Origin of the sequence: Vreelandella salicampi (assembly GCF_013415105.1) — a bacterium.
Classification (GTDB): domain Bacteria; phylum Pseudomonadota; class Gammaproteobacteria; order Pseudomonadales; family Halomonadaceae; genus Vreelandella; species Vreelandella salicampi.
In genome coordinates this window covers 1-57671 of the sequence record NZ_JACCDF010000018.1, presented here as the reverse complement: position 1 = coordinate 57671, position 57671 = coordinate 1, and the positions used below count along the sequence as shown (strand labels likewise).

Here is a 57671-nt window from a genome sequence, read left to right as displayed (position 1 = left end):
ATGCGCGGCATGCTCAGCGAGTTGGACCCGCACTCCACTTACCTCGATGAAGAAGAGTTCAAAAGCCTGCGCGAATCGACCCAAGGCGAGTTTGGCGGCATCGGTATCGAAGTGGGCATGGAAAACGGCCAACTAACGGTGATCACGCCAATCGATGATACCCCAGCCTCGGAAGCGGGGTTGATGTCGCGGGATATCATCATCGGCATCGACGGCACACCAACCGAAAGCCTATCGCTGCAAGAAGCCGTCAACTTGATGCGCGGCGAACCCGGCACACAGCTTACGATTTCCATCCTGCGCAGCGGCGAAGATAGCCCGCGAGAATTCACCCTCACCCGCGAAGTGATCCGCACCGAAAGCGTTAAACATGAGCTTCTTGAGCCCGGTTACGGTTATTTGCGCATCAGCCAGTTTCAGGCGCGCACCGCCGCGCAGGCCCATGAGGCACTCCAAAATATGGCCGATGAAACAGAAGAACTGAAAGGGCTCGTGCTCGATTTGCGCAATAACCCCGGCGGCGTGCTCCAAAGCGCCGTGGATGTGGCTGATCTGTTCTTGGACGAAGGGCTCGTGGTCTACACCGAAGGACGCCTTTCCGACGCACAAATGGAGTTCTCCGCCACACCTGATACGCCTGCTGCCGATATTCCGTTGGTCGTGCTTATCAACGGTGGCAGCGCCTCCGCAGCTGAAATTGTTGCCGGGGCCATTCAAGATCAGCGCCGCGGGGTGATCATGGGTACCGACAGCTTCGGCAAAGGCTCGGTGCAGCAGATCATGCCGCTAGGCAACGGTGAGGGATTGAAGCTCACCACGGCGCTCTATTACACGCCCAACGGGCGCTCCATTCAGGCCCAAGGCATCGAGCCCGATGTGGAAGTGGTGCGCGGCCGACTTGAAGTCGCCGATAGCCGGCGCCAACTGCGCGAAGCCGACTTGGAAGGCCATCTCCGCTCCCAAGGAGAAGCTCGCGAGCGTCAAGAAGTCTCCGAGCGCCTGCGTGATGACTACCAACTCGGTGAAGCGCTGAACCTGCTAAAAGCCCTTAACGTGGTAGATCGCCGCCGCGATTAGCGGCAGCTCTCCGGCAGGCGGCCGCGTTCACCGGTGGCCTGCCGCATTAATACCCGCTTGATCGGCACCAGCCGGTTCACACTGCTCATGCCAACGTTGCGCGCCAGCGTCAAGGCAGGGTTTTTGGCGCCAAACAGCAGTTTGAATCCCTTCATTAACCCCAGCATGGCGGCGTTATCACCCCGCCGGCGACTCTCGTAACGCGCCAGAATGCGCTCATCCCCCCAAGGTGCACCGCGCCGCCAGGCCTGAATCACTTCTTCCGCCAACACGGCGGCATCCATCAAGCCGAGATTGACGCCTTGGCCCGCAAGCGGGTGAATGCTATGCGCGGCATCGCCCACGAGCGCCAAGTGTGGCTGAACATACTCGCGGGCATGGCGCTGCACCAGCGGGAAGCGGTAGGCGCTATCGCGCACGTCAACCCGACCTAAGCGGTACTCAAACGCACTGCCTAATGTATCACCGAGCGCATCCGCGCTAAGCTCGCACAGCGCCTTGGCCTGCTCAGGCGTCGTCGACCAGACGATAGAGCAGTAGTGGTCATCACCCTCGACGGTCAGCGGCAAAAATGCCAGCGGCTCACCCGCGAGAAAGACTTGCCGCGCCGTGCCCATGTGAGATTTTTCACAACGCACCGTGGTTACCACCGCGTGCTGACCCATATCGTCTTCACTCACCGCTATCTCAGCCAACTCCCGCAGCGTCGAGCGCGCGCCATCAGCGGCCACCACCAGCGGCGCGTGAAGCTCGCGGCCGTTATCCAACTCAAGCCAGCGCCCGGTGGCGGTGGTTTGCAGCGCCTCAACGCGAGTACCGTCAATGCGTGTGATCTTCGGGTGATCCGTGAGCTGTGCGTTAAGGGCCGCGAGGGTTACGTCGTTTTCGACGATATGTCCCAATACCGGTACGCCGGCTTCATCGGCGGAAAAGCGAATCTCACCACTGCCTTCGCCGTCCCACACGTGCATATAGTGATACGGCGTTACCCGCGCGGTCGCCATTGCAGGCCAAGCGTTTAGCTGTGTGAGCAAACGCTGCGATACCGGCGTCAGCGCGCTAACCCGCGGGGCGGGTTGCGTCAGATCGAGTGTCTCCGGCAGTAGCGGGGTGTCCTGTGCTTCGACCAGTGCCACGTGCATGCCGGCATTGGCGAGCAGCGCGCAAAGGCCGGTGCCGACCATGCCCGCGCCAACGATGACGACGTCGAATGCTGCGTCTTTGCTGTCGTTTTTTGGGCTCACGTCGTATTGGCTCCCTGTGCTCATCAGCGTTCAATTCCCATGGCGCGGCGCGCGAGGCTCCGCCGTAGCGGCCCAGCTAAATTAAGGCCGATCAACCCCGCCGCGCGAGCGTGACCTAACAGCGGCAGGTCGATACCAAAGAGCCTTACCAGCCCGTCGCTGAAGCGGATCACATTGGCGCGATCACGCTCGCGGCAACGCTCGAAATCCTCCAGCATGGCCATCGCTCCTGGCGTCTGCCCGGCAGCGAGGCTTGCACCCAACGTATCCACCAGGTCCATCACGCCGCGCAGCGCCAGGTTAAACCCCTGCCCCGCCACCGGGTGAAGCGCGTGGGCTGCGTTGCCCAATACCGCCAGGCCAGGTCGCACCGGCTCTTTCGCCGTGGTGAGCGTAAGCGGGTAAGCGTGGCGACTGCCAACATGGGTAAATCGCCCGGCGCGATCACCAAAAGCCGCCTGAAGGGCGTGGAGAAAATCCCCCTCCGAGAGCGCCATGCGTGCTTTTTCAGCCCCGGCCGGGTGTGTCCATACCAACTCCATCGCGTTACCCGGTAGCGGCAGAAGCGCAATCGGCCCTTCGCGAGTAAAGCGCTCATACGCCACACCTTGGTGGGGCTGGCTCACCGCCACATTGGCAATCAGCGCGGTTTGCTCGTAAGGCGCATGGTCGCTTTCGATACCCAGCTGCTCTTTCAACCCTGAACGACCGCCATCTGCCAGTACCGTCAGCGCGCCGGTGAGCTCACTGCCGTCAGAGAGCGAAAGCCGGTGCCCTTCGGCAACGGGCGAAATCGTCTCAACGCGCGCAGGACAGTGCCATTCAAGCGGCAACCCGGCGAGATGATGGTGTAGCACGCGGCCCATCCAGGCATTAGGGATGACGTGCCCTAGCGCCTCAATCCCCACATCGGCAGCGCTTAGGCGCGTCGCCCCGAACCGCCCACGCTCGCTGATATGAATGCGCTTAATCGGGGCTGCCTCTTGGCGCATGGCCTCCCACACGCCTAAGCGGCGAAAATGTTGCGCAGAGCCCTCGGCAATGGCGCTAGCGCGAGCATCAAAGCTTGGCTGCCACGTCGGCGGCGCATCAGCAGACGGTAGCGCTGCGGCTTCAATAACCGCCACGCGCAGCGAATTCCGTTCGATTAACGGCGCCAGGGCGCAGCCTAAACTCGCCCCGACCAACCCACCGCCAACAATAACAATATCATGTGTAACTGCTTCTTCAGGCGTCGCCATTGCGGACTCCATCAGCGATCAAATCATAAAAATCAAATATTTATATCGTAATGTAAATTACATAAAACACCGAAGTGCTTTCGTATATTGGTTATTTCTTGGCCATTAAGGCTTCAATATCCGCTATTTGTTTAGGTACGTCCGATGTAAGCACCTCATGGCCGCTTTCCGTCACCACGACATCGTCCTCAATGCGTATGCCTATCCCGCGATACTCAATGGGAATGTCGGCGGCGTCGGGAATATAGAGGCCTGGCTCGACGGTCAACACCATTCCTGGTGCAAGCGCGCGAGGAGTATCCGAATCGAGGCGGTAAGTGCCGACATCGTGGACATCAAGCCCTAACCAATGTGATGTCGAGTGTAGGTAGAAGCGGCGATAACTCTCGTCTTCTATGCGCGCATCCACGTCACCTTCTAACAAGCCAAGCTCAATCAGCCCTTGGGTCAGGTCACGCACCACGCCCTGATGAATGTCTTTCAGCGTAGTACCGGGCTTGACGGCCGCGACTGCGCGCTCCTGCGCTGCCAGCACGACACGGTAAACGGCGCGCTGGGCCGCGCTGAACGTGCCAGATACCGGGAACGTGCGGGTAATATCGCCCGCATAGAGGTGAAATTCAGCACCAGCGTCAATTAAGACCAACTCGCCCGACTGTAGCGGCGCGCTGTTCTCAATGTAGTGCAACACGCACGCATTCGCACCGCCGCCAACAATTGTGCTGTACGCTGGGCCGCTACCGCCTTGCCACACGAACTCATGTTCCAGCTCTGCTTGCAGCTGATACTCATAAACCCCGGGAGCGGCGGTCTGCATGGCACGGCAATGCGCGCGGGCGGAAATTGCCGCCGCATGGCGTAACAGGCGGATTTCTTCAGCGCTTTTGATTAAACGCATGTCATGAATCATCGGGCTTATATCCTGCCAACCCCGCACCGGCGCTTGGCCACGGCGTTGGCCCGCTTTCGCCTGCACGAAGGCATCTTCAGCCAAGGCGATGGCCTCAGGGTTTTCCAGCGGCAGGTAGAGCTGTTCGCAGCCACGGAGTAACTCGACTAAGCGCTCATCGCGCTCGGCGTTCTCAAACGCGTGATCCAGGCCATGCTCGTTCACTACGCCTGCAGCACCGAGGCGTCGCCCTGTCCATGCCTCCAACGTTGCGTCACGGTCCTGGCAGAACACGACGCTTTCTCCGATACCTTTTCCGATACCTTCTCCGCTACTTTTGCCACTGCCGCCTTCGCCCGGCAACAGCACCAGTAGCGCATCGGGCTCGGTCATGCCGGTGAGGTAGTAGAAGTCGCTGTTCTGGCGAAACGGAAATTCACTGTCGTTGGAGCGCGTAAGTAATGACGCGCTAGGCAGGATGACGGCAGCCGATGCCGGCAGCTGGCGCATCAGAGCCTCGCGGCGCACGCGGTAGGTTTCCGGCGAGATAGCCGCGGGGCGTGGTATGACATCAGGCAGCATGCAAACTCCTTTTAATTGAATAAAGCCGTTTTTTTGACTCGCAAGGCAATGGTGCGCTCAATGGACAGGCGTATCGGTCTGTTCTACCTGAGGCTGACCGGGATGCTGCTCGGTATACAACATCATGGCCGCCATACGCGCGTGCTCGGTAAGGGCAAACAGATCGTTTTCGTTTTCCGGGCTGTCGTCGATGTCGGTTTCGATCTGCGAAAGCGCCGGCAAGTCATCCAGCGCCTCAAGCAGGGTTTGCGACCAGCGTTGGCGCAACGCGTCATCCACCGCTTCATCGAGCACTTCGACAAAGCCTTGCGTCCACTCTTTAAGCCCCTGAGCCTGCTCGGCGAGAGAAAAAAGTTCATCAGGTAGCAGTGGCGTGTAGTTCATTTCGCTGGCACTCAGCGCGTCAAGGGTTTGCTTGCGCCAGCCGAGCAACCGCTCAGCGCTGGCCTGATCCTTGGGTTGGTCGACGCCGAGGCTCAAACACACCTCATCAAGCCACGCCTCGGCGGTGACATTCTTAAGCGCTAACAGCGCGCATAATCGCCCGTCTAAAAACGCCGGCGACTGCATGCTGCCGTGAAGGAGGAAAACATCTGCGATGTCAGAAAAATCTTGGCGCTCGTCGATTAGGGACATACGAATAACTCACTTTTTGTGGGAGGCTCATACGCCGATGACGTACGGTATTAATTCGTTAGAAACGTTTTGTTCGCTAGAAAACCATAGCGTTCGCTCCTGCGCGTTGACCCCGCGCAAGTAGCTCTCTTATAGTGAACGCCGATCATCCTTCCTATGCAGTGATGTTAACGCATCGGTCAATCAAATGACCCGTGCCGGAGCCTTTGATGAGTAACGCTAAGCGGCCAACCAAAGAACTTACCCTACTCGGTCGCAGCTATGTGATTGCCTGCGACCCAGGCGAAGAGACCAAACTGGAGCGAGCCGCGCGTTACTTAGACCGCGCCATGCACGGTATTCACTCGCAGAGTAGCGTTTTAGGTAGCGAGCGCATCGCCATTATGGCGGCACTCAATATCACCCATGAGCTACTGGAAACGCTGGATGAACGCCGCGACTACGAGGCCGATATCACTCGCTTGAGCGAGCGGCTAGAAAACGCGCTAGAAAAAAGTCGTCCGCCGTCGTAGTCGTAAATCGCACGCGTCCTTTGGTATCGGCAACCGCTCTGTTAGGATGAAGAGGTTCCCTGGGGTGTGCGCCAGTCGTTTACGTCCCTCGAGCCTATGCGCAATACCTAGGGGGCCAAATGCTAGCCAAACCCGTGTGCATGTCCGTGCGACGGAAAGCCTGACGGTTTGGCTGCGGCCACCCACCTGAACCTTTGGGTTCAGGGCCAGAACGACAGCGGCACTCTGGGGAACTCACTGCCGAGAAACACTCGCTATGCCCGTCAACGATGCTATCGCCAACGCTCGCGCAACCACGGCACCGCTTGAAAAAGCCGCACTGCGCCGCGAGCTAAAACGCCGACGCCGCACCCTATCGCCTCAAGCGCAACGCCTTGCCGCCGAGAAATTGAGCGAGCGCCTCAAAACACTGCCTGAAATCCAGCGCGCCCAGCGCGTAAGCCTCTACCTGCCCGTTCACGGTGAAATCGACCCAACGCCGATGATAAAGTGGTTCCGCGCGCGCCGCGTAGACGTGTATCTGCCGGTATTGCGCCCTCTAGCCAAAAATTCACTTTGGTTTGTCGCTTACCGCCCTAACACGCCCATGGTGAAAAACCGCTTCAATATTTGGGAGCCCGCGCCACGCTTTAGCGCCGAGCGATGCAATCGCCTGCCCGCATGGGCGCTCGATACGCTCATCGCCCCGCTGGTGGGGTTCGATGCCCATGCCAACCGCATGGGCATGGGCGGCGGCTTTTACGACCGCACGCTCGCGTTTGTGCGCCACCGCCGCCCGGCACCGCAGTTAATTGGCGTTGCTCATGCCTGCCAAGAGGTAAAAGCGCTTCCGACCGAACCGTGGGACATTCCTCTCAGCGCCATCGTCACCGATACGAAGATCGTGCGACCTTAATTTCCGCAGAAAACATACACAAACGGCCGCGTTGCATTTAGCGACGCGGCCGTTTGTGTATATGCTAGCGGGTATAGTGATCCGTCATTATCGGTATAAGGCTTAAGCGATAACGATTAGCTCCCGGCGAGCGCCTGCGCGTACCCCGTTACTAATACCCCCAGCGCAAACACCAACATCAGTGCCATGATCATATCCGGCTTTTTCCGACGCATGTTGCTTCTCCATGATTTACCACAGTTGCCAAACACATAGTTACTAAACACATAGTTTTCAGCATCTTCCTAGGCTTTCATCACCCCACTTGCTGATAAATTTGCCCCGCGCGGAATGACGTTTTTCCTTTATTTTGCTGATAACTATTTTAATTAAGACTATAGGGCCAATAGGCTATGTCTCGCAATGGCTAAAGGCGTTATCGAACAGCGTTTGTTTAAGCGTTTGTCCTGGATCAAATCGCTTATCAGATCAACGGCTGCAGGTAAGTAATCGCTCACCTCAGCCGTATTCAATGACATTACGCCAAAAACAGCCGATAAGCTGGATTATCGCTCTCCTTCCAGTAGCGGTAGCCGATAGCATTAAGATGTTTTTCCACGTTCACACGATCACCATTTGGCACTTGCATGCCCACCAACACACGTCCATAGGCTGCGCCATGATTACGGTAGTGGAAAAGCGAGATATTCCAATCATGCGGCAGCTGCGTGAGAAAGTTCATCAGCGCCCCAGGGCGCTCGGGGAATTCAAAGCGGTAGAGTTCTTCGGCAAACTGCTCGCTAGGCCGCCCGCCGCCTAAGTGGCGGATATGTACTTTGGCAAGCTCATTGTCGGTCAAATCTTCTACTTGGTAGCCCGCCTCGGTGAGTTTATCGATCACGGCTTGGCGGTCTTCTCCGCCAGGCTTTACCTGCACAGCAACAAAAATATGCGCCTCGGACGCATCGGCATAGCGGTAGCTGAATTCAGTGACCATACGCTTGCCCAGCGTGCGGCAGAACCTTTTAAAACTGCCCGGCTTCTCTGTAATAGTGACCGCCAAAATGGCCTCTCGCTGCTCGCCTAGCGAGGTACGCTCGGCAATATGCTGCAAACGATCAAAGTTGGTGTTAGCGCCTGAATTAATACACATCAGCGTCTGGCCTTCCGCACCGGTTTGCTGGATGTACTTTTTCAGCCCTGCCAGCGAAAGTGCCCCGGACGTTTCAGACACCGCGCGGGTATCCTCGAAGATATCCTTCACTGCGGCGCACATTTCATCGGCGCTGACGGTAATCACGCCGTCAATCAGGTGCTGCATGATGGAGAACGGCACTTTGCCAATTTGCGCCACCGCAACCCCTTCGGCAAACACGCCAACTTGATCGAGCACGACACGCTCGCCAGCGTCGATCGCCGCTTTCAGGCAGGCGCTGTCCTCGGATTCTACCCCGATGACTTTGATATCCGGGCGCAGGTATTTCACGTAGGCCGCCACGCCGGCAATTAGCCCGCCGCCGCCCACGGGGACGAAGATGGCATCAATAGGCCCGGCGTGCTGGCGCAGCATTTCCACCGCGATGGTGCCTTGCCCGGCTACCACGTCGATATCGTCAAACGGCGGAACATAGGTATAGCCATGTTCTTTGATCAGCTCCTGGGCATGCTCGGCCGCAGCGGCAAAGGCGTCACCTTTCAGTATCACCTTGGCCCCACGGGCGCGCACCGCTTGCACCTTGATCTCCGGGGTAATCCGCGGCATCACGATGGTGGCTTTAACGCCCATCTGCTTAGCCGCCATTGCCAACCCCTGGGCATGATTACCGGCGGAGGCCGCGATCACGCCTTTGGCTTTTTGCTCTTCGGTAAGCTGCGCCATCTTGTTGTAAGCGCCACGAATCTTGAAAGAGAAGACCGGCTGCAGATCTTCACGCTTAATTAAAATCGTGTTGTTGAAGCGGCGTGATAGCAAAGGGGCGGGGGAAATCGGGGTTTCACAAGCGGCTTCATAAACGCGGGCTTGGAGGATTTTCTTCACGGTTGCTTCGAGCATGCTGGTATCCCACAGGAGTAATGGCCATCACGGCGCAAGTCAGACAAAGCCTCTATTGGTAGCAGATAGCGCCTAGTGGCGTCTAGCACTTCAACATCGGCAGCGCGCTTTTCCCCCGCTATACTGTGGCCTCTATCGTCACTTACCCTTCCTTTGACCCAAAAAGGCGCCCCATGACCCAAGACGAACTGAAAGCCGCCGTTGCTGACGCCGCCATCAAAGAGATCGAACCGTGGCTTGAGAAAGACACCGTGCTCGGCATTGGCACCGGTTCCACGGCCAATTTATTTATCGACCGCCTAGGCAAATTCGCCGGCCGTTTCAAGGGCGCGGTGGCAAGCTCGGATGCCAGCGCCAAGCGCTTAAAAGATGTGGGTATCGATGTACTAGAGCTCAACAGTAGCGGCACATTACCTTTTTATGTCGACGGCGCAGACGAAGTGAACGCCCACTTACAAATGATCAAAGGCGGAGGGGCGGCGCTCACAAGGGAAAAAATCGTCGCCGCTTGCGCTGAGCGGTTCATCTGCATCGCCGATGGCTCCAAGTACGTCGCTCAGCTGGGGCACTTCCCGTTGCCGATTGAGGTCATCCCCATGGCACGCTCTTACGTCGCTCGCGAGCTAGTGAAGCTCGGCGCCGAACCGATTTACCGCGAGGGCGTGGTGACCGATAACGGCAACCAGATCATCGATTGCTATGACTTTATGATCAACGACCCGAAGGCGATGGAAGCCACCCTTAACAGCATTGTCGGCGTGGTTACCAACGGCTTGTTCGCCGCCCGCGGTGCCGATGTGCTGCTTTTAGGCAGAGAGGACGGCGTCGAGCGCACCGCGCTGCGTTGAACCACTCAGCGCTCACCCTGGACTTGTCGAAGGATGGGCGGAGAAGATCTCACAGAAAACGTGCCAATCCCTTCATCGTGCGCGCCAGCGCGCCGCGCTCCTCTGCCACTACCCGCTGCCCCTGCGCGCCTTTTTGCGCCGTGGCAGCGGGGTCGCTAAAGGCGTCAACCAACGCCTCTCCCAACGCCTCGGCATTGGCGACCGACGAGAGCGCGCCAGCTTCGATAAGCGGCGCGGCAACATCGTCAAAATTTTCAAGCGACGGCCCGCACAGCGTAAAACGCCCAAGACTAGCCGACTCCACCACGTTGTGGCCGCCAAGCGGCACCAAACTACCCCCAACAAAGGCCACATCGCCTGCCGCGTAGAGCATACCAAGCTCACCCAGCGTATCGCCCAGGTAAACCGCTGTGTCTTTCATCACCGGCTGCTTTAGGCTTCGGCGCGCCACGGCAAAACCTGCTTGCTCACAGGTGTGAGCGACGTCGTCAAAGCGCTGCGGGTGGCGCGGCACCAAAATCAATAGCGCCTCGGGAAACGTTTTGCGCAGCGCGCGATGCGCGGCGAGCACATGGGATTCTTCACCGTCGCGGGTCGAGCCCGCGACCCAGATAGGGCGCTTACCCGCCGGCCGGAAAACAGCTTTGCGTAAGCGCTCACTCTCCTCCCACACCTTATCGGGTGCGGTTATCTCAAATTTCAGCGAGCCCACTACCTGGGTTCGTGAGGCTGGTACACCTAGGGTCTGAAAGCGCTCGGCATCACCGTCCGACTTGGCGGCAAGCCACGTGACATTCTCCAGGGCCTGTGCCATCAAACGCGGAGAACGCCGGTAGCGCGCAAAGGCCCGCGCTGATAAACGACCGTTCACTACCGCCACGGGGATGCGCTCAGCCGCGCAAACGTGAAGCAAATTGGGCCAGAGCTCGGTTTCAAACATAATCGCAAGGGCGGGCTGCCAGTGGCGCACAAAGCGCTTGGCACTACCGGGAAAATCCAGCGGTAGGAAGCGGTGACGTAAATTCGGCGAAAGGTGAGTAAGCGCTTGCACTTGCTGCGCCCCAGTAGCGGTCATGGTAGTGACGAGCAGGCAGTGCTGGGGATAGGCACTTAAAAGCGCTTCAATCAACGGCTTTGCCGCACGCACCTCACCTACCGAGGCGCAATGTAGCCAGATCGACGGCCCCTCGGGGCGTGGCTCACGCTCCAATCCCAGACGCTGCAAGCGCGAGTAAGTGGGTACTTGCTCACGCCAAATGCGCCAGCCAATCAGCGGCGAAAGCACATAGAGTGCGGCAGAATATAAATAACGTGGCCAGGCGGGCATTAGCGCTCGCGGTCCAGAATGGTATCGATCATCGCCGTGGTGGAAACGCCATCTTCAAAGCCCAGCACTTTCACCTCGCCGCCATGGGCCTTCACGGCCGCACCGCCGGCAATATCGTCAGGATGGTAATCGCCGCCTTTGACGAGCACATCCGGCAACACTGCTTCAATCAGCGCTTGCGGCGTATCATCGCTAAACGGCACCACCCAATCCACTGCGCCAAGCCCTGCCAGCACCTGCATCCGCCGGTTGAGCGGATTGATCGGCCGTTGCGGGCCTTTCAAGCGCGCGATCGAGGCGTCGTCGTTAACCGCCACAATCAGCCGATCACCAAGCCGTCTAGCCTGTTCCAGATAGGCCACGTGGCCGGCGTGGAGAATATCGAAGCAGCCGTTGGTCATCACCACCCGCTCGCCCCGGGCTTGTGCCGCGCGCACCGCTTCTATCAGTGGGTTGGGCTCGATAACGCCATATTCGGCAAGCGTATCGCCGTGCAGTGCGGTGTAAAGCTCGGCAATCGAAAGCGTCGCGGTGCCCGGCTTGGCCACCACCAGCCCGGCGCCGAGGTTCGCTAGCATCATCGCCTCGGGCAACGCATGCCCAGCGGCCAGCGCCAAGCCCATCATTCCGATCACCGTATCGCCTGCGCCGGTAACGTCGAAGACCTCCTGCGCGCGGGTGGGCAGGTGCAGCGGCGCATGCCCTTCACGAATCAGCGTCATGCCCTTTTCGCTGCGGGTGATCAACAACGCTTCCAGGTCAAGCTCAGCGCGCAGCGCTTCGCCACGCTCGGCGAGCTGCTCGTCGTTTTCACAGTGGCCGACAATCGCCTCGAATTCGCCCAGGTTGGGCGTAATCAGGCTGGCGCCGCGGTATTTGCGAAAATCCTGACCTTTGGGATCGATCAGCACGCGCTTGCCCGCTACCTTGGCGAGTTCAATTAGTCGCTCAACCTGATTCAGAGTGCCCTTGCCGTAATCAGATAGCACCATTACGTCGCAGTCGGGTAGCGCTTTTTCCACGCTATCCAGCAGCGGTTGTGTATCGACGTTATCAAGGCGCTGCTCAAAATCGAGCCGCAGTAGCTGCTGGTTGCGACTCATCACTCGCAGCTTGGTAATCGTTGGCACATCAGCGCTACACTGAAAGTAAGTGCTTACACCGGAACCGGCTAAGCTCTCATTTAGTAAACCGGCATTTTCATCCTGACCGACCACACCCGCCAATGCTGCGTGAGCGCCTAACGCCGCAATATTGAGGGCCACGTTGGCCGCACCGCCGGGGCGATCATCGGCGTCTTCCACGCGCACGACCGGCACCGGCGCCTCCGGTGAAATACGCGAAGTGCCGCCGTGCCAATAACGATCAAGCATGACATCCCCCACGACCAGTACGCGAGCATGCTCCAAAGCGGTTAAATCAACTTTCATCTAGCGTTCCTTGTCCGGCGTTCGTGGAATTGGCTGTGTGGGCGAGTAATGCATCAAGCTTGGCTATCACCGTTTCGGTTTTGATCAAATTCATGGCGTCTGGGTGACGCACGCGCTGCCCCCATGGCAGGTCGTCGACGCTTTTATGTAGGTAGGTGCGCACTGCATCCGGGTAGGCGTTAACGGCAAAATCGCGCCATAGATAAGGCGCCGCCCGCTGCGGATTGGAGGTGGCGTAAAGGCCTAGCGTCGGCGTGCCCAGCGCATTGGCCATATGAGCCGGACCGGTATCGGGAGCGATAGCCACCCGCGCGTGGTCGATCAGGGCCAGCAATCCTTTAAGCGATGTGCCACCGATGGCGTTGATCACACTCCCTGGCTGACACAGCGCTTCGATGCGCTCGCCCATCTCTTTTTCGGCAGTGGTGCCACCACCTGTCAACACGCTTTTTAGCCCATGCTGCACCCAGGCATGCTCGATCACGCTGGCGTAGCCTTCGGCCGACCAGTTGCGAAAATTGCGCAGCCGCGGGTTGCTGCAAGGATTAATCACCATATACGGCGCATCACTGCCAATCAGGCCCGCCTCGTCATAAGCGCTTTCCGGTACCGGGAGCTCCCACGCGAGACTGTCATCTTCCACGCCGAGCCGCCGTGCAAAATCCATAAACGACTCCACCACATGCGCCTGCGCGCGCGGCGCAATATGATGCTGGGTAAACAAATGTTGCTTATCTTTGGCGCGCGCTTTGTCAAAGCCAATGCGGGCATCTGCCTTCAGCCCGAGCGACAGTATGCTGGCGCGAATCGCCTGCTGCATATGCAATAACACATCAAAGCGCGTATCGGAGAGCTCACGCCAGAGGGCACGCATGCCTTTTATCCCGGTGGTTTTATCGTAGACAACAAACTCGACCCCGGAGAGCCCGGTCAGTAAACTGTGCTCCCCCTTACCGATGATCCAGGTGATTCGCGCTTGGGGCCACTGGCGCTGCAAAGCACGCACGGTAGGGACGAGGTTGCAGACGTCGCCTAACGCCGACAAACGCAAAATGGCAATATGGTTAGGTTGAGCAGGCAGAGAGGGCTTCATGCGCTTAGCGACACTCCGGCAAAGAAAGAGTCTGATATTACAGGATGCAGACAGTTTATGTGACGCGCCGGGATCACACCAAATTAAGCCGGCTCACTTCACCCCCGAATATTGGCGCGAGCGCGCGCTGATCACTGGCGAAGCACCGGGGCGCGGCAACAGTTTTTTTCTACAGCCAACCCCTGGCGCGAGCACGCAGTGGGTGTTGCGCCCCTATCGCCGTGGCGGCCTTATTGCTAAGTTGAGTAAATCCCGCTACGTGTGGACCGGGCTCGAACGTTCCCGCGCCTTTCACGAAATGCGCTTAACAGCTGCCCTTTTTGATCAGGGGTTACCCGTTCCTCGCCCCATCGCCGCTTGTGTAACCCGCCACGGGTTAACCTACGAAGCCGCATTAATTACTCAGCGCATCCCCGGTACCCATGCGCTGGCCGATTGGCTAGACGATGAACAAATACCGGCGGAAACATTAAGTGCCGTGCTCACAAGCGTCGGACGCATGATTTTCCGCTTTCACGACCACGGGCTAGATCACGTTGACCTAAATGCGCGTAATATTTTGATTGATCAACACGGCACACCGTGGCTAATCGACCTCGACCGCTGCCGCCTGCGAGGCCCAGGTAAGTGGCAGAAAGCGAATTTGCAGCGGTTGGAGAGATCACTAGAAAAATTTACTGCGAAACTCCATAGCGCAGAATTAATGGACAGCACTCTACAAGGCTATCGCTACTAAATATTTAACGCGGGTAATCTAAAAACTAGCTTTTAGCTCACGATGGAAATTATTGCAGTAATACGTAGCAAACAACTGAGAATTTGAGAATATGCAAAAAAAGATTTCCTTTTACTTTTGGGAAACACACTACTTAGGAAAAACGCCCCTACCATTAATAATAACAGGCGTATTAACCATGTTGCTTTATGTTTTCTCAAAGCCACATTTTGATATTTTCAGTGACTTAAACAAATTATTTTTATCTATCATCGGTCTGGTCAGCATAAAGCTTTACGCCAACCAAGTATGGAAACATCATGTTTTCCACATGCTCTGGTGGGCCTTATTACTAGCTATTATTCATTGGTTTTTTTTAACATTTTCGCTTCCAGACCTGGCAGGTGACTATCCTAAACTAGATCATATTGGCCGGTTATTTTTATTTATTATTTTTGCATGGTGGCTTGCGGGCAATACACGCAACACCTTCTTATTTTGGAGTGTCGCTAGCGCCACCGTCATCTTGTCACCCTGGATCGCGGGTGATGGTCTCGCTGATTTTCAGCGTGGTTTTCTCGGCGAACGCATTGGGTTTGGTATTCGTAACGTTCAGCATTCAGCGATGTTTTTCGGCACAGTACTGCTCGGATTGCTTATTTTTCTTCCACGACTATTAAGAGCCCCTCTACAACACTATGGCAAACTAGCCTTATGGGTACTGGCTTTTCTTGTCATCATAGCCGGCGTTATCATTTCGCAGACTCGCGCCACTTGGTTAGGTGTATTAGCAGGCTTATTAACGGCACTTCTCTTAATCTTTATTGAGCATAGGAACAGCTTTTCAAAAAAACATCTACTCTTGTTTTTTATTTTATCAGCATGTCTGGCGATTCTTATTTTTACCAATGGCCCTTTACTCTTTGAAAGAGCCACTGCAGAGCTGGATACCATTCAGGCATTGCTAAGAGGCGATTGGAGTTCTGTCCCACTATCAACTAGCGAAGTACGCTCTAGTGTAGGAGAGCGACTGTATAGTTGGCGCGCCGCGATCGATATGATTGCCCAGCGCCCCTTGCTGGGCTGGGGTGAACAAGGCGTCGAATATTTATTTGATAACATCAAATATAATCAAGCACACTATCAAGCTTTAAACTTTGGCCATCTACATAACCTCTATCTTGAAATTACACTAGAGTATGGATTACTGGGCCTAGCCGCTTACTTCTATCTATTAATATGGTTTGTAATAAATGCTTGGTTTGCTTGGAAACGAGGCGATATGCCGGGTGATGTGCTGCTATTTTTCTATGCTTTCTTATGCTTTTGGAGTGTGATTAATCTTTTTGAATCATATTTGATATTTTGGACAGGTGTGTTTCTGTTTAATGTTGTCATGGCGGGTAGCCTTACCCATATATGGAAGCCCACATTGCGCACTAACAGCTCAACGCCCTTTGTTATGTCGGAAAAGGATCATAAATGATTAATATTGTTCTGTGCTCCGATGAGGCTTATGTAGATAAAGCAGCTGCCGTGATAGCGTCCACCGTTTGTCACAGCGAGACACCTGAAGCGCTGCATTTCCATATATTAGGCTACAAACTATCTGCAAATACTCATCAAAAGCTGAACAACTGGTTTACTACACTGCCTGCTGAGCTAACGATCATTGAAGCTGAGAACAGTCGCTGGCCTGAGTTAACATTGGGCCGTTTTGGGCCCGCCGCCTTGCTGCGCCTAGGCATGCACAATTGGCTGCCACCGAGCTGCCAGAAAGTTATTTATTTAGACTGTGACCTTGTAGTGCTAGACGATATCGCCAACCTGTTGTCATTCGACATACAGGGCGCTCCCATCGCCAGTGTGGCTAATCTACAAGGAACCGAGCAGAGTCGAATGGGCCTTGGTTATCAACACTATTTTAATTCCGGCGTCCTTTTGGTGGATCTAGAAGGGTGGAAAGCTCGTAATGTGCTAGACCAAGTAGAGCAGATATTAAAACAGCACGATTACACCTTAAGCTATCCTGATCAGGACGCATTAAATCTCATTTTCCAAGACTGGTATCGACTACCCATGCGCTGGAATATGCAGCCATACGCTTACCCAGCCGTAGAAAAAAAAGTAGCTCACTATGCTGATTGGCAGAAGGAACTTGAACACGCTATTCGTGAACCGGCGATCATACACTTTATCGGTGCGCGGAAACCCTGGCACGCCGACAGTCGCCACCCACTTGCCTATTTGTATCGACACTACCATTCATTAACGCCCTGGGGAGAGTCTGCAGGCGCTCCCCCCCCCTCTCTACAACAGCGTTTGAAGCATGCACTATCGTGGTTTAAGAACCGTCGCCGTCGCCAGCGGTTGCAGTGCCACCCTGTGATGCAACTTCCGCCACACCAAAAGGATTCGCCCGCATGAAGGTATTGATTGTCGTGCGTACGTTAAAAATAGGTGGCATGGAACGGGTTGCGGTAAACCTTGCCGACGCCTTTGCGGAACACGGGCATGAGAGCCATTTGATGTACTTTAAGCCGCGCCCCCCTCAGTTAGAACCAAGCAATGAGCGAGTCAAAGTTCACCATTTCGCACTTTCTCGTGCCATGTGGACATCGGGCGTGGGTGGCATTATTGAGGTGGCAGCACGCCTACTCAATAGCGTGTTGAGGAAAAGCTATTTTGTATTATCAGGCTGGTGGGGTGGAAAACTTTTTCGTCGCGAAGTACGTCGCCTTGAGCGCCAATATGGCGCTTTTGATCGGGTTATTTTCCGCGGCATTGGTACCTTTGAAACGGTATGGTCCTTCCAAGACCCCCGCGCCTGTTATGTTCTGGAAAATATCGTCAAAGCTACCTCAGGTCATGCCCCTTGGCTAGAGCGACTAAAAGCACGCTGTCTGTTTCATAACAAACACTTAGTAACCGTATCCAACGGCGTCGAAAAGCAAATCGCCACTGCCATGCAGACGCTACAAGTCAAGCCATCCTCGCTGAGAACCATCACCAATCCATGCCCTTTAGAGTCTATCCGAAAGGCCATGTGCGAAGACTTTCCGGAGCGACCCGGTTCTCCATATTTACTCAATGTAGCCCGCTTGGTACCGCAGAAAAACCATCACCTTCTACTGCGGGCGTACGCCAAGATGCGCACAACGCTTCCGCTGGTGATTGTCGGCGAGGGGCCACTGCGCAAAGAGCTGGAAGCGCTAGCCGTTGAGCTGGGTATTGCGGCACGGGTTACGTTTACCGGTCGCCAACTAAACCCTTATCCTTGGATGCATCATGCACGCCTATTCATCTTGAGCTCTGCCCACGAAGGTCTTGGCATCGTATTACTCGAAGCGCTGGCCTGCCAAACGCCGATTGTCTCGGTCGATTGCCCAGGCGGGGTACGTGATATTATGACCGGTGAGCTGGAAGCTTACCTGTGTGAAATGACGCCGGAGGCGTTAGCAGCCCGTGTCGATGCCATTCTTGATGCTGACGGCTATGCTATTGATGAACGTTGGCTGGAACGCTTTTCTCCAGCGCACATTACTACTGCCTTTTTGCAAGAGATGCCTGTTTCATGATATCGGCTAATATTATTACCTTTAACGAAGAAGCCAATATTGCGGACTGTATTGCTTCCGCTCGCCAAGTATGTGATGACATCGTTGTGGTGGATTCAGGCAGCCAAGACCGCACCACCGCTATCGCGCGTGAGTTAGGTGCCAAGGTGGTTCAACAAGCCTATTTAGGTGACGGCGTTCAAAAAAATATCGCGCTAGCGCATGTAAAGTATGACTGGGTGCTCAGCTTAGACGCTGATGAACGCCTAACGCCGGAGATGGTCGAAGCGATTAGACAACTCAACCTTGCTGCAACCGAACATGACGCATTTGCCTTTCGTCGTCGCAATATGATTGGCTCACGCTGGATTAAAGTTTGTGGGTGGTATCCCGATTACTGTATTCGACTCTACAACCGGCACCATGCTCGCTTTGCTGATGTAAAACAGCACGCCAGCATAGGAGCTGCCAACCCTAAGCGACTTAACGCAGATATAGTGCATTACTCTTTTACTAACTTAGGTCAGTTATTTGCCAAGCCAGGGCGCAACTTCAGTGGTCGTGCGGCCAAGATCATGTTTCAAAAGGGGAAGCGAGCCAACGCTTTTTCACCGTTTGCACATGGCCTGAATGCCTTTGTACGCAAATATATATTCCAGCGAGGCTTCATGGGCGGGGTCGATGGCATGACCGTTGCGATCAGCGCAGGGCTCAATAGCTACTTAAAGTATGCCAAGCTGCTCGAATATCAACGCGACCCAAAAGTGCTTGAAGCGGAAGACTTTAATAAGGTTTGGTGATTGATGCATATTACGCATGTCAATTTGGCGCGTGGTTTTCGCGGCGGCGAGCGCCAAACTGAGTTATTAATTAAAACGTTAGCAGAGCAGGCATCAAACGATATTTCACAAACGCTGGTTTGCCGTCGAGACTCCCCCATGCGCCAACACCTGCAAGGTGTAGCGCGACTCAATTTTCAGGCAGCCAATCACCAGTTAGCGGGACATTTTCATCTCGGCGGGACATCGCTCGGCAAGACGCAGCTGGTACATGCCCACGATGCAAAAGGTGTTCATTGGGCCTACTTACACTACCGTTTAAAAGGTACGCCCTATTTAATTACTCGCCGTGTCGATTCGCCCGTCAAACGTAAGTGGTTTAACCAGCAGTGTTACTCTCATGCATCCGCCAGAGTGGCCCTTTCCCACGTCATAAAGCGTCTTCTGGAAGACAATCAGTGTGGCGACGTTGCCTTGATACCCAGTGCCTATGCGCGCTTAACGACCTCGCCTGAGGCGACCAATAATTTTCGCAATGATTTTGCCAATAAATTTTTGGTCGGCCATGCAGGCGCCGTAGTAGACCGTCATAAAGGTCAGCGAGTGCTATTGCAGGCTGCGCAGAAGCTTGAGCATCAAGCGCCCGATATACAGTTTATTTTTTTAGGCGATGGCAAAGATGCAGAAACGCTAAAAGCAGAATCCTCATCGCTTAGCAATGTTTCCTGGCTGGGATTTAAAAGCAATATTGCCGACTACCTAGCTGGCCTGGATGTGTTTGCCTTTCCTTCACGCAATGAAGGCTTGGGCTCCGTGCTGCTGGATGTCATGCAGCTAGGCGTTCCTGTCATTGCGACCAAGGTTGGCGGCATACCCGATATCGTCAAGCACGAACAGACGGGGTTACTGATATCGTCCGGCGACGCCGATGCGCTGGCTAACGACATTATTCGATTAAGGCAGGACGCCGCTCTTCGGCAACGATTGGCCCAAGGAGCCACTGAACGTTTAGATCATTATAGCCCTCAGTCAATGACTGCAGCGTACTGGCACCTCTATCAAACAATAGTGAGTTAATGATTATGCTTGCGGTTTCTGCAAAAGCGCATAAAAACCTTCATAAGCTAGGCTTTTATGCGCAACATACCGTTCACCGCCTAATTCCCAGTACGTTTCTGCAACGGCAAAGATTAAATTTACTTCGCTCATTAAAGCACCTTTCAAACGAGGAGCAGCAGCAGCTACTTTTCCGAGTTAATTACTGTAATCAACTGGAGAACAACGTTGAACTGCCTGAAGAGGCTATAAGTTTATCTAGTTTCAAGCGCGAGAAAAGCGGCACCTATTACTTGGATTTACTCAGCGTGTTGCGCTATTTTCCGCCTGAACTACGCTTCTGCCATCGCTTTGGTGATGTAACCACCGTGCCAAACGCGCCTACCTTAGTGAAAAGCCGGCCCATTAATGACCACAATCAAAACTCAGTTTTACTTAAGTTAAACCGTGTTCGTCATTACTACACGGTGAAAGATCCTCACCGCTATGATGACAAGCTTGACCTTGTGGTATGGCGTGGTTCTTGTCATCAAGAACATCGGCGTCAATTCATTCGAGACTTTTATGATCACCCGCTATGTAATGTGGGCGATATTCACAAAAATGCGCTAGGTCAGCCCTGGCATAGCCAATTTATGTCGGTACTTGAGCAACTGAGATATAAATTCGTACTCAGTATCGAAGGCAAAGATGTTGCAACGAATCTCAAATGGATAATGGCCTCTAATTCACTCTGTTTTATGCGACAACCGCGCTTTGAAACATGGTTTATGGAAGGCTCTTTGCTACCTGACTATCACTATGTGCAGCTCAAAGATGATTACTCAGACCTTGAGGAGAAAGTCACCTATTACCGGGAAAACCCCGCTGCGGCAAAAGAAATTATCGGCAATGCTAACCGTTACTTCGCTCAGTTTATGAATGCTGATCAAGAACGCTTGATGGGTCTTTTGGTTATGCAGAAATATTTCGAGCACACCCATCAACTTTCCTCTTAGCTAAATGCCAAGAGGGAAAAAACAATCCTTTCCATTTAAATCAGAAACTGTACGACTCGCGCGCTAAGCACACCCTGTAATTCAAGTAAGTAAAAAGATGCTGTGCTTGCTGGACTCTTGTCATCTGAAATTTGCAGTCCATGATAAGCTCTCTGACAATTCAGCGATAGCGCAGCAGAGCGAGACACTATGAACATCAGCGTTTTTGGTACGGGGTACGTCGGGTTGGTCGCAGGGGCGTGCTTGGCGGATGTAGGCCATCAAGTGACCTGCATGGATATCAACGCCGAGCGTATCGCGCGCTTGGAAGCCGGCGAAGTCCCCATTTATGAACCGGGTTTGACGGAACTCGTCACTCAGAACGTGGCTGCCGGGCGTTTGCACTTTACGACCGATACCGCGAAAGCCGTGAAAGAAAGCGAGCTTATATTCATTGCCGTCGGCACGCCGCCGGATGAAGATGGCAGTGCGGATCTTCGCCATGTGCTTGCCGTCGCGCACAGCATCGGCGAGCACATGGATGATTACAAGCTGGTGATCGATAAATCCACCGTACCGGTAGGTACGGCTGAGAAAGTACAGGCCGCTATCGCCGGCGCGCTTAGCGTGCGCGATGTATCGCTGGATTTTGATGTCTGCTCCAACCCCGAGTTCATGAAAGAAGGCGCGGCAATTGAGGACTTTACTCGCGGCGCGCGGATTGTAGTCGGTACCGATAGCGAGCACGTTGAAACGCGGATGCGCGCCTGTTATGCGCCGTATAACCGCAACCACGATAAGTTAATGTTTATGAGCGTGCGCGCGGCTGAGCTGACTAAGTACGCCGCTAACGCCATGCTTGCCACTAAGATCAGCTTTATGAACGAGATGGCGAACTTAGCCGAGCGTCTGGATGTGGATGTGGAAGAAGTGCGCCGTGGCATCGGTAGCGACCCGCGTATTGGTTACCACTTCATTTACCCTGGCTGTGGTTACGGCGGCTCTTGCTTCCCCAAAGACGTACAAGCGCTTGAACGTACCGCGCGGGAGCACGGCTATCATCCCGCGCTTTTGAGCGCCGTCGAGCAGGTGAACCATCAACAAAAGCAGACGCTATTTGCCAAGCTACAGAGCGCGCTGGGCGATGTTAGCGGCAAAACGATTGCCGTTTGGGGTCTGGCGTTTAAACCTAACACCGATGACATGCGCGAAGCACCTAGCCGCGAACTCATGGAGGCCCTGTGGGCTACCGGTGCTAAGGTGCAAGCCTACGACCCGGAAGCGATGGCGGAGTGTCGGCGACTTTATGGTGATCGTCACGATCTCATCCTCACCTTTGACCGTATCCAAGCCATTAAAGGTGCCGATGCACTCGTGATCTGCACCGAGTGGAAAGCGTTTCGAAGCGTCGATTTTGCTTGGCTTGCGGGTGAGCTGAGTGAAAAGCTGGTGATCGATGGCCGTAATCTCTATGACGTAGAGGATATGACCGCTGCAGGCTTGCGCTATGTGGGCGTTGGGCGTAACAATTTACGGTCTACCCTACCGGCTTAACGCCACCCAACTCATCAGGAGAGCCATGCCCCGTCTAACGTTGCCCCAGCCATCTGCGTGGATACCGATTACCGCCATTGGCTTAAGTCTTGGCTATACCATTGCTGCGTTGACGTCTTTACCCTGGTGGACGCTATTTCTTTTTGCAAGCGCATGGGTATGGCTAGGCGCGCGTTTTCGCTTAGGGCAGCCACGTTTTCGTCGTTACCGCAAAGTATGGCCGTGGTCGCTGCTGCCGCTGTGCCTCTGGGGGCTTTACGTTTACCTTGCGGATAGCTTCGGCAAACTCGATCTCGGCGCGGTGTTTTTTCACCTGCAAGCGGGAATGTCCGATCATGGTGGCTCAGGGCGTATGGTTGCGGCGGCATTATATACGCTCTGCATGCTGGGTGTACTGATTGCATTTACTTGGTTAACCCGCAACGACTGGCGCTGGCGGCGAGTCGAGCCGCTTCTTGCCGTCATACTGATCGTGTCGAACCCACTCATTTTAGGTCTGGGCCAGCGCAGTGCGGTAGTAGTAACAGACGATGGCGGCTGGCTAGAGCGACGCTATGTACCCCCGCGTGTTCAAGCACAAGACGATCCGCCTAACTTGGTGCTGCTCTATCTTGAAAGCATTGAGCGTACTTACGGCGCCCCGGCTTTTGGCGACGCCTACGCCGACCTTAAAGCGCTCGGCGAGCGCGGCGTGGTATTTGAGGGGATTCGCCAAATTGCTAACACTGGCTGGACAATGGCTGGCATGATTGCAAGCCAGTGCGGCACACCGCTAATGCCGGCAGGGCTTCTACACGACCGTCAATTTGAGCCGCTCTCCGCCGTGGTGCCAGGCGTTAACTGCTTAGGCGACGTGCTCTCTGAGCAGGGATACCGCCTGAGTTATTTCGGGGGCGCCAGCGCCGAGTTCGCAGGGAAAGGGCTATTTTACAATGGTCATGGTTTTCAACATGTGTATGGCCTAAAAGAGCTGCAGCCACAGCTCGACGACAAAACGTACGTCAACGATTGGGGACTTTATGACGATACGCTTTATGAATTCACTCTAAACGAGATTGAGCGCTTAGAAGCAGAAAGCGACTCGCCGTGGGGCGTGGTGAATTTAAGCATTACCGGCCACGCACCTAATGGCTATCCTGCGCGGCGCTGCCTTGAACGCCAAGGCGAATGGGATGGCGAAGATATCCTGTATTCAGTCAAATGTTCGGCCTGGCTGGCACGCAATTTCGTCGAGCGCTTAGATGCAAAAGGGCTGTTAGACAATACCGTGGTGGCCATCGTCAGCGATCATTTGACCATGCGTGTTCCGGTGTGGGATACGTTGGAAACCTTACAGCGGGAAAACACCTTTATTTTACTTGGCGACAGCCTTGAGCCGCAGCGTATTTCCCGCAATGCCTCGACACTGGATATCTTCTCTACGCTGTTAGACGCTCTCGGCTATCCGGCTAAAAATCACCAAGCCGGGCTTGGTGTCTCACTGCTGAATGACACAACCTCGACGCTACTGGAACGCCATGGAGAGGAGGCGATTAACCGCCGCTTACATGAGGAAAGTGCCTTGCAACAGCGGCTTTGGGATGGGCTTTCGCCTCACCAGGACAAAACGCCTCCCCGCCCCAAGCCAGCCGAACAAGTGCTAGAAAATCCCAACGACAGCGCTGATGAAATAAATCTAGGGCTTTAAGCGTTCGCTAGCATCCGCTGACACGGCTTTATAAAGCGTTTCAGCGTGCATCTGATTAAGGCAGTTGGTGTGCCCTAACGGGCAATCACGCTGGAAGCATGGTGAACACTCAAGGCCAAGATAATGGATGCGTGCTTTATTTGTCAGCGGCGGCGTGTAATCTGGCGAGGAGGAGCCATAGATCGCTTGTACTCGTGTGCCCACCGCAGACGCGACGTGCATAAGCCCGGAGTCGTTGGTCACCACTTGGCGGCAATCAGCAAGCAAATCGACCACATCGGCCAATGCCGTTTTTCCACATAGGTTATGCGCTTGCGGAAGCCCTTGGACGATCTCCTGCCCCGCAATATGGTCCTTGGGTCCGCCCAAAATACGCACTTCCAGACCATCGTCCACCAGCCGCTTAGCCAGCGTGTGAAAGTACGCTAAAGGCCACTGCTTAGCGGGGCCATACTCCGCCCCTGGCATCATGCCAATCGCAGGACGCGATGATAGCGCATGCTGAATACGTAAATTGACGAGGTTATCGTAGTCGATCTCAAGACGTGGTTGAGGAATCGTAAACCGTCCGCTTGCGACTTCCTCTTCGGGTAGCCCAAGCGCGACGAAACGCTTCACCGTTTGATCTAGCACCTGCTTATCGAGCTTACGCCGCTCTTTTAGCAAGCCATAGCGCTGCTCGCCCAGAAAGCCAACACGCTCCGGTATACGAGCAAGAAACGGCACCAACGCCGCCTTCCACGAGCGTGGCAGCACAATTGCGCGGTCAAAGCGGCCTTTTAGCCGGTTGGCAAGTTCACGCCGGGTCTTCAGCCCAAACTCACCATGGCCGACTGATAACGGCAGCACCTCGTCCACTTGGGGCATACGCGCGAGAATTGGCTGCGACCAAGCGGGCGCGATCACGCCCAACGTTGCGCCAGGGTAGCGCTGTTTTAGGGTGATAAATAGGCTCTGGGCCATCACCATATCCCCCACCCATGAGGGGCCGATCACCAATAGACGTTTTGCCGGCTCATTCATTAAGCCACTCCAAGTACGCCTTCACCCCCTGGGCGACGGTTTTGAATTCTATATCGCAGCCGGTCTCGCGCAGCTTGGCAATATCCGCCCGCGTATAGCTCTGATAGCGCCCTTTTAGCTCTTCGGGGAAGTCGATGTAGTGAATTTCACCTTGGCCGTAGTAGTCGATGACGGCCTCACCAATGGCTTTAAACGGCTCCGCACGACCAGTGCCTAGGTTAAAAATACCCGATTGCTCTGGATGATCAAGAAACCATAGATTCACATCCACCACGTCGCCCACGTAAACAAAATCGCGGCTCTGCATACCCGCCTCGTAGCCGTCGTAGGCCCCAAACAGCTTTAGTGTCTCGCCGTTACGCACTTGCAGGTGGTTATGGTAGGCAACGCTTGCCATCTTACCTTTGTGCTGCTCTCGCGGGCCGTAGATATTGAAGTAACGAAAGCCAACGACCTGAGTGGTTAGCTCCTCCCAACGGGCACGCACGTGCTGATCAAACAGCAATTTCGAGTAGCCGTAGACGTTAAGCGGTTTCTCGAACTCTGGTGCTTCTTTAAACACGCTACTGCCACCGTAGGTGGCGGCTGACGAAGCATAGAGAAACGGGATGCCGTACTGCTCGCAAAAATTGAGTAACACCTTGGAGAACTCGTAGTTATTTTCGAGCATAAAGTGGCCGTCCCACTCGGTCGTATCCGAGCAGGCGCCCTCGTGAAAAATCGCCTCGATATGAGGGAGGTCGACGGATTCACCCCGCAAGGCACCTTTCACTCGCTGAATAAATTCCTTTTTATCCAGGTAATCGGCCAACGTACAGTCGGCTATATTAACGAACTTGGTGCCGTCACGCAGGTCATCGACCACCATGACATCGGTGCGCCCGCGCGCATTCAGTGCTTTTACAATATTGGCACCGATGAAACCGGCACCGCCTGTCACGACGATCATCACTGTCTCCTTAACAACTAGCCTGTACTGACTTGCGGCCTATGTGGGCCTGCGTCTATAACCTATCTGCTTGGGATTGTATACTTGACGCTTTCTGAATTCATGGCCAATGGTGCTTTTCCCGATGAGTGTTTCCAGAAGCGTTTCAAGTCATAGCTCGACACCAGACGTGTCGACCTTTCAAGGTTTAATCCTTGCGCTGCAGCAGTACTGGGCTGAGCAAGGCTGCGTTGTACTCCAGCCACTGGATATGGAAGTGGGCGCCGGTACCTTTCATCCATCGACGTTCCTGCGCGCCATTGGCCCCGAGACGTGGAATGCGGCTTACGTTCAGCCGTCACGGCGCCCCACCGATGGCCGCTACGGCGAAAACCCCAACCGCTTACAGCACTACTATCAGTTTCAGGTAGTAATGAAACCCTCCCCCAGCAACTTGCAGGATCTTTACCTCGGCTCGCTTAAGCGCTTAGGGCTGGACCCGCTGATTCACGATGTGCGCTTTGTCGAAGATAACTGGGAATCGCCTACGCTGGGCGCTTGGGGCCTGGGTTGGGAAGTATGGCTCAACGGCATGGAGGTGACCCAGTTTACCTACTTCCAGCAAGCGGGTGGCATCGAGTGCTACCCGGTTACTGGCGAGCTCACTTACGGCATCGAGCGTATCGCCATGTACTTGCAGGATGTAGACAGCGTCTACGACCTGGTGTGGACCATCGCCCCCGACGGCAGCAAAGTCACCTACGGTGACGTTTACCTGCAAAATGAGCGCGAACAATCCGCCTATAACTTTGAACACGCCGATGTCGAGCAGCTGTTCAAATCGTTTGATCATCAGGAAAAAGAGTGCAGCAAACTGCTAGACGTGAACCTGCCGCTGCCGGCTTACGAGCAAGTGCTTAAAGCGTCTCACACGTTTAATTTACTCGATGCCCGCCACGCTATCTCGGTGACCGAGCGGCAACGCTTTATTCTACGCGTACGCACCATGGCGCGCGACGTGGCGCAAGCCTACTTCGAATCGCGCAAAGCCGCAGGCTTCCCTATGGCGCCAGACGCACTGCGGCGTGAACTGTTAAACGAACCCTCCGATGCTCAGGGAGACACATGATGGCCGTTGATACGCTTTTACTCGAACTTGGCGCCGAAGAGCTTCCCCCCACCGCACTGGATGCGCTCTCAGACGCGTTTGCCAGCGGTATCCAGCGCGGTCTACAAGACGCTGAAATTCCTTTCGAAAGCGTTGAAGCATTCGCTACGCCGCGGCGGCTTGCCGTTCGCGTTGCTGGCCTTGCCGACAAACAGCCCGACCGCGAAGTTGAAAAGCGCGGCCCGGCATTGGCCGCCGCCTTCAAAGATGGCCAGCCGACCAAAGCGGCGGAAGGCTTTGCCCGTTCCTGCGGCGTCAGTGTCGATGAGCTCATTCACCTAGAGACCGACAAAGGCACTTGGCTCGGTTACCGCGAACAGCAGACCGGTGAGACCGTCCAGGCGCTGCTGCCGGATATTCTGCGCAAAGCCATTGGCGCGCTGCCGGTCCCCAAAAACATGCGCTGGGGCGCATCACGGGTCGAGTTTTCTCGCCCGGTCCATTGGTTAGTCGCGCTTTACGGCAGTGATGTGATCGCCGCAGAAGCCCTCGGCCTGGAAACCAGCCGCACCACTTATGGCCACCGCTTTCATGCACCCGGTGCCATTCAACTCGCTCATGCGGATGATTACCTAAGCGCGTTAGAAAATGCCTACGTACTGGCCGAACGTGCTCAGCGCCGTGAGCGGATTCGCGAGCAGGTACTCGCCGAAGCAGAAGTCCAAGACGCTACCGCCGTTATTGATGAAGACCTGCTCGTTGAAGTCAGCGGATTGGTGGAGTGGCCGGTTGCACTTACCGGCAGCTTTGATGAGCGCTTTCTGGAGGTACCGGCAGAGTGTTTGATCTCGTCGATGAAGGCCAACCAGAAGTACTTCCATCTGCTGGATGAAAACGGCAACCTCATGCCGCTTTTTATCACCATCGCCAATATTGAAAGCCTCGACCCGGATCAAGTCATTCACGGCAACGAGAAAGTGATTCGCCCTCGCTTGGCCGATGCCGCATTCTTCTACGACACCGACCGCAAGCAGACGCTGGCTAGCCGTCTACCCGCGCTTGAGAGCGTGGTCTTTCAGCAACAGCTTGGCACACTGGCAGATAAAGCCCGCCGCAGCGAAGCCATCGCAGGCTATATAGCCGAGCAAATTGGCGGTGATGAGGCATACGCTAAACGAGCAACTCAGTTAGCCAAATGTGACCTCGTCACCGAAATGGTGCTCGAATTCCCCGAGCTTCAGGGGGTTATGGGCCGCTATTATGCTGAGCAAGACGGCGAGCCCACCGAGGTCGCCAAAGCGATTGAGGAGCAGTACCTACCTCGCTTCGCCACCGATGCGATTCCGCATACGGCTACCGGTAAGGCACTGGCTCTTACGGACCGTCTTGACACCTTGGTGGGTATTTTCGGCATTGGCCAGCGCCCTACCGGCGCAAAAGATCCCTTTGCTTTGCGCCGCGCTTCCATCGGCGTGCTGAATATCTTGATCAAGGGCGAGCTCAATCTCGACTTGCGCGAGCTTTTGTCCCGCGCAGCAGAGCAACATCAAGGGCTCCCCAAAGCAGAAGGCTTGGTCGACGACGTGCTGACCTACATGCTGGATCGTTTCCGTGCGTGGGGGCAGGAAGAAGGCATTACCGCCGAGATGTATCTCGCGGTGCGTGCCCGCCCAGTGACCAAGCCGCTCGACTTTGCCCGCCGCCTGCGCGCGGTTAAAACCTTCGCCCAACGCGAAGAGGCCACTGCGCTGGCCGCCGCTAACAAGCGAGTTTCCAATATTTTGGCTAAGCAATCGCACGACGGTAGCACTCAGGTCGACGGTGAGCTGTTAAGCGAAGAAGCCGAAAAAGCTTTATTCCACGCGCTCTCTACCAGCCGCGATAGCGTTGCACCGTTATTTGCCGAGGGCCATTATATGGAGGCGCTTGACGCCCTCGCTACGCTGCGCGAGCCGGTGGATAATTTCTTCGATCAGGTAATGGTGATGGCAGATGATGAAGCCGTCCGTCGCAATCGCCTTGCTCTGCTCGCCAACTTGCAGTCGCTGTTCTTAGACGTCGCGGATATTTCGGAGTTGCCACAGTAAGCTAGCGCTTCTAAAAAGCCACATACTCAGCCCGGCATAAGCCGGGCTTTTTTAATTGGTTTATCCTGAGTTTGTCGAAGGGTGTTTCACGTGAAACATATATAATTGACTGACGTTACTTGATTGTCCGAGAATCTCTATGCCCCTACTTCCCGAACGTTTGATCATTCTCGACCGCGACGGTGTCATCAACCAAGATTCTGATGCCTATATCAAATCACTCGCAGAATGGATTCCCTACCCTAACGCTATTGATGCCATTGCTCGGTTAACGCAAGCGGGCTATACCCTTGCCGTGGCAACCAATCAATCAGGCATTGCGCGCGGCTATTACGATGAAGAGACGCTTGAAACGATGCATAAACGCTTACACGAGCTTGTCTGCAGCGCAGGCGGGGAGATCGCTCATATCGCTTACTGCCTCCATGGTCCCGATGATAACTGTAATTGCCGCAAGCCACTGCCAGGTTTGCTTGAGAACATCCAAACAAAGCTCGGACTCAAAACCCTAGAAGGGAGTTGGATGGTGGGCGATAGCTTACGCGATTTACAGGCGGGTGAAGCGGTAGGCTGTCACTCCGTATTGGTCAGAACAGGAAAAGGTGAAAAAACCGAAGCAAAGGGAATCGGTTTGGAAAAAGCGCAGGTATTCGATGATCTGGGCGCTTTTGCGGATTGGCTAATCTATGAAAATCTTATTCCTTAAAATAAACGGGTACACAGCTGAAGCCATGTACCCGTTGTTTCAACCGCAAGTGTTTCACGTGAAACACTAAGCTAATGTTTAAATATCAAGATTCGCGACAAGCGCATTAGATTCGATGAAGTCGCGGCGCGGCTCTACCTCATCGCCCATTAAGGTGTTGAACATCATATCAGCGGCAACGGCATCTTCGATGTTGACGCGCAGCATACGCCGCGTCTCCGGATCCATGGTGGTGTCCCATAGCTGATCCGGGTTCATCTCGCCCAACCCCTTGTAGCGCTGCACAGAAAGGCCTCGCTGGCCTTCTTGCATCAACCACTGTAGTACATCGGCAAACGTCGATACTGACTTCTGACGTTCGCCACGGGCTATGTGGGCACCCTCTTCCAACAAACCGTTAAGGGTCTCACCTAATGCCACCATCGCGGGGTAATCCAAGCTCTCGAAGAAATCCAGCCCCCACGCATATTCTGTGGTCACCCCGTGCGCAATGAGTGAAACGGCAGGAAGCAGCAAACCCCGCTCGTGGTCTTCTTTGAGGTGGAAGTGGTAGCGCGGACCACCTTCATAAGCGACCTGGTCATCCATGGCTTTTTGCAGCTCATCGATCCAATTTTGCATGGTCACACGGTCTTTCAGGCTAGCTTCACCGTCTAGCCGCGACGCGTGCACTACCTGCTTAAGCACTTCGATGGGATAAACCCGCGATAAACGGTCGATACGCTTCATAACGTTGCGGTATTGATTCACCAACGCCTCCAGCTGCGAACCGGAAATACCCGGCGCATCGGCATTCACGTAGAGACGCGCTCCATCAAGCGCCGTGGTGGTTAAGTAATCCACCATCGCCTGCTCATCTTTGAGATAGAGCTCCTGCTTGCCGCGTTTGATCTTATAAAGCGGCGGCTGGGCAATAAACACGTGACCGCGTTCAATTAACTCCGGCATCTGACGGAAGAAGAATGTCAGCAGCAAGGTGCGGATGTGCGAGCCATCAACGTCCGCATCGGTCATGATGATGATCGAATGATAGCGCAACTTATCCGGGTTGAACTCTTCACGGCCGATACCGCAGCCTAGCGCGGTGATTAACGTGCCCACCTCCGCAGAAGAGAGCATTTTGTCAAAGCGGGCTTTCTCTACGTTCAGGATTTTACCCTTGAGCGGCAAAATTGCCTGGGTGCGCCGGTCGCGCCCCTGCTTCGCACTGCCACCGGCCGAATCACCCTCCACCAAATAAAGCTCAGAGAGACTTGGGTCTTTCTCTTGGCAGTCGGCAAGCTTGCCGGGCAGCCCTGCGATATCCAGTGCGCCTTTGCGTCGCGTCATATCCCGCGCTTTACGCGCCGCTTCACGTGCACGCGCCGCATCCAGCATTTTATTGACGATCGCCTTGGCCTCATTGGGCTTCTCGATCAAGTAGTCTGAGAAAAGCCGCCCCATCTCTTGCTCAACAGCGGTTTTGACTTCACTGGATACAAGCTTGTCTTTGGTCTGCGAAGAGAACTTCGGGTCCGGCACTTTGACGGAGATAATCGCCGTCAAACCTTCCCGCGCATCATCGCCGGCGGTACTTACCTTGGCTTTTTTCAGCAGCCCTTCCGCTTCGATATAGTTATTAAGCGTACGGGTCAGCGAAGCGCGAAAGCCCGCCAAATGAGCACCGCCATCACGTTGAGGAATGTTATTGGTATAGCAGAAAATGTTTTCGGTGAAGGCATCGCTCCACTGCATCGCCACCTCTACTTCTACCCCATCCTCACGAACGGCATTGAAGTGGAACACCGGATTCAATACGGTTTTGTTTTTATTGAGGTGGTTAACAAAAGCCTTAAGGCCACCTTCGTAGTGAAAGAGTTCCTCTCTGCCGCTGCGTTCATCCATCAGGCGAATCGCAACGCCCGAGTTCAGAAATGACAGTTCCCGCAGGCGTTTAGCCAAAATATCGTAGTGGAACTCAATATTGGCAAAGGTTTCGGTCGAGGGTCGAAAGTGCACCTTTGTACCGCTTTTATCGGTTTGCCCCACTACCGAAAGCGGTGCTTGAGGTACGCCATGGCGGTACACCTGCTCAAACACATCACCTTGACGCCAAATTGTCAGGCGCAGTTCTTCTGAAAGCGCGTTAACTACGGAAACACCCACCCCGTGCAACCCGCCGGAGACTTTATACGAGTTGTCATCAAACTTACCGCCTGCGTGTAGCACGGTCATAATCACTTCGGCTGCAGAGACACCTTCGCCTTCGTGCAGCTCGGTAGGGACACCACGGCCGTTATCGCTCACCGTGATGGTTTCATCTGGGTGGATAACCACGCGAATTTCACTGCAATGGCCGGCCAGCGCTTCATCGATGGAGTTATCCACCAGCTCGAACACCATGTGGTGCAGCCCGGTGCCGTCGTCGGTGTCACCGATATACATGCCGGGACGCTTACGCACTGCGTCCAGCCCTTTGAGCACCTTAATGCTTGATGAATCGTAAGCTTGCTCGCTCATTGACTAATCACTCCATCGTGAAGTCTATTTGTCCGTATCGCCTGTTTATCTGGCACCGTTGTCAGCCCTGAGTCACGGTGTGCTATTGCTCACCAGTCGGCTGAGCGCTGACAGGCTTTCTCCTGCCAATGTGTCTTCCTGTTCAATATGTTTCACGTGAAACATTTGCACCGCGGTGCCAGAAAGCCATCGGTTATTTAAGGCGGTCGGTTCGACGCTGGTAATAAAGGCTTGGCACTGCATCGATTCAAGAAGTTCGCAAAACCGCTGGCGATGCTTTTCATCAAGCTCAGCGGGCAAATCATCAATTAAATACACGCAGTGCCGATTGACGCTGCTTTCCAAAAATCGCCCTTGAGCAAGCTTCAAAGCACTCACAACAAGTTTCTGCTGACCTCTGGAAAGCACCTCAATCGCCGGTTGTTTGTGGATCTTGATCCGCAAGTCCGCACGCTGCGGACCTTGCTGAGTAAACCCCATTTGCTGATCGGTCGGGCGGCTTGATGCCAATACATCGGCCAGAGCGCGTTTTTTATCCCATCCGCGTGCATAATGAAGCGTTAGCCCTTTCATCGGCAGCAGTGCCGAAAGCGTTTCCTCGAAGACGGGTAAAAATGCGCTAAACCACTCGCGCCGTTGTTGATCCATCAGCTCACCGCTACTGGCCAGCTCATGCTCCCAAACGTCCAGCTCATAAGGGGCTATTCTACCACGCCTAAGAAGGGCATTCCGATGTTTCAACGCTCGACGTGCCCGTTTCCACAACGTTAGAAAGTCGTGTTTCACGTGAAACACACCCCAATCGAGAAATTCACGCCGACCCGCAGGCGAGCCTTCGAGCAATCGAAACGCATCGGGGTTAATCAGCTGAAGCGGCAGTGCCTCCGCAAGCTCGGCCAGGCGCGTATTTTTATTACCTTTTAAGCGCAGCTCCAATTCACGCTGGTCACGGAAACGGCGCACACCAAGTGTCGTCGATGGTTCTCCGGCTAAACGCCCAAACAGTGTCATCTGCGTCATATTTTGCTGAATCACGTGCTTGATCTGACGCGTTCTAAATGAACGGCCCATCCCCAAAATATGAATGCCTTCAAGCAGGCTCGTTTTGCCGCTACCGTTGAGACCGCTAATGACATTAATATGCGTGCAAGGCGTCATCGTAACGGGAGCAAGGTTTCGCAGCCCCTGAAAATTTAACTGCTCTATGCTCATTGCCGCTGCCAATAAATACACAAAGGCGGTGCCCCTTCAGACACAAGAGACACCGCCATGACAATTTTCGAATTCAGCATCACGCTAATGAGTTGAGTGTTTATAACCGCATGGGCATCACAACGTACAACGCATCACCCCCGCCCGGTTCTTCCATTAGCGCACTACTGTTGGGATCAGCAAGCGTCATTTGCATGCGTTCTTCATCAAGCACCGTCAGCACATCAACGAGGTAGCCCACGTTAAAACCAATCTCCATCGAGGGGCCGTTATATTCAACGGCAATGTTTTCCTCGGCTTCTTCCTGCTCAGGATTATTGGCCATCACTTTTAAGTTGCCAGGCTCTAAATAAAGCCGTACACCGCGGTATTTTTCGTTAGACAGAATCGCCGTGCGCGACAACACTTGGCGTAATGCGGCACGTTCTGCCAATAACACCTTATCGCCGTTACGCGGTACAACACGTTCGTAATCCGGAAATTTTCCGTCGATTAGCTTGGACGTAAAGGTAAAATCGCCGGTATGCGCGCGGATATGCGTAGAACCCAGCGTTAAGCTCACTGGCTCGTCGCTATCGTCTAGGAGGCGTGCAAGTTCAAGGATCCCTTTGCGCGGCACTATCAGCTTGTGTGGCTGCTCAACGGTCACATCCACCGGGCGCGAACACATCGAAAGACGGTGACCATCGGTGGCCACAGCGCGTAATAAATTGCTTTGGATTTCCAGCAGCATGCCGTTGAGGTAGTAGCGCACATCCTGCTGCGCCATAGCGAAAGACGTCGACTCAATCAGATGCTTAAGCGTCCCCCGCGGAACGCTTAGCTCTTGGCTACCTTCGTTATCCTCGATATTAGGAAATTCCGCTACTGGCAACGTCGAAAGCGTAAAACGTGAGCGACCACTGCGCAGCACCGCACGCCCATCTTCGACCGCAAGCTGAATCTCGGCCTGCTCCGGCAGCGATTTACAAATGTCCATCAGCTTACGTGCCGGTACGGTCGCTGACCCTTCCTGCTCAACGTGGCTAGCCACCGTACGCCCCACTAGCTCAACTTCTAAATCCGTACCGGTAAGGGCAACCTGGTCGCTTTCGATTTCGATCAGCACGTTAGAGAGCACGGGAAGCGTTTGCCGGCGCTCGACCACGCCGGCCACCAGCGTTAGCGGACGCAGCAGTGCCTCACGGGAAATGGAAAAGTTCATCGGCGCTCCAAAATAGTCGGTGACACGTTTATAGATAACAGTTTAAGTCGGTGATTAGCTGGTCAGTAAACGCAACAGATTCTTGTAATCTTCACGAATATCCGCACTCTCTTCTTGCAAGGCTTTTACCTTACGGCAAGCGTGCAATACTGTCGTGTGATCCCGCCCCCCGAAAGCATCGCCAATTTCCGGCAGGCTGTGGTTAGTGAGCTCTTTGGCCAACGCCATCGCCACTTGCCGAGGGCGGGCAACCGAACGCGAACGCCGTTTGGAGAGCAAATCTGCAATTTTGATTTTGTAATACTCAGCCACGGTACGCTGAATATTGTCCACGCCGACCTGTTTGTCTTGTAACGCGAGCAAATCTTTTAGCGACTCGCGGATAAAATCCTGAGTGATTGGTTTGCCCATGAAGTGGGAGTCAGCAATCACTTTCTTTAACGCACCTTCTAACTCGCGCACGTTGGAACGAATCTTTTGGGCAATGAAGAAGGCCGCATCATGAGGCAAATCCACTTTGGTCTGTTCGGCCTTTTTCATCAAAATGGCCACGCGCGTCTCAAGCTCCGGTGGTTCAATGGCAACGGTTAACCCCCAACCAAAGCGAGACTTCAAGCGCTCTTCGACGCCACTAATCTCTTTAGGGTAGCGGTCAGAGGTCAGAATCATCTGCTGCCCGCCTTCTAACAGCGCGTTGAAGGTGTGGAAAAATTCCTCTTGAGAGCGCTCTTTGCCGGCGAAAAACTGAATATCATCAATCAGTAACGCATCCACGCTACGATAAAAGCGTTTAAAGTCGTTAATCGCATTCAATTGGAGGGCTTTCACCATATCGGCAACGAAGCGCTCTGAGTGCAAATATACCACCTGCGCATTCTCACGCCGGGTCGCCAGCGCATTGCCTACCGCGTGCATTAAGTGAGTTTTACCTAGCCCCACTCCACCGTATAAGAAAAGTGGGTTGTATGCCCCACCGGGGTTTTCTGACACTTGGCGCGAAGCAGCTCTCGCCAGTTGGTTTGATTTACCTTCCACAAAGGTGTCGAAAGTAAAATTAGGGTTCAAGCCGCTATTGTGTTTCAGCCCCCCTTCCACCTGAACCTGACGCTCCTTAGGCCGCTTTGACGCCTGTTCTTCGCGCAGCTGATCAATCTCGCGCTCATCGGCGATATCGCCACGGGGGGGCGTACTCACTGCCGGTGCCGCCGGTTTTGCCGGCGATGCGGAAACCGGGTTGCCAAGCTCACGCGGCTGGGGCGGTGCCGCGGCAACGCGGCGGCTTCCTACCGTCAAGCTCACTTTTGGCGGCTTGGTCGGTGCAAGCTCCCGAATCAGCTCGCTGATACGCTTGGCGTACTTGTCGCTCACCCAGTCGCGCACAAAGCGATTAGGCGCTAACAAGCGCAGCTCGTTGGACTCCCCCTCCTCTGCTTGAAGGGGACGTATCCAGGTATTGAACTGCTGTGAATTCAGTTCGTCCTGCAGATAGTCCAGACACTGTTGCCATAGCGCGAGAGACACTCAACTCACCTTCGGTTGAAAACGGCCGGATATTGTAGCGCCCCAAAAGCCAGTTATCCACACAGCGTACGGCTAAATATTTTCTGTGGATAACCCTCTTACCAAGTTACGAACAGCCCGAGGATAAGCATGGCACGCTTGTTAGCATGGGCGATTTATCCTCGCTTTTGCACCGTTTCCCCACAGCGAACCCCCTGCTAAATAACCGCTTATCCACACATTTTTAAAATGTTTATCTACCTGTTAATAAACGATTTAAAACACTTATCCACAAATTGTATCCCCACTATTAATAACAACATCATTTAAGTAATACTATTATTGTTAATGTTGTGTCACCTTGAGCAGAATGGAGCATAGCGGCAGGTACGGCCATCACGGTAGCTCGACAAAAAAATTGCACCTATCGCGGTAAGGCTCTACAATTTCCGGTCTTGAATTGGATCTCCCTATGCCAGTGCCTTGCTGGTTTGGGCCTCTTAAAATCGACATTCCGTCAAAAAACCACGTGGGAATAACGAGTTATGAAACGCACTTTTCAACCCAGCGTTCTAAAGCGCAAGCGCGCGCATGGCTTCCGTGCTCGTATGGCAACCAAAAACGGCCGTGCTGTAATCTCACGCCGTCGTGCCAAAGGCCGCAAGCGTCTGAGCGCCTGATTTCGGATTGCGTGTGCTCAGTCAAGGCTATCCTCGGTGCTTACGACTACTCAGCCCCGGGGATTTCCGTCACGTTTTCGAACACGCTGATCTAAAAGTTCATGGTAAAGGTATGATGGCGCTAGCTCGCTGGAATACCCTCGGGCATCCCCGGCTTGGGCTTGTGGTTAGCAAAAAAAATGTGAAGCTTGCCGTGCAACGCAACCGTTTCAAACGGCTCGTACGGGAATCTATTCGCTTACGCCAACACCAGCTACCTGCGGTTGATATCGTGGTTCTGGCACGACGAGGCGTTCATGATCTCGACAACGAAACGTTACATCGCCAGCTACACGGCATGTGGAAACGTCTGCAGCGCGAAGCGCAACGTGACGCTTGACGACTACGTTTTACCGCTCGACCTCGGCCTGCCGCTTGGCAGGCTTTTGTGTGTCATATGTCGAGTAAAATCACACTGCGCCATTAGCATGTTCACCACCCAGCGGGCAGAACCCTCATGGACGTAAAACGACTTATCCTACTGATTCCATTGGCTATTTTGGCCTATCTCCTAGTTGTTCAATGGAGTCAGGACTATAGTCAGCCGGTTGCTACGCCGTCTTCTTCCACCGAAATCGTACAGCGTAACGGCTCGACCCCAGAAGAAACGCAAGATGATGGTGGCCTTAGCGTGCCCTCAAGTGGCACTCAGCAGGGCGATATCGACGACAGCATGCCGGCTGAAGAAAGCGAAACAGACAGCCGCGACTTTATTGCCGTCACTACCGACGTACTCGATGTGCGTATCGATCCTCACGGTGGCGATATCCTCTATGCCGCGTTGCCGCAGCATAAATTAAGCCTCAATGCTGAGCGCAATTACGTATTGCTCTCCGACAACCAGTCACGCAGCTATGTCGCACGCTCGGGCATTCAGCTTAATGATGAAGCAAGCCGTATTGCCTACTCGCCAGAAAAAACAGAGTACGTGCTGCATGACGGTGAAGAAGAGATAACGGTGGATCTCAGTGCCAATGTCAACGGCATTGACGTAACCAAACGGTTGACGTTTGAGCGCGGAAGTTACGCAGTTGAGGTCAGCTATTACCTCGCTAACAACACCGAAGAGCCGGTTAGCGCGCGCTTTATCGGCCAGTTGGCACGCGATAATAGCGCTGACCCGTCGAGCGGCGTGGCGATCGGTATGAATTCCTATCTTGGGGCGGCCTATTCGACGCCGGAAGAGCGCTACGAAAAGGTCGATTTCGAAACGATCCAAAACGGCGAATTTTCCAACCGCGAGGCAGAAGGCGGCTGGGTCGCAATGATTCAACACTATTTCGTCTCAGCCTGGGCGCCGCCGCAAGATCAGCAGAACCTCTATTATGCGAGTACCGATTCACGTAATCGCAACGTAGCGGCGTTTGCTGGCCCGATTCAGCAGATCTCACCGGATGGTGAAGCCACGCTTGGCGCGACGCTCTATATGGGTCCCAAGGTACAAGACTACCTAGAGCAAGTGGCACCGAATCTCAAGCTTACCGTCGATTACGGCTGGCTATGGTTCATCGCCAACCCGCTGTTCTGGCTGTTGGATAAGATCCACGATGTAGTGGGTAACTGGGGCTGGTCGATCGTGCTGCTGACCGTGCTGGTCAAGCTTGTGCTCTTCCCACTCTCTGCCAAAGCGTACAAGTCGATGGCGCGGATGCGCAAACTCGGCCCGGAGATGCAGCGCCTCAAAGAGCAGTACGGCGATGATCGTCAGAAAATGTCGCAAGAGATGATGAAGTTCTACCAGAAGGAGAAGATCAACCCGCTCGGCGGCTGTCTCCCCATTCTGGTACAGATGCCGGTCTTCATCGCCCTCTACTGGATGCTGCTGGAATCGGTTGAGCTGCGCCATGCGCCGTTCATATTCTGGATTCAGGATCTGTCGGTGAAAGATCCGTACTTTATTCTGCCGATTCTGATGGGTGCGTCGATGTTCGTACAGCAATTGCTCAACCCGACACCGCCAGACCCGATGCAGGCGAAGATTATGAAGATGCTGCCAATTATCTTCACCTTCTTCTTCCTGTGGTTCCCGGCAGGGCTGGTCATCTACTGGGTAGTGAACAACATTATCTCGGTGGCGCAGCAATACTTTATTACGCGCCAGATTGAGAATGACCCCAACGTCGGCAAAGGCAAGCGAACCAAGTAACCAATCGCTTAGCTACGTGAATCAGACCCCCGCCTTGTGCGGGGGTCTGGCGTTTAAGGGCGAAGGAAATCACAATACAGCGAAAAACACGGGAAGCACCATGGCAGAACGACTCTATACCCCTGACACCATTGCCGCGCTTGCCACCCCACCCGGGCGCGGCGGGGTCGGAATTATTCGCCTTTCAGGCCCTGATAGCCGTCGACTGGCCGAAGAGATTGTCGGCCACAGCCCCAGGCCGCGCTACGCCCACTTTGGGCCATTTAACGGCAAAAACGACATTATCGACGAGGGGATTGCGCTCTTTTTTGCCGGGCCGAACTCCTTTACCGGCGAAGACGTACTTGAGCTACAAGGGCACGGCGGCCCGGTGATCATGGATCTGCTCTTGGAGCGCTGTGTGCAGCTAGGCGCGCGCCTAGCGCGGCCCGGCGAGTTCTCCGAGCGCGCCTTTTTGAACGACAAACTCGACCTTGCCCAAGCCGAGGCGATTGCGGATCTGATCGACGCCACCTCGCGTTCTGCCGCAGAAAACGCGGTGCGCTCGTTACAGGGGGAATTCTCGCAGCGGGTTCACGCGCTGGTGCAGCGGCTAATTGAGCTGCGCATCTACGTGGAAGCAGCCATCGATTTTCCCGAAGAAGAGATCGATTTTCTGGCCGATGGCAAAGTTGCCGACATGCTCAATGGCGTTGAAAGCGAGCTTACCCAAGTGCGCGCCGCCGCGGGCCAGGGTGCGCTCATGCGTGAGGGCATGAGCGTGGTGATCGCGGGTCGCCCCAACGCGGGTAAATCAAGCCTGTTAAACGCGCTCACCGAGCAGGAAACCGCCATTGTGACTGATATTGCCGGTACCACCCGCGACGTGCTGCGCGAGCATATTCACATCGACGGGATGCCGCTGCATATTATTGATACCGCAGGGCTGCGCGATACGCCGGATGCGGTAGAGAAAATCGGCGTCGCCCGCGCTTGGGCGGAGATCGAAAAGGCTGACCGCGTGCTGCTGCTCGTTGATGCATCCACCACAGATGCCACCGACCCAATGGCGATCTGGCCGGAATTTGTCGAACGCTTGCCGGATCGCGGGCGCCTGACGCTGGTGCGCAACAAAATCGATACCAGCCATGAACCCGCCGAAATCGATGTATCCACAGCGCATCCGACGCTGCGGCTCTCGGCAAAAACCGGTGAGGGTGTGGATAAATTAAAAACGCACCTGAAAGAGATCATGGGCTTTTCCGCTACCACCGAAGGCCGCTTCTCCGCCCGGCGCCGACACTTGGATGCGCTCGACCGCGCACACGCTGCGCTAGAAGCCGGCCGCACGCAGTTAGACGGCTTCGGAGCCGGTGAACTCCTTGCCGAAGACCTGCGCGACGCGCAACAAGCGTTAGGTGCAATTACCGGTGAATTTAGCGCCGACGATCTCCTGGGTGAGATTTTTGGCAGTTTCTGTATCGGCAAATAATTCTCTTTGGCCCTGTGTGGCTACTCCCCCACCAGCCATTCGGCGTGGTAATAGCAAGAAGGCCCTAAAAGCGGTGTGACCTCGTGCATAGCCGCCGCAAGGCGTTCATCCAGCCCCCAGGGCGGGTTGATCACCAGCATGCCGCTGCCATACATACCGTGGCGCTGTTCGCCAGGTGAGCGAAGACTGAGCTCGCTACGCCAGATTTTACGTATACCGCTGCCGGCAAGCCCCTCAAGCAACGTGTGGTGATGCCCTGCAGGTAGCAGCGGGTACCAGACCATCACCACCGCGTGGCGCACCTTTTTCATTGCCAGCTCCACCGCCTCAGTAACCTCTTGATACTCATCTTTGCGTTCATAACTGGGGTCGATCAGCACGCATAGCCTAGGGGTCGCCACGGGCAAGCGCTGCATTAAACCAGCAAGGCCATCACCGTAGGTACGTGTGGTGTTCTCACTCAGCATTTGGTCTTCTAAGTAGCGGTGCTCACCGGGGTGGAGCTCAAAAAGCTGCAGGGCATCTTGTTCGCGCAAGCGCTGATGTAGCCACCACGGCGAGCCCGGGTAGTGCGTTAGCGTTGCCGGTGACGGTTGAAGAGAAGTGAGGGCATCGCACCACTGGCGCAAAAGCGGGTCGTTAAGGGTGCGCTTGGCTTGCCAGAGCCGCTCAACGCCTTCGCGATGCTCCAGCAAGCGCTGACTCTCTTTTGCCGCCAGCGGATACAACCCACGGCCAGCGTGCGTATCTATATATGTAACAGGCGATTTTTTACGTAATAAATAATCAATGACGGCGAATAGCGTCAAATGTTTATGCACATCGGCAAAATTACCGGCATGGTAGGCGTGCTGATAAGAAAGCATGTGAACCTAAAAAGACGGATAGAAACAAAGAAAAAAGCCCGCCAAAAGAAAATTGGCGGGCCGATGGTTAGAGACTTATTAACAGCAGATTACGCCAACCTACTGTGGGTAAGTTTTACCGCGCCTGCCGGTATTACTGAGCTTGATAGTTCTGGGCGCCCTCGGTTGGCGTCAGTGTGATTTCAACGCGGCGGTTTTGCGCGCGGCCTTGCTCTGTTTCATTACTGGCAACGGGCTGAGCCTCACCGTAACCCATCATGTTTAAGCGTGCAGATGAAACCCCGCTTTGGCTCAGGTAGCCTCCCACGGCCTGGGCGCGCCGCTCGGATAAGCGCTGGTTGTAATTGGCATCGCCCGTACTGTCAGTATGACCGGCGACATTGACGCGAGTATCGGTGTATTCGCGCAGCACGTTGGATACTTCGTTGAGCGAACTGCGTGCTTGCGAAGTTAGCTCACTGGAATCAAAGCCAAAGGTCACGCTACTTGGCATGTTGAGCACAATCTCATCGCCACGGCGGTCGATTTCAATGCGTGAGCCCTGCAAGCTATCGCGCAGTTGATTCTCTTGGCGATCCATATAGGCACCCACGCCAGCACCAGCGGCCGCGCCAACAGCGGCACCAATAAGCGCACGGTCACGACGGCTTGAACTGCCATCGCCCGAAAGTGCCCCGGCAACAGCGCCAACAGCCGCACCAATACCGGTGCCCGTTGCGGTGCTAGAGCGCTGCGTTTGCCCACCGTATGGATCATTAGTTGCGCAACCCGCCACCAATAAAGCGGCCGCAATCGGTGTTAAAAGTCGATAAAAACGCATCACTCACTCCTTCACGTCCTACAGAAAATTCATTATTCGTCGCTGATCTCGGTCAGCAACTCGTTTAAGAATAGTAGGCCTTGCGGGGATGCCCTAAGACTTTTCGCCGTCTCCTCTAAAAGTCCTTTTTTATAGGCGCTTTGTAAGCGTTTATTCAGCACGGCTTCTGGCTGCCCCGTATAGGCCGACCATAACGCCAACGGCACGCCCTCGGTCAGGCGCAGCGCGTTCATGGCAAACTCAAGTGGTAACTCGGCCACGCTTACTTCACGCTTACCCGCCACAAAACCACGTAAATCCCCCAAGCGCTGCAGGTAAGCCTCGGGCTGGCGGGTTTTCCAACGCCGTTCTATCACCCATTCGCCATTGTCGCTGATATGACTGAGCTTACTGTGCGCGCCGGCCCCGATACCGAGATAATCGCCAAACTGCCAGTAATTCATGTTGTGACGGCTTTCACGCCCCGGTTTGGCATAGGCGGAAATTTCATAACGCGAAAACCCCGCCGTTTCCAGGCGCTCGTGCCCTTGGTCTTGAATCTCCCACAGCGCTTCTTCTTCAGGGAGCTCCGGCGGATGAGAGTGAAAAGCGGTATTGGGCTCAAGAGTGAGTTGATACCAAGAGAGGTGCTCCGGCGCGAGCGCGAGTGCCTGGTCGATATCGGCAAGTGCGCGCTCAGGGGTCTGCCCCGCCAGGCCGTGCATCAAATCGATATTAAGGTTGCTAAAACCCGCCGCCCTTGCCTGCTCGACAGCAGCAGCGGCTTCTTCACCGCTGTGAATACGGCCCAGCGCCTCCAGCTGTTCAGCGTGAAAACTCTGCACACCCAGTGAAAGCCGGTTAATGCCCGCCTCACGATAGCCACTAAAACGGTGCTGCTCAGTGGTACCGGGGTTGGCCTCTAAGGTGATTTCAATATCAGGGGCAAACGTCAGCCGCGTCTGTAGCGCCTCAAACAAGACGTGATAAAAACGCGGTGACAACAAACTCGGTGTACCGCCGCCGATAAAAATCGAGACTAACGGACGCTGGGCGGCAAGCGGAAGGTCCGCATCAAGATCGGCAAGTAGCGCGCGCAAGTACGCCTCTTCAGGTAGCTCGCGGTTCTTGGGCTCGTGGGAGTTGAAATCGCAGTAAGGGCATTTACGCACGCACCACGGCGTATGGATATAAAGCGATAACGGCGGCAGTTCAGCCATGCGCCACCTGCGATGTTTCTGCCTCCAGCATTTCCACCAGGGCATGCAGCGCACGGCCACGGTGACTAACACGGTTTTTGCTTTCAGCTGGCAGCTCAGCGGCACTCATGCCGTGATCGGGCAGCCAAAAAAGCGGGTCATAACCGAAGCCGCCCTCACCGCGCGGAAGAGCCAGAATCTCGCCTTCCCAGCTGCGTTGCACAATGATCGGCACCGGATCTTCAGGGTGGCGCAAATACACCAGCACACACCAATAGCGCCCGCTGCGTTGCCCTTCCGCGCAGTCATGAAGGGCATCAATGAGCTTGGCGTTGTTACGCGCATCGCTTTTGGGCTCACCGGCATAGCGCGCCGAATAAATCCCTGGTGCGCCGTTTAAGGCATCCACTTCTAAGCCAGAATCATCCGCCAGCGCCGGTAAACCACTAGCTTGGCTTGCCGCTCGCGCTTTGATTAAGGCGTTTTCTACAAACGTAAGCCCGGTTTCGGCCACATCCTGAACGCCAAAATCTGCCTGCGGGCGTACATCCATCCCCAGCGGCGCAAGCAACTGGTTGAACTCGCGCAACTTTCCCGCGTTACCGCTGGCCAGTACCAACGTTTTATCTGCTGACATCGGAATCTCCTGACATCGTATTACATATATTAACTGTCGCTAAATATTAGCATATGAAAAATCCATAAATATCAAATACATATTTCATAAATAGCTATAAAGAATATATTTATTCAATAACATTTAGTAACATATATTTACGTTTTGGCTTTTATGGTTAACACTGAATTTGTCACCTATTAAGCCTTTATTGTTACAAGGAGCTACTCATGACACCCCCAAAGCCATCCGGCATTGTCTACATAATTACCGAAAAAAGTCCTCAAATTCAGTTATTTGCAGATTACCTAGCCGATAAGACTGGCTGTGCCATCCGCATACAGTCACCGTCGGATACGTTTACGTCGCCCCCATCAGGTAACTTATTGTTACTCATCGATAGTGACCATATTGGCATTGACGCCTTACCCGAGTGGCAAGAAAGGCTGCCATCCGAAATGGCGAAAACCCCCATCGCGGCACTGAACATTCGCAACCTTGATCACGCGTTGGAAGCGCTCTCCTGCGCTCAGCTAAAAGGGGTGTTCTACCGTAATGAGAGTTTAGACGTTATCTGCAAGGGCATTCACGCCCTGATAGATGGGGATTTGTGGATGTCGCGCGACCTGATGGCTCGCCTCATTCTGTTTTACCGCAAGTACCAAAGCAACGCGTTTCGTCCTGCCTGTGGGCTGACCAACCGCGAAATGGAGATTATTACCCTGCTCAGCTCAGGCTCCTCGAATCAACAAATTGCCGAGAAGCTATTCGTTAGCGAGCACACGGTAAAGTCCCACCTTTACAACATTTTTCGCAAAATCAACGTACACAACCGCATTCAGGCGTTGAATTGGATCCACCAAAACCTCGGCCCTATTTTGCCCAATATCGAGGCCGCTCGCAGTCTACAACGCCAGCATACTCCTTAACGAGAGCCATTTCTCTTAAGAGAGGGAGCGGTTATGAACGCATTACGCACCACTGCATTAATAGCACTCACGACAGCTTTCATCATGCCCACCGCGTGGGCAGATACGCTAGATTCGGCTACCCCTGATAGCACACAGGAACAGGCCGAAATCGACGCCATTAACCAATTAGATAGCCCTGATGGCCCTGCCATACAGCAAAGGCCCAACGGCAGCAGCGAGCTCACCGGAGTGCTGGTGGATCGCACCATCACCATGGCAGGGAAAACCTTTTATCGCGCGTTCAGTCAGCGCGCCATGGGTAACCCCCTTATTGGTAACGCCACCCTTACCATTAGCGAACGCCCCGATGCCCGCTGGGGTAGCCAGGTGTGGATCATGGAAGGCAACCGTATGTATTTCCGTACACAGCTCTCCCCAAGAATTAATGAGGCCGACCGTGCCGCCGGGGAAGCCGTGAAAATTGTCGAAGAGGCGATATTACGCCACAAGCTGACATCCGCGATTAACTCAGATAAAGACTTAGGAAGTGAGGAGCTATTCTAATGAAACCGTTTGCCCCCCTTTTGCATAAACGCTACACCGCTATCGCGCTTTTGATGGCCGCTCCGGCGCTTGCCACCGCAGGCGAACTGATTTACCAACCGATCAACCCCTCATTTGGTGGCGACCCCTTCATGGGTAGCCATTTGCTCAGCAAGGCTCAGGCGCAAGATACCACCACCGACCCAAATACAATGCGCAGAGAACCTCTAAGTGCTACCGATCGGCTTGTTCAGCGCCTAGAGAGTCAACTGGTATCCCAGTTACTTTCAGAGGCCAGGCGTGGGGAGATCAGTGAAGGCAGTTTCAACAGCGACGATTTTGGCATCATCGTCAGCGACCAAAATGGCGAACTCGCGATTCAAGTCACCGACAAGCTCACGGGCGATACCACCACTATCCGTGTAGGTAGCATTCTCGCTCCCTGAACCAAAACGGAAATACTTTTCTGAATATGCCAAAGGGCGTTACATCAGGGGGATACTTCATGAAATTTACTGCAATTATCATCATTTCTATATGGCTAAGCGGGTGTGCCGGTGTCGTCGCTACTTCAGAAAACCTTGAGGGGGCGCCTGCCACCCTGACACCTAGGGGCGCGACCTACCAAGATCTGGTCTCGCTGCCACCACCGGCCGGGCGCATTTTTGTCTCGGTGTACGATTTCCGCGATCAAACCGGTCAATACCGCCCAGCGCCTGCCAGCACATTTTCTACCGCCGTTACCCAAGGGGCAGCGGCCATGTTGACGGGCGCTCTATCGGAATCGGGTTGGTTTATTCCACTGGAGCGGGTGGGGTTACAAAACCTACTGACCGAACGGCGCATTATACGCGCGGAGTTTGAGCGCTTTGGCCAGCCCGATACGCTTCCCTCGCTGCGTGCGGCCTCCGTGATGTTGGAAGGCGGCATTATTGCCTTTGAATCCAACGTGCGTACCGGCGGCGCCGGGGCCGAATATTTTGGTATCGGCGCCTCGGGGCAGTATCAAGTGGATCAAGTCACGGTGAACTTACGCGCCGTTGAAATCTCCACCGGCGAAATATTGGCCAACGTCACCACCACCAAGACGATTTACTCCAAAGAGCTGCGTGCGGGGGTCTATCGCTTTATCGACTTCCGGCGGTTGTTAGAAGCCGAGGCGGGCATTACCACCAATGAGCCGGTGCAAATGGCGGTAATGTCTGCGGTTGAATCCGCCGTGATTCATCTCATCGCGCGCGGTGTCGAAAACCGCCTTTGGAATTTAGCGCCTGGCGTCAACATACACGACACGCTTCTTGGGGAATACTTGGATGCCTCCATCCCCATGCTGTAACAACTACAACAAGGGAATATAAAAACACCACATAAAAAAACGTCGCGGCCATGTATTCACATGGCCGCTTTTTTTGCGCCTGGTTTTCTACCTGGCGTTTATAACGCATTGATTGACATCTAAAAAAGTCAATTCACCAAGCCTAATAATGATGAATCTCATACTAACTTATCTAAAAAAATCCACTTTAACCGAAAAGAAAAAAGCAGAAAGACCAACGCAACAATAGAAAAGCTTCTGATAGCGCTATTTTTAAAATCGTCCAAACTCAACTCATGAAACACAAATTGATACATAAAGTTTCAAAAGGGATAACATCATGGAACCGTTAAATGCCTACAACAAAAGCAGACTGGCGAAACAAGTAGCTACTTTTGCCTTTGTCGTAACCGCATCGTTTGTTAACGCGACGGTTCCTGCTGAAGCTGCCAATGATGATAGTTGGGAAAATATGTGGGAAAGCCGAGTTACACAATACGTAAAAAGTATTGATTATAGCTCTTATCAAGGAAACGTCAGTATTATTCAGCAAAACGGAAACGATAATCAGGCAAGTGTTGTCCAATCTCGCTCTGCTGGTTATCAATTCGCTAATTTCGCCCATATTTACCAAGACGGTGATAACAACCAAGCTAATATTTTACAAAGTAATGGCAGCAATATCGGCATTATTGTGCAAGTGGGTAATGAACATAAAGCTGCCATTACTCAAAAAGGCAATAAATTCCAAGCCGAAATTAACCAGTTTGGCTTTGGCAGTGACATAACGCTTTCACAATCACAATCGGGCAGTGGCCTTCGTAGCATTAGCATCGAACAACAAAACCATTCGGGCAATGCACAACCGGTCACTATCGATACCTACTGAGTCGCATTTCGCTTCTCAGTAACCACCAAGCAAGACGATCGAAAAAACCAAAGGGGAACGACCATGAAACTGCAACTTACCTCACTCGCCGCCGCCGTAACTTTTGCAATGAGTGCTGCTACCTTTGCAGCACCACAGCAGCCTACAACTACTATTCAGGCAAGTACCAATCTCACCTCAGTAGATTGGGGTGTTGATAATGCAGGTCTGGATAATACTGGAGGAGCTATCAATCAGGATAATAATGCCTGGACAAGTGGGCCTACGCCAACATTCAGTAGCGCACAAACTGCACTTACTGGACTTAATGGAAATGCTCCAATTTCAAGTGTCACTGGGAACAATAATGAGTCTGAAAGTAATCAAACAGGTTCAAACAACGCGGCTAGTATAGTTCAAACAAATAAGCAAAACGAGTCTATACTTGATCAAACAAATCCAGGAACAGGTCCAGGATCGGATGCCGATATTCAACAGTATGGTCAACGTAACTACTCTAAGGTAGATCAAAATCTATCTAGAGGTGGTATTGTAAATATAATGCAAGAAGGCGATTTCAATGACTCTCGGGTTGATCAATATGGAGGTCGCGATAATAAAGCTGATGTATCACAATCGGGTGATCGAAATAATTCTGTGGTGCTTCAAGGTGGTATGGGTGGCGGCGCAGATAGAAACCAAGCTTGGGTCGATCAGACTGGATACCGTAACGATAGCTATATCGGCCAAACATATGGTGATGATAACTATGCTGATGTTATGCAAAATGGTACAAACGGAGAAAGCTATATCATCCAGCGTGGTAGCGATAACATAGCATTTGTTAACCAGACTGATGGAGCTAATGATTCATACATCATGCAGGATAATTATGGCAACGGCGGTGGTTCTGGTCGTGGACACTACGCAGATGTTTTGCAAGGAGGTGGTAGCAACAACGTTTCTACCATCACTCAGCTAGGTATGACTACAACATCTGCTGCTGGTCATGCTCATGTGACACAAAATGGCTCTGGTAATGAAGTATCTGTTTTACAGTACTAACTTCCAGAAATTTCTAGAGTTATCAATTAATAACCGCCCCCTCGGGGGCGGTTATTTGTTGTCTAAATTTCGATTTATCTCACGGCAATATTTAACGTGCTGCCTTTGCCTTGGGTAGAGGAACGCGAGCGGTTGCCGCTTTTTTGAACGGTTACATCCAGCTGCCCTTCGCTTAACACCTTGATGCTTGCTTGAATTCCCTCGCCTTCAAACGTGTAGTCAGCCGGTACTTGCCCTTCTTCTTGATAGGTTTGCGTATCGCCATTGTGGGTAACGCGCCACTCGGCGCTAAACGCCACACCCGGTGTGCCGCTCACCTCGACCTGAATCTGCTGCCCCATTGCATCCTCCTTCGTCGTTTCTGCGCTCAGTGGTAGCGCGGCCAACATGCTCGCGCCGATTACCGCCTTTAGCCAAGCCGTTGTGTGTTGCATGTGACCCCCCAACGTAAAAGAGCCGCCCAGGTTGGGCGACTCTTTCAGTATAGCTTTTATTGGCAACACTAAGTTACATAGACTCACATAAAGCGCTTTACGAAGGCATCAGCGCAAAGGCTTTTTCAGCCGCATCCAGCGTGAACTGAATATCCTCGGCAGTGTGAGCGCTGGACATAAAGCCGGCTTCGAATGCGGAGGGTGCCAAATACACGCCTTGATCGAGCATGGCGTTAAAGAAACGGCGGAACATTTCCGGGTCGCACGCGGTGGCTTGAGCGAAGTTATCCACCCGCGATTGCGCGGTGAAGAACACACCAAACATGCCGCCGGCTGATTGAGTGATCATGGGGACGCCAGCGGCATCGGCGCGCTCTTGCAGGCCGTGGCATAGGGTATCGACGCGCTGGGCGAGCGCATCATGAAAGCCCGGTACCTGAAGCTTATTCAGCAGCGTCACCCCCGCCGCCATCGCCAACGGGTTACCCGAGAGGGTACCCGCGTGGTAAATCGGCCCAAGCGGTGAGATCTGCTGCATAATCTCGCGCTTACCGCCAAAGGCACCGACGGGCATACCGCCACCGACGATTTTGCCCAAACAGGTTAAATCCGGCGTCACATGGTAGTGCGCCTGGGCGCCGCCGAGGGCGACACGGAAGCCGGTCATCACTTCATCAAAAATCAGCACGCTACCGTGCTCGTTGCACACCCGGCGCAGGGTATCGAGAAATTCCGGCTGCGGCGGGATGCAGTTCATGTTGCCGGCGACCGGCTCCACAATAATGCAGGCAACTTGATCGCCGATCTCATCAAAGCAGGCTTCCACGCCTTCGGGGTCGTTGAACGACAGCGTTACCGTGTGTTCGGCAAGAGACGCCGGCACGCCCGGTGAACTCGGCTCGCCGTGGGTTAGCGCGCCGGAGCCGGCCTTGACCAATAGCGAATCAGAGTGGCCGTGGTAGTTGCCTTCAAACTTCACGATTTTGTCGCGGCCGGTGTAGCCGCGTGCCAGGCGGATCGCCGACATGGTGGCTTCGGTGCCGGAACTTGTCATGCGCACCATTTCCATCGACGGAATCATCTCGCAAATCAAATCCGCCATGGTGGTTTCGATTTCCGTCGGCGTGCCGAAAGAAAGGCCGTTATCCAGCCGCGCGCGCACGGCCGCGAGCACGTCCTGGTCGGCGTGGCCGGTAATCATCGGCCCCCACGAGCCGACGTAATCGACATAGCGGTTGCCTTCCACGTCAAACAGATAAGCGCCCTGGGCGCGCTCCATAAAGACCGGTGGGCGGTGCAGCCCTTTAAACGCGCGCACGGGGGAGTTAACGCCGCCGGGGATATGGCGACTGGCATGGTCAAACAGTTCGGCTGATGTGGTCATGGCGTCCTCTTCGTTATAGATAAACGTTCATATAAAAGTTATCGGGTAAAAAAATGGGCGTCAAAAAAGCGACGGGGTAACGCTTGGCCACTGCCTTGATGATAGCCATGCGACAGGCTTTGCCAGGTAAAGTGCTGCGCCTGCTCGCAAGAAGTCAGTAAGCGCTCGCCTACTGCCAAACGCGCGGCAAGCGAAGACGCCAGCGTACAACCCGAGCCGTGAAACTGCCCCGGCAGGCGCGGCCACTGCCATTGGCGCGTGGTATCGGGCGTATGCAGGGTGTGGGTAATTTGCTGCTGATCACTGCCAGAACGCGGGTCATCGGTGGCGGTCACCAGAATCGCTTGGCAACCTTGCGACATCAACGCCACCGCGCGGGCAGTGTCGTCATCGGGGTCCTGAACGTCTGGTGTCAGCTGGGCAAGCTCGTAACGGTTAGGCGTTAAGATATCCACAAGAGGTAACAAGCGCTGCGCATACGCGCGGCATAAAGCGGGTGTGGATAACTCAGTTCCACCGCCGGCTTTAACCACCGGGTCCGCCACCACCGGCACACCGGGAAAGCGCTGCACGACTTTTTCCACCGCCGTGAGGGTCGCTTCATCGGCAATCAGCCCGATTTTAATCGCTGCCACCGGCAACTCACCCAGCGCGTCTACCATCGCGTGTATCGAATCCGGGCGGGTGGGGATGACGCGATGCACATCGTGAAGATTCTGCACCGTAAGGGCGGTGGGCACCGTGACCGCCCAGCCGCCGGCAGCGGCAATTGCTTCGCTATCGGCAATAATACCGGCGCCACCGGTGGGGTCGTGGCCGGCTAATACCAACACAACAGGGGGGAGGGGCTGTGGCATCAGTACGGCTTAAGCACGGCCAGAATGACGATAATAAGCAGCGCCACCACCGGCAACTCGTTAAACCAACGGAAAAAAACGTGGCCCTTTTTGCAGCGATCTTGCGCGAACTGCTTTAAATAGATCAAACAAACGTGGTGATACGCCACCAGCAGCGCGACCAGCAAGAGCTTGGTGTGCATCCAGCCTTGGCTGAGCCAAGTAGGATTGAGAAACAGCATCCAGCCGCCGAAAATCAGCACGACAATCATCGAGGGCGTCATAATGCCGCGGTAGAGCTTACGCTCCATGGTTTTGAACGTTTCCATGCTGGTGGTCTCGTTTTTATCCCGCGCCATGGCGTGATAAACGTACAAGCGCGGCAGATAAAACAGCGCGGCAAACCAAGTGACCATGGCGATCAAGTGGATCGCTTTTACCCATAAATACATTGTGGCTCCTTACGCGTAGGGGCGCTTAACGCTGTCCCCCATCTCGCTTGCTGTCTGAGGTGTCGTTGGGTGTATCCGCGTTTTTGTTGTGTTCTTGCTGCGAATAGGAGTACTGATAATAACGCTCAATGGCGCCGCGGGTGATGATACCCGAAATGCGTCGCTGCTTCGGCCGGTATCCATGCACCACATACAGCGCGCCAAGGGCGTCATTCTGCAGCGTTATAAACGCTTCGGAAAGGGTGGCTTGCAGGCTAATGGGCGCCATCTCTAGGCGCTGGCCGGGAATTTCCAATAGATCGATCTTCTCTTGGGCGATTTCTTCCGGCGTTTGAGAGGCCTCATGGTCAATCAACCAGCGGGCCAGTTCCGCCGCTTTAAGCGCCAACACCGGCTTGTCGCGCGTCGAACGTTCAATCACGATCCAAACGGGGTTAGTTTCCAACAGCTTGTGCACCTGCGCGTGGGACACCATGCGCTCGGTGCGCACCACGCTGCGCTCCATCACCGCCGGTACCGATACCCGTGAGAGCGCCTGCATCAGCGGCTGTTGAAGCGGGTGTAACCCATAACGCACCGAGCTGATAAAAAAGCCTTCACAACCGGTGAGCTGGCGCGAGGTCAGGCACGCCACCACCACCGCCAGCATCCCCGGCAGCATGATATTGGGCGTATGAGTGAGTTCTAACAGCGCCATCAACGCCGCCAACGGCGCCTGTAACACAGCCCCCATCATCGCGGCCATTCCCAGCATGGCGAATATCGCCGGGTCGGCCGCTCTATTGGGCCAAACAACCCCGCCGAATAGCCCCGTAAGCGACCCGGCGGCGGCGCCAATCACCAATACCGGGCCGATAATGCCAATCGGCACGCCGCCTGCCACGGTTAACGCGGTGAGAATCAGCTTAAACACCACCAGCGCAAGCAGCACCGAGATCGTCAGCTGATTATCCAACATGGCCGCTACACTGTCGTAGCCGATCCCCTGCACTTCGGGGAAAAACCAGGCAACCGCGCCGGTCAACACGCCCGTCGCGCCTAAGCGCAACCACAACGGCCGGTGTCGAATCCATACGCTACGGGAAATATGAATAAAAAGCCCTGCCAGAAGACCAATCGCCAGCCCCATGATCACCACCCACGGCAAATTCAGAAACGAATCCAGCGCGACATCGGGAATACTAAATGCCGGCGCACTGCCATACGCTAACTGCGCCACCAGTGCGCCCATGGTGGACGCCAAAATAACCGGCATGAAGCTCATCAGGGTGTACTCCATCATCACCACTTCCATGGCAAAGATGACACCGGCAATCGGGGTATTAAACGAAGCGGAAATTCCTGCCGCCGTACCGCACGCCACCAGCACTCGTAAACTATTGTGCGGCAGGCGCAACTGCTCGCCCAAACCGCTCGACGCCGCCGCGCCCAAGTGAATCGCCGGTCCTTCGCGCCCCGCCGATAGGCCACCCAGGACGGACACCACACCCACCCACCATTGGTTCAGCCAGTTACGCCGCGGAAAGCGGCCCTGGTGATAGGTCAAGCGCTCAATCACGTGGCTAACGCCGAGCTTGCGCGCGCTGGGTTTCTGCCGATAAAGCAGCACACCCACCAGCGTGACGGCGATTAAAGGCAATAGCGCCCGCCACCAGGGTGCAAGGCCCTCAAACGCCTCAGGTTTGCCTTCCGGCATATATAGCATGGCGCCGGCTTCCAGCAGTAGCCGAAAACCCACCATCAATGCGCCGGTAATCACCCCAGACACCAGCCCCAGCACGCACAGCTGCGGCAGTGCATCAACATTGGCGAGCTGGCGGCGAAAACTCTCAAGGGTAAAATCTGATCGCGAAAAACGTGCCACGCGCACCATCCTTGTTGTTCATCTTGTCGCTTTTATTACCACTCTTTTCTTACCATTCTCTTGTGTATCATAGCCAAAGAGCGTGCAACAGGTTGTTTTCAAGCTCAGACTGTTATCAATGAGGCACAAATAGCGCAAACCGCAAGGAGTTGAGAGTGATAAAAGTAGGTATTGTCGGCGGTACCGGTTATACCGGCGTTGAGCTTTTACGGCTGCTTTCCCAGCACCCCGAGGTCAGCATCGAGGCGATCACCTCGCGCTCGGAAGCAGGCGTTAAGGTATGCGATATGTACCCCAACTTACGCGGCCACTACGATACGCTCACCTTCAGCGAGCCTGACGCCAAAACGCTTGGCGCAATGGACGCGGTTTTTTTCGCCACGCCCCACGGCGTTGCCCACGCGTTAGCCGGTGAGCTTTTGCAAAACGGCACCCGCGTGATCGACTTATCCGCCGATTTTCGTCTACGCGATGTGGATGAGTGGAGCCACTGGTACAACCAGCCTCACGGCGCCCCCGAGCTTCTAGCTGAAGCAGTTTACGGCTTGCCTGAGATGCATCGCGAGACAATCAAAGACGCGCGCTTGATCGCCGTGCCCGGCTGTTACCCCACCGCGGTGCAGCTAGGTTACTTGCCGCTGTTAGAAGCCGGCCTGATTGATTCCTCACAGCTCATTGCCGACTGTAAATCCGGTGTCACCGGCGCGGGGCGCGGAGCGAAAGTGCCGTCGCTACTCGCCGAAGCGAGTGAATCGATGAAAGCCTACGGCGCCTCGGGCCATCGCCACCTGCCAGAAATCCGCCAAGGGCTAAGCGATATTCAAGGTAGCAGCGTGGGGCTTACGTTTGTGCCACACCTTACCCCGATGATTCGCGGTATCCATGCCACGCTTTACGGCCAACTTCAGGCCGAACCACAAGAACTTCAAGCGCTGTTTGAAGCGCGCTACGCCAATGAGCCGTTTGTCGACGTGATGCCCGCTGGCAGCCACCCGGAAACCCGCAGCGTAAAAGGCATCAATACCTGCCGCTTGGCGGTTCATCGCCCCGATAACGGCAATACCGTGGTGGTGCTGTCAGTGATTGATAACTTGGTGAAAGGCGCTTCCGGTCAAGCAATTCAAAACCTTAACCTGATGTTCGGGTTAAAAGAGACGCTAGGCCTAGACGCCCCGGCGCTGATGCCTTGAACAGTGGCATAGCAATATTTCGATAAAGTTGACTGTTTTACTAGGAATTACCCATAATTGCGTTTTAAATAGCCATATTCTCTCACGCTCGCGGGAGGTTCCATGAGCAGTGCCGAATCCTTTGTCCCTACGCCGTTGATGCTGTCTGATAGTGCACGCACACGCATCAAGGCGCTCATTGCAGAAGAAAGTAACCCCACGCTGAAGCTGCGCGTCTATGTGACGGGGGGCGGCTGCTCGGGGTTTCAGTACGGGTTTGATTTTGCCGATAACGTCGCCGAAGACGACACTGTGATCGAGTTTGGCGAAGCGTCTCTCGTCGTTGACCCGCTGTCTTACCAGTATTTGGTCGGTTCCACGGTCGATTACGAAGAGGGCTTGGCCGGTGCCCGTTTTCGTGTACAAAACCCCAATGCCACCACCACCTGCGGCTGTGGTGCCTCTTTTATGGTGTAAACCCCACAACCGCGCTTGCGTCCACATAGCGTTTGCCACTGCTTCTCCCCGTGACTTGACGCCATGGCGGTTTCTCGCCAAGGTTAAAAAGGTCAATAACAGTCTTACGGTCGTTTTGATAGCGTTTTGCGCTATCGGCGTACCATTCAGGCCAATAACGCACGGGGAATACCATGAAAAAAACAGCCATCTTCCACACTAGCCTGCCAAAAACCGCCCTCGCCGCTGCCGTAGCGCTCGGTTTAGGCACCGCAAGTCTCGCCGTCGCCCAAGACAAACCCACCGTTAACGTGGCGACCGACCCAAGCTTTGTGCCTTTCGAGATGATGGACCAAGAAACCGGTGAAATGATCGGCTTCGATATGGACATCATCAACGAAATCGCTGATCGCGCCGGGTTTGAGGTCAACCTCACCACCATGGAATTCAACGGCATTATTCCCGCCGTACAAACCGGCAGCCAGGAAATTGCCATCGCCGGTATCACCATTACCGATGAACGCGCCGAAATCGTGGATTTCTCCGATCCCTACTACGATTCTGGTCTGCGCATTATCGTCCGCGATGACAACGACGAAGTCACCACCATCGACGATCTCGAAGGCATGTCCATCGCGACTAAAATCGGCTCGACCAGCTATGACTACCTGACCGAAAAGTTTGGTGATGACGCGGATATTACCCCGTATCCCGGCACCTCGGATATGTACATGGCGCTTTTGGGCCGTAACGTCGATGCCGCTTTCTACGATGCCCCCAACGTGGGCTACTTCTCGCAAACGCGCGGTGAAGGGCGTACCAAAGTGGTCGGCCCGCTTTACGAAGGTCAGCAATACGGCATCGTCTTCAATAAAGGCAGCGACTGGGTAGAACCCACCAACGAAGCGCTCGCCGAGATGCATGAAGACGGTACCTACGATGAGATCTACACCAAGTGGTTTGGCGAAACCCCCAGCGATGAGTAATCACCGCTAATCTTCTTATTCGTTAACCGCTAACGACGATTTTTCATTTTTATACGCACCAGGGCCGGGTGGTCTCGCCCCCGGCCCTGTGCCGTTATGTTGTGGCTTTTTTAGGAGAGCACACGTGGACGCTACGTTTGAATTTGATTGGGCCGCCGCGTTCGGCTCTATCCCTCACCTATTGCCGGGGATTCCCTGGACGCTGTTGATTTCGTTTGGCGGCCTTGCCTTCGGTTTTTTTATCGGTATCTTTTTTGGCCTGCTACGCATTAGTCCGCTGCGTTGGCTACGTTGGCCCGCTATTGTGTATGTCGAAGTTTTTCGCGGTACACCGATTCTGGTTCAAGTGCTGTTTATCTTCTACGGGTTACCGCAAATTTTGGGCGGCCCCATCAACGCCCTAACCGCCGGGATAGCCGCCATTGCGATCAACTCAGGCGCGTATATTTCTGAAATTGTACGCGGCGGTGTGCAGTCCATTGAGATCGGCCAGCGCGAGGCCTCGCTCTCACTGGGGCTCTCGCGCACACAGGCGTTTCGCTACATTATCTGGCCTCAAGCTTTTCGTCGCATGATCCCACCGCTGGGTAACCAAGCCATTATCAGCATCAAAGATACCTCGCTGTTTTCGGTGATCGGTGTCGGCGAGCTTGTCCGCCAAGGGCAGATCTACATTGCTACCACTTTCACCGCGATGGAGGTCTATTTAATGGTCGCTCTGCTTTATTTGGCGATTACCTGGACCCTCTCCATTCTCCTGCGCCAGTTAGAGCGCAGAGGCCTGGCCGGACAATAAGGACGCGGACATGAACGAGACGACACAACCTATTGTGGCCATGCAAGCGCTGAACAAACACTTCGGTAGCCTGCATGTGCTCAAAGATATTGACCTTGAAATTGTGCCCGGCGAAGTCGTAGTCGTGATTGGTGCCAGCGGCTCGGGCAAATCCACGCTGATTCGCTGTATCAACGGGCTTGAGGAGTTTCAGCAAGGTAGCCTGATGGTGGATGGCAAATCGCTATTCCCCTACGGCAAAAGCGGCAAAGCGCTGCAAAAAATGGCTCTTCGTCGTTTCATGTGGATTTGGCCTGATCAAGCATGCGCCCGACTGGGCTACCGATCAGGTAGATCATGGCGATGAAGTTGGCCTCGTTCCGGTAGCCGCGTGCACGT

The 57671-nt window shown here is 54.5% G+C and carries 53 protein-coding genes, 1 other RNA gene and 1 pseudogene (1 of these 55 running past the window's edge); 32 read left to right on the top strand and 23 right to left on the bottom strand.

What is annotated here, in order from left to right; genetic code table 11:
- Nucleotides 1–1077 carry the 3' portion of a S41 family peptidase gene (locus HZS81_RS16495; RefSeq protein WP_179931610.1) on the top strand. It extends 255 nt beyond the left edge of the window, so only the last 1077 of its 1332 coding nucleotides appear in the window; the start codon falls outside the window, past its left edge; its stop codon occupies nt 1075–1077.
- Here the strand turns inward: HZS81_RS16495 and HZS81_RS16490 are convergent.
- The 4 genes from HZS81_RS16490 to HZS81_RS16475 all read right to left on the bottom strand — a co-directional run bounded on the left by HZS81_RS16490 (nt 1074) and on the right by HZS81_RS16475 (nt 5669).
- A complete protein-coding gene (locus tag HZS81_RS16490; protein ID WP_338401872.1) occupies nt 1074–2321 on the bottom strand; it encodes a UbiH/UbiF/VisC/COQ6 family ubiquinone biosynthesis hydroxylase in 1248 nt (415 codons plus the stop codon). The two genes, HZS81_RS16495 and HZS81_RS16490, sit on opposite strands and share 4 nt — an antisense overlap.
- Nucleotides 2322–2344: 23 nt before the next feature.
- A complete protein-coding gene (ubiH, locus tag HZS81_RS16485) occupies nt 2345–3562 on the bottom strand; it encodes a 2-octaprenyl-6-methoxyphenyl hydroxylase (protein ID WP_179931608.1) in 1218 nt (405 codons plus the stop codon).
- Between the two features lie 91 nt (nt 3563–3653).
- Complete coding sequence (gene pepP / locus HZS81_RS16480) at nt 3654–5033, bottom strand: Xaa-Pro aminopeptidase (RefSeq protein ID WP_179931607.1); 1380 nt, start codon at nt 5031–5033, stop codon at nt 3654–3656.
- A gap of 57 nt (nt 5034–5090) precedes the next feature.
- Nucleotides 5091–5669 (bottom strand): UPF0149 family protein, encoded by a 579-nt coding sequence (locus HZS81_RS16475; RefSeq protein WP_179931606.1) that lies wholly within the window; start codon nt 5667–5669, stop codon nt 5091–5093.
- A 209-nt stretch (nt 5670–5878) separates the two neighbouring features.
- Here HZS81_RS16475 and HZS81_RS16470 point away from each other — a divergent pair, with 209 nt between their 5' ends.
- From HZS81_RS16470 to HZS81_RS16460, 3 genes are all read left to right on the top strand, one after another.
- Complete coding sequence (locus HZS81_RS16470) at nt 5879–6181, top strand: cell division protein ZapA (protein WP_179931605.1); 303 nt, start codon at nt 5879–5881, stop codon at nt 6179–6181.
- Nucleotides 6182–6234: 53 nt separating this feature from the next.
- Nucleotides 6235–6417: non-coding RNA, 6S RNA (ssrS, locus tag HZS81_RS16465), on the top strand.
- Between the two features lie 20 nt (nt 6418–6437).
- Nucleotides 6438–7076: a 5-formyltetrahydrofolate cyclo-ligase gene (locus HZS81_RS16460; RefSeq protein ID WP_179931604.1), complete on the top strand. Its 639-nt coding sequence runs from the start codon at nt 6438–6440 to the stop codon at nt 7074–7076.
- Between the two features lie 517 nt (nt 7077–7593).
- On the opposite strand, the gene ilvA is transcribed toward HZS81_RS16460, so the two are convergent.
- Complete coding sequence (ilvA, locus tag HZS81_RS16455) at nt 7594–9108, bottom strand: threonine ammonia-lyase, biosynthetic (RefSeq protein ID WP_179931603.1); 1515 nt, start codon at nt 9106–9108, stop codon at nt 7594–7596.
- A gap of 173 nt (nt 9109–9281) precedes the next feature.
- Here ilvA and rpiA point away from each other — a divergent pair, with 173 nt between their 5' ends.
- A complete protein-coding gene (gene rpiA / locus HZS81_RS16450; RefSeq protein ID WP_179931602.1) occupies nt 9282–9956 on the top strand; it encodes a ribose-5-phosphate isomerase RpiA in 675 nt (224 codons plus the stop codon).
- A 49-nt stretch (nt 9957–10005) separates the two neighbouring features.
- Here rpiA and waaA read toward each other — a convergent pair whose 3' ends face one another.
- From waaA to HZS81_RS16435, 3 genes are read right to left on the bottom strand one after another with little or no spacing between them, the layout of a single operon-like run.
- The gene (gene waaA, locus HZS81_RS16445; protein ID WP_179931601.1) at nt 10006–11283 is read right to left on the bottom strand and encodes a lipid IV(A) 3-deoxy-D-manno-octulosonic acid transferase; all 1278 of its coding nucleotides are present in this window, start codon (nt 11281–11283) and stop codon (nt 10006–10008) included.
- Nucleotides 11283–12713 (bottom strand): bifunctional D-glycero-beta-D-manno-heptose-7-phosphate kinase/D-glycero-beta-D-manno-heptose 1-phosphate adenylyltransferase HldE, encoded by a 1431-nt coding sequence (hldE, locus tag HZS81_RS16440; protein ID WP_179931600.1) that lies wholly within the window; start codon nt 12711–12713, stop codon nt 11283–11285. The genes waaA and hldE overlap by 1 nt, the downstream gene beginning before the upstream one ends.
- Nucleotides 12703–13806, bottom strand: a complete 1104-nt coding sequence (locus HZS81_RS16435; protein ID WP_179931599.1) for a glycosyltransferase family 9 protein — start codon at nt 13804–13806, stop codon at nt 12703–12705. Before HZS81_RS16435 ends, hldE begins: the two co-directional genes overlap by 11 nt.
- Between HZS81_RS16435 and HZS81_RS16430 the strand changes: the two genes are divergently transcribed.
- The 9 genes from HZS81_RS16430 (at nt 13805) to HZS81_RS16390 (ending at nt 24131) form a co-directional block, all read left to right on the top strand.
- Nucleotides 13805–14542, top strand: coding sequence for a 3-deoxy-D-manno-octulosonic acid kinase (locus HZS81_RS16430; RefSeq protein ID WP_179931598.1), 738 nt, complete (start codon nt 13805–13807; stop codon nt 14540–14542). The two genes, HZS81_RS16435 and HZS81_RS16430, sit on opposite strands and share 2 nt — an antisense overlap.
- 91 nt (nt 14543–14633) lie before the next feature.
- Entirely contained in the window at nt 14634–16007 is a 1374-nt protein-coding gene (locus HZS81_RS16425) for an O-antigen ligase family protein (protein WP_179931597.1), read from the top strand.
- Entirely contained in the window at nt 16004–16948 is a 945-nt protein-coding gene (locus HZS81_RS16420) for a glycosyltransferase family 8 protein (protein WP_179931596.1), read from the top strand. Before HZS81_RS16425 ends, HZS81_RS16420 begins: the two co-directional genes overlap by 4 nt.
- A complete protein-coding gene (locus tag HZS81_RS16415) occupies nt 16945–18099 on the top strand; it encodes a glycosyltransferase (protein WP_179931595.1) in 1155 nt (384 codons plus the stop codon). Before HZS81_RS16420 ends, HZS81_RS16415 begins: the two co-directional genes overlap by 4 nt.
- Nucleotides 18096–18878 carry a glycosyltransferase family 2 protein gene (locus tag HZS81_RS16410; protein WP_179931594.1) on the top strand — a complete coding sequence of 261 codons (783 nt, stop codon included), beginning with the start codon at nt 18096–18098 and terminating at the stop codon, nt 18876–18878. The genes HZS81_RS16415 and HZS81_RS16410 overlap by 4 nt, the downstream gene beginning before the upstream one ends.
- Before the next feature lie 3 nt (nt 18879–18881).
- Nucleotides 18882–19934: a glycosyltransferase gene (locus tag HZS81_RS16405; RefSeq protein WP_179931593.1), complete on the top strand. Its 1053-nt coding sequence runs from the start codon at nt 18882–18884 to the stop codon at nt 19932–19934.
- A gap of 5 nt (nt 19935–19939) precedes the next feature.
- Entirely contained in the window at nt 19940–20911 is a 972-nt protein-coding gene (locus HZS81_RS16400; RefSeq protein WP_241697537.1) for a glycosyl transferase family 90, read from the top strand.
- Between the two features lie 189 nt (nt 20912–21100).
- Complete coding sequence (locus HZS81_RS16395) at nt 21101–22444, top strand: UDP-glucose dehydrogenase family protein (RefSeq protein ID WP_179931591.1); 1344 nt, start codon at nt 21101–21103, stop codon at nt 22442–22444.
- Between the two features lie 25 nt (nt 22445–22469).
- Nucleotides 22470–24131: a sulfatase-like hydrolase/transferase gene (locus HZS81_RS16390; RefSeq protein WP_179931590.1), complete on the top strand. Its 1662-nt coding sequence runs from the start codon at nt 22470–22472 to the stop codon at nt 24129–24131.
- Here the strand turns inward: HZS81_RS16390 and waaF are convergent.
- Both waaF and rfaD read right to left on the bottom strand, forming a co-directional pair.
- Nucleotides 24120–25154, bottom strand: a complete 1035-nt coding sequence (gene waaF / locus HZS81_RS16385; protein WP_179931589.1) for a lipopolysaccharide heptosyltransferase II — start codon at nt 25152–25154, stop codon at nt 24120–24122. The two genes, HZS81_RS16390 and waaF, sit on opposite strands and share 12 nt — an antisense overlap.
- The gene (gene rfaD, locus HZS81_RS16380) at nt 25147–26103 is read right to left on the bottom strand and encodes an ADP-glyceromanno-heptose 6-epimerase (protein WP_179931588.1); all 957 of its coding nucleotides are present in this window, start codon (nt 26101–26103) and stop codon (nt 25147–25149) included. Before rfaD ends, waaF begins: the two co-directional genes overlap by 8 nt.
- A 124-nt stretch (nt 26104–26227) precedes the next feature.
- On the opposite strand from rfaD, the gene glyQ reads away from it, so the two are divergent.
- The 3 genes from glyQ (at nt 26228) to gmhB (ending at nt 29983) form a co-directional block, all read left to right on the top strand.
- Nucleotides 26228–27211, top strand: a complete 984-nt coding sequence (glyQ, locus tag HZS81_RS16375) for a glycine--tRNA ligase subunit alpha (protein ID WP_179931587.1) — start codon at nt 26228–26230, stop codon at nt 27209–27211.
- Nucleotides 27211–29277: a glycine--tRNA ligase subunit beta gene (glyS, locus tag HZS81_RS16370; protein ID WP_179931622.1), complete on the top strand. Its 2067-nt coding sequence runs from the start codon at nt 27211–27213 to the stop codon at nt 29275–29277. Before glyQ ends, glyS begins: the two co-directional genes overlap by 1 nt.
- Before the next feature lie 139 nt (nt 29278–29416).
- Nucleotides 29417–29983 (top strand): D-glycero-beta-D-manno-heptose 1,7-bisphosphate 7-phosphatase, encoded by a 567-nt coding sequence (gmhB, locus tag HZS81_RS16365; RefSeq protein WP_179931586.1) that lies wholly within the window; start codon nt 29417–29419, stop codon nt 29981–29983.
- A 78-nt stretch (nt 29984–30061) separates the two neighbouring features.
- Here gmhB and gyrB read toward each other — a convergent pair whose 3' ends face one another.
- The 4 genes from gyrB to dnaA form a co-directional block, all read right to left on the bottom strand.
- Nucleotides 30062–32482 carry a DNA topoisomerase (ATP-hydrolyzing) subunit B gene (gyrB, locus tag HZS81_RS16360; RefSeq protein ID WP_179931585.1) on the bottom strand — a complete coding sequence of 807 codons (2421 nt, stop codon included), beginning with the start codon at nt 32480–32482 and terminating at the stop codon, nt 30062–30064.
- A gap of 72 nt (nt 32483–32554) precedes the next feature.
- Nucleotides 32555–33694 carry a DNA replication/repair protein RecF gene (gene recF / locus HZS81_RS16355; protein WP_179931584.1) on the bottom strand — a complete coding sequence of 380 codons (1140 nt, stop codon included), beginning with the start codon at nt 33692–33694 and terminating at the stop codon, nt 32555–32557.
- Nucleotides 33695–33794: 100 nt separating this feature from the next.
- Complete coding sequence (gene dnaN, locus HZS81_RS16350; RefSeq protein WP_179931583.1) at nt 33795–34898, bottom strand: DNA polymerase III subunit beta; 1104 nt, start codon at nt 34896–34898, stop codon at nt 33795–33797.
- 54 nt (nt 34899–34952) lie between these two features.
- Nucleotides 34953–36419, bottom strand: a complete 1467-nt coding sequence (gene dnaA, locus HZS81_RS16345; RefSeq protein ID WP_179931582.1) for a chromosomal replication initiator protein DnaA — start codon at nt 36417–36419, stop codon at nt 34953–34955.
- A 524-nt stretch (nt 36420–36943) separates the two neighbouring features.
- Here dnaA and rpmH point away from each other — a divergent pair.
- From rpmH to mnmE, 4 genes are all read left to right on the top strand, one after another.
- Nucleotides 36944–37078, top strand: coding sequence for a 50S ribosomal protein L34 (rpmH, locus tag HZS81_RS16340; RefSeq protein WP_009101657.1), 135 nt, complete (start codon nt 36944–36946; stop codon nt 37076–37078).
- Nucleotides 37079–37091: 13 nt separating this feature from the next.
- Nucleotides 37092–37457 (top strand): ribonuclease P protein component, encoded by a 366-nt coding sequence (gene rnpA, locus HZS81_RS16335; protein WP_179931581.1) that lies wholly within the window; start codon nt 37092–37094, stop codon nt 37455–37457.
- A 117-nt stretch (nt 37458–37574) separates the two neighbouring features.
- Nucleotides 37575–39263, top strand: a complete 1689-nt coding sequence (gene yidC / locus HZS81_RS16330) for a membrane protein insertase YidC (protein WP_179931580.1) — start codon at nt 37575–37577, stop codon at nt 39261–39263.
- A gap of 100 nt (nt 39264–39363) precedes the next feature.
- Entirely contained in the window at nt 39364–40734 is a 1371-nt protein-coding gene (mnmE, locus tag HZS81_RS16325; protein ID WP_179931579.1) for a tRNA uridine-5-carboxymethylaminomethyl(34) synthesis GTPase MnmE, read from the top strand.
- A gap of 20 nt (nt 40735–40754) precedes the next feature.
- Here mnmE and HZS81_RS16320 read toward each other — a convergent pair whose 3' ends face one another.
- The 4 genes from HZS81_RS16320 to rdgB form a co-directional block, all read right to left on the bottom strand.
- Nucleotides 40755–41600 (bottom strand): 23S rRNA (adenine(2030)-N(6))-methyltransferase RlmJ, encoded by an 846-nt coding sequence (locus HZS81_RS16320; protein WP_179931578.1) that lies wholly within the window; start codon nt 41598–41600, stop codon nt 40755–40757.
- A gap of 133 nt (nt 41601–41733) precedes the next feature.
- On the bottom strand, nt 41734–42420 hold the full coding sequence (locus HZS81_RS16315) for a YiaD family glycine zipper/OmpA-like lipoprotein (protein WP_179931577.1): 687 nt from the start codon (nt 42418–42420) through the stop codon (nt 41734–41736).
- 32 nt (nt 42421–42452) lie between these two features.
- Nucleotides 42453–43619 (bottom strand): radical SAM family heme chaperone HemW, encoded by a 1167-nt coding sequence (gene hemW / locus HZS81_RS16310; RefSeq protein WP_179931576.1) that lies wholly within the window; start codon nt 43617–43619, stop codon nt 42453–42455.
- The gene (rdgB, locus tag HZS81_RS16305) at nt 43612–44235 is read right to left on the bottom strand and encodes an RdgB/HAM1 family non-canonical purine NTP pyrophosphatase (RefSeq protein ID WP_179931575.1); all 624 of its coding nucleotides are present in this window, start codon (nt 44233–44235) and stop codon (nt 43612–43614) included. Before rdgB ends, hemW begins: the two co-directional genes overlap by 8 nt.
- Nucleotides 44236–44444: 209 nt before the next feature.
- Here rdgB and HZS81_RS16300 point away from each other — a divergent pair, with 209 nt between their 5' ends.
- From HZS81_RS16300 to HZS81_RS16275, 6 genes are all read left to right on the top strand, one after another.
- Nucleotides 44445–45143: a response regulator transcription factor gene (locus HZS81_RS16300; RefSeq protein WP_179931574.1), complete on the top strand. Its 699-nt coding sequence runs from the start codon at nt 44445–44447 to the stop codon at nt 45141–45143.
- Between the two features lie 33 nt (nt 45144–45176).
- Nucleotides 45177–45689, top strand: coding sequence for a CsgE family curli-type amyloid fiber assembly protein (locus HZS81_RS16295; protein WP_179931573.1), 513 nt, complete (start codon nt 45177–45179; stop codon nt 45687–45689).
- Nucleotides 45689–46114, top strand: coding sequence for a curli assembly protein CsgF (locus HZS81_RS16290; protein WP_179931572.1), 426 nt, complete (start codon nt 45689–45691; stop codon nt 46112–46114). Before HZS81_RS16295 ends, HZS81_RS16290 begins: the two co-directional genes overlap by 1 nt.
- A gap of 59 nt (nt 46115–46173) precedes the next feature.
- A complete protein-coding gene (locus tag HZS81_RS16285) occupies nt 46174–47004 on the top strand; it encodes a CsgG/HfaB family protein (protein WP_179931571.1) in 831 nt (276 codons plus the stop codon).
- A gap of 319 nt (nt 47005–47323) precedes the next feature.
- Nucleotides 47324–47872 (top strand): hypothetical protein, encoded by a 549-nt coding sequence (locus HZS81_RS16280; RefSeq protein ID WP_179931570.1) that lies wholly within the window; start codon nt 47324–47326, stop codon nt 47870–47872.
- Nucleotides 47873–47935: 63 nt separating this feature from the next.
- Nucleotides 47936–48916, top strand: coding sequence for a hypothetical protein (locus HZS81_RS16275; RefSeq protein ID WP_179931569.1), 981 nt, complete (start codon nt 47936–47938; stop codon nt 48914–48916).
- A 74-nt stretch (nt 48917–48990) separates the two neighbouring features.
- On the opposite strand, the gene HZS81_RS16270 is transcribed toward HZS81_RS16275, so the two are convergent.
- The 5 genes from HZS81_RS16270 to HZS81_RS16250 all read right to left on the bottom strand — a co-directional run bounded on the left by HZS81_RS16270 (nt 48991) and on the right by HZS81_RS16250 (nt 53886).
- Nucleotides 48991–49350, bottom strand: a complete 360-nt coding sequence (locus tag HZS81_RS16270; RefSeq protein ID WP_241697536.1) for a hypothetical protein — start codon at nt 49348–49350, stop codon at nt 48991–48993.
- A 97-nt stretch (nt 49351–49447) separates the two neighbouring features.
- A complete protein-coding gene (gene hemL / locus HZS81_RS16265; protein WP_179931568.1) occupies nt 49448–50734 on the bottom strand; it encodes a glutamate-1-semialdehyde 2,1-aminomutase in 1287 nt (428 codons plus the stop codon).
- 38 nt (nt 50735–50772) lie between these two features.
- Entirely contained in the window at nt 50773–51591 is an 819-nt protein-coding gene (thiD, locus tag HZS81_RS16260; protein WP_179931567.1) for a bifunctional hydroxymethylpyrimidine kinase/phosphomethylpyrimidine kinase, read from the bottom strand.
- Nucleotides 51591–52022 (bottom strand): protoporphyrinogen oxidase HemJ, encoded by a 432-nt coding sequence (hemJ, locus tag HZS81_RS16255; RefSeq protein ID WP_179931566.1) that lies wholly within the window; start codon nt 52020–52022, stop codon nt 51591–51593. The genes thiD and hemJ overlap by 1 nt, the downstream gene beginning before the upstream one ends.
- A gap of 25 nt (nt 52023–52047) precedes the next feature.
- The gene (locus HZS81_RS16250; RefSeq protein WP_179931565.1) at nt 52048–53886 is read right to left on the bottom strand and encodes a chloride channel protein; all 1839 of its coding nucleotides are present in this window, start codon (nt 53884–53886) and stop codon (nt 52048–52050) included.
- Between the two features lie 155 nt (nt 53887–54041).
- On the opposite strand from HZS81_RS16250, the gene argC reads away from it, so the two are divergent.
- The 5 genes and pseudogenes from argC to HZS81_RS16225 all read left to right on the top strand — a co-directional run.
- On the top strand, nt 54042–55076 hold the full coding sequence (argC, locus tag HZS81_RS16245) for an N-acetyl-gamma-glutamyl-phosphate reductase (RefSeq protein ID WP_179931564.1): 1035 nt from the start codon (nt 54042–54044) through the stop codon (nt 55074–55076).
- A gap of 102 nt (nt 55077–55178) precedes the next feature.
- The gene (gene erpA / locus HZS81_RS16240; RefSeq protein WP_179931563.1) at nt 55179–55532 is read left to right on the top strand and encodes an iron-sulfur cluster insertion protein ErpA; all 354 of its coding nucleotides are present in this window, start codon (nt 55179–55181) and stop codon (nt 55530–55532) included.
- A 173-nt stretch (nt 55533–55705) separates the two neighbouring features.
- The gene (locus HZS81_RS16235) at nt 55706–56497 is read left to right on the top strand and encodes a transporter substrate-binding domain-containing protein (RefSeq protein WP_179931562.1); all 792 of its coding nucleotides are present in this window, start codon (nt 55706–55708) and stop codon (nt 56495–56497) included.
- Nucleotides 56498–56621: 124 nt separating this feature from the next.
- Nucleotides 56622–57293: an ABC transporter permease subunit gene (locus HZS81_RS16230; RefSeq protein ID WP_179931561.1), complete on the top strand. Its 672-nt coding sequence runs from the start codon at nt 56622–56624 to the stop codon at nt 57291–57293.
- Nucleotides 57294–57303: 10 nt separating this feature from the next.
- Nucleotides 57304–57552, top strand: a pseudogene (locus tag HZS81_RS16225) (ATP-binding cassette domain-containing protein); the annotation flags it as partial.
- Nucleotides 57553–57671 lie beyond the last annotated feature (119 nt).

What these genes read in the sequence shown, in the direction of transcription:
- ubiH (WP_179931608.1), bottom strand. Translation starts at nt 3,562, where the DNA reads ATGGCGACGCCTGAAGAAGCAGTTACACATGATATTGTTATTGTTGGC.
- pepP (WP_179931607.1), bottom strand. Translation starts at nt 5,033, where the DNA reads ATGCTGCCTGATGTCATACCACGCCCCGCGGCTATCTCGCCGGAAACC.
- HZS81_RS16475 (WP_179931606.1), bottom strand. Translation starts at nt 5,669, where the DNA reads ATGTCCCTAATCGACGAGCGCCAAGATTTTTCTGACATCGCAGATGTT.
- HZS81_RS16470 (WP_179931605.1), top strand. Translation starts at nt 5,879, where the DNA reads ATGAGTAACGCTAAGCGGCCAACCAAAGAACTTACCCTACTCGGTCGC.
- HZS81_RS16460 (WP_179931604.1), top strand. Translation starts at nt 6,438, where the DNA reads ATGCCCGTCAACGATGCTATCGCCAACGCTCGCGCAACCACGGCACCG.
- ilvA (WP_179931603.1), bottom strand. Translation starts at nt 9,108, where the DNA reads ATGCTCGAAGCAACCGTGAAGAAAATCCTCCAAGCCCGCGTTTATGAA.
- rpiA (WP_179931602.1), top strand. Translation starts at nt 9,282, where the DNA reads ATGACCCAAGACGAACTGAAAGCCGCCGTTGCTGACGCCGCCATCAAA.
- waaA (WP_179931601.1), bottom strand. Translation starts at nt 11,283, where the DNA reads ATGCCCGCCTGGCCACGTTATTTATATTCTGCCGCACTCTATGTGCTT.
- hldE (WP_179931600.1), bottom strand. Translation starts at nt 12,713, where the DNA reads ATGAAAGTTGATTTAACCGCTTTGGAGCATGCTCGCGTACTGGTCGTG.
- HZS81_RS16430 (WP_179931598.1), top strand. Translation starts at nt 13,805, where the DNA reads ATGCGCTTAGCGACACTCCGGCAAAGAAAGAGTCTGATATTACAGGAT.
- HZS81_RS16435 (WP_179931599.1), bottom strand. Translation starts at nt 13,806, where the DNA reads ATGAAGCCCTCTCTGCCTGCTCAACCTAACCATATTGCCATTTTGCGT.
- HZS81_RS16425 (WP_179931597.1), top strand. Translation starts at nt 14,634, where the DNA reads ATGCAAAAAAAGATTTCCTTTTACTTTTGGGAAACACACTACTTAGGA.
- HZS81_RS16420 (WP_179931596.1), top strand. Translation starts at nt 16,004, where the DNA reads ATGATTAATATTGTTCTGTGCTCCGATGAGGCTTATGTAGATAAAGCA.
- HZS81_RS16415 (WP_179931595.1), top strand. Translation starts at nt 16,945, where the DNA reads ATGAAGGTATTGATTGTCGTGCGTACGTTAAAAATAGGTGGCATGGAA.
- HZS81_RS16410 (WP_179931594.1), top strand. Translation starts at nt 18,096, where the DNA reads ATGATATCGGCTAATATTATTACCTTTAACGAAGAAGCCAATATTGCG.
- HZS81_RS16405 (WP_179931593.1), top strand. Translation starts at nt 18,882, where the DNA reads ATGCATATTACGCATGTCAATTTGGCGCGTGGTTTTCGCGGCGGCGAG.
- HZS81_RS16400 (WP_241697537.1), top strand. Translation starts at nt 19,940, where the DNA reads ATGCTTGCGGTTTCTGCAAAAGCGCATAAAAACCTTCATAAGCTAGGC.
- HZS81_RS16395 (WP_179931591.1), top strand. Translation starts at nt 21,101, where the DNA reads ATGAACATCAGCGTTTTTGGTACGGGGTACGTCGGGTTGGTCGCAGGG.
- HZS81_RS16390 (WP_179931590.1), top strand. Translation starts at nt 22,470, where the DNA reads ATGCCCCGTCTAACGTTGCCCCAGCCATCTGCGTGGATACCGATTACC.
- waaF (WP_179931589.1), bottom strand. Translation starts at nt 25,154, where the DNA reads ATGAATGAGCCGGCAAAACGTCTATTGGTGATCGGCCCCTCATGGGTG.
- rfaD (WP_179931588.1), bottom strand. Translation starts at nt 26,103, where the DNA reads ATGATCGTCGTGACAGGCGGTGCCGGTTTCATCGGTGCCAATATTGTA.
- glyQ (WP_179931587.1), top strand. Translation starts at nt 26,228, where the DNA reads ATGAGTGTTTCCAGAAGCGTTTCAAGTCATAGCTCGACACCAGACGTG.
- glyS (WP_179931622.1), top strand. Translation starts at nt 27,211, where the DNA reads ATGGCCGTTGATACGCTTTTACTCGAACTTGGCGCCGAAGAGCTTCCC.
- gmhB (WP_179931586.1), top strand. Translation starts at nt 29,417, where the DNA reads ATGCCCCTACTTCCCGAACGTTTGATCATTCTCGACCGCGACGGTGTC.
- gyrB (WP_179931585.1), bottom strand. Translation starts at nt 32,482, where the DNA reads ATGAGCGAGCAAGCTTACGATTCATCAAGCATTAAGGTGCTCAAAGGG.
- recF (WP_179931584.1), bottom strand. Translation starts at nt 33,694, where the DNA reads ATGAGCATAGAGCAGTTAAATTTTCAGGGGCTGCGAAACCTTGCTCCC.
- dnaN (WP_179931583.1), bottom strand. Translation starts at nt 34,898, where the DNA reads ATGAACTTTTCCATTTCCCGTGAGGCACTGCTGCGTCCGCTAACGCTG.
- rpmH (WP_009101657.1), top strand. Translation starts at nt 36,944, where the DNA reads ATGAAACGCACTTTTCAACCCAGCGTTCTAAAGCGCAAGCGCGCGCAT.
- yidC (WP_179931580.1), top strand. Translation starts at nt 37,575, where the DNA reads ATGGACGTAAAACGACTTATCCTACTGATTCCATTGGCTATTTTGGCC.
- mnmE (WP_179931579.1), top strand. Translation starts at nt 39,364, where the DNA reads ATGGCAGAACGACTCTATACCCCTGACACCATTGCCGCGCTTGCCACC.
- HZS81_RS16320 (WP_179931578.1), bottom strand. Translation starts at nt 41,600, where the DNA reads ATGCTTTCTTATCAGCACGCCTACCATGCCGGTAATTTTGCCGATGTG.
- HZS81_RS16315 (WP_179931577.1), bottom strand. Translation starts at nt 42,420, where the DNA reads ATGCGTTTTTATCGACTTTTAACACCGATTGCGGCCGCTTTATTGGTG.
- hemW (WP_179931576.1), bottom strand. Translation starts at nt 43,619, where the DNA reads ATGGCTGAACTGCCGCCGTTATCGCTTTATATCCATACGCCGTGGTGC.
- rdgB (WP_179931575.1), bottom strand. Translation starts at nt 44,235, where the DNA reads ATGTCAGCAGATAAAACGTTGGTACTGGCCAGCGGTAACGCGGGAAAG.
- HZS81_RS16300 (WP_179931574.1), top strand. Translation starts at nt 44,445, where the DNA reads ATGACACCCCCAAAGCCATCCGGCATTGTCTACATAATTACCGAAAAA.
- HZS81_RS16295 (WP_179931573.1), top strand. Translation starts at nt 45,177, where the DNA reads ATGAACGCATTACGCACCACTGCATTAATAGCACTCACGACAGCTTTC.
- HZS81_RS16290 (WP_179931572.1), top strand. Translation starts at nt 45,689, where the DNA reads ATGAAACCGTTTGCCCCCCTTTTGCATAAACGCTACACCGCTATCGCG.
- HZS81_RS16285 (WP_179931571.1), top strand. Translation starts at nt 46,174, where the DNA reads ATGAAATTTACTGCAATTATCATCATTTCTATATGGCTAAGCGGGTGT.
- HZS81_RS16280 (WP_179931570.1), top strand. Translation starts at nt 47,324, where the DNA reads ATGGAACCGTTAAATGCCTACAACAAAAGCAGACTGGCGAAACAAGTA.
- HZS81_RS16275 (WP_179931569.1), top strand. Translation starts at nt 47,936, where the DNA reads ATGAAACTGCAACTTACCTCACTCGCCGCCGCCGTAACTTTTGCAATG.
- HZS81_RS16270 (WP_241697536.1), bottom strand. Translation starts at nt 49,350, where the DNA reads ATGCAACACACAACGGCTTGGCTAAAGGCGGTAATCGGCGCGAGCATG.
- hemL (WP_179931568.1), bottom strand. Translation starts at nt 50,734, where the DNA reads ATGACCACATCAGCCGAACTGTTTGACCATGCCAGTCGCCATATCCCC.
- thiD (WP_179931567.1), bottom strand. Translation starts at nt 51,591, where the DNA reads ATGCCACAGCCCCTCCCCCCTGTTGTGTTGGTATTAGCCGGCCACGAC.
- hemJ (WP_179931566.1), bottom strand. Translation starts at nt 52,022, where the DNA reads ATGTATTTATGGGTAAAAGCGATCCACTTGATCGCCATGGTCACTTGG.
- erpA (WP_179931563.1), top strand. Translation starts at nt 55,179, where the DNA reads ATGAGCAGTGCCGAATCCTTTGTCCCTACGCCGTTGATGCTGTCTGAT.
- HZS81_RS16235 (WP_179931562.1), top strand. Translation starts at nt 55,706, where the DNA reads ATGAAAAAAACAGCCATCTTCCACACTAGCCTGCCAAAAACCGCCCTC.